57 protein-coding genes and 2 tRNA genes (2 of these 59 cut by a window edge) are annotated in these 56,954 nt (G+C 51.0%); 20 read left to right on the forward strand and 39 right to left on the reverse strand.

Annotated features, from left to right (window positions below; translation table 11 throughout):
- The 4 genes from pnuC to ACTZWV_RS12550 all read right to left on the reverse strand — a co-directional run.
- Positions 1-318, reverse strand: the 5' portion of a protein-coding gene (pnuC, locus tag ACTZWV_RS12535) for a nicotinamide riboside transporter PnuC (RefSeq protein WP_444786870.1). It extends 252 nt beyond the left edge of the window; 318 of the gene's 570 nt are visible here — the first part of the coding sequence; it begins with the start codon at positions 316-318; its stop codon lies beyond the left edge, outside the window.
- A 15-nt stretch (positions 319-333) separates the two neighbouring features.
- Positions 334-744 carry a DCC1-like thiol-disulfide oxidoreductase family protein gene (locus ACTZWV_RS12540; protein WP_444786871.1) on the reverse strand — a complete coding sequence of 137 codons (411 nt, stop codon included), beginning with the start codon at positions 742-744 and terminating at the stop codon, positions 334-336.
- Positions 745-846: 102 nt separating this feature from the next.
- Positions 847-1,299, reverse strand: a complete 453-nt coding sequence (locus ACTZWV_RS12545; RefSeq protein WP_444786872.1) for a nuclear transport factor 2 family protein — start codon at positions 1,297-1,299, stop codon at positions 847-849.
- A 98-nt stretch (positions 1,300-1,397) separates the two neighbouring features.
- Positions 1,398-2,093, reverse strand: coding sequence for an aspartate/glutamate racemase family protein (locus ACTZWV_RS12550; RefSeq protein WP_444786873.1), 696 nt, complete (start codon positions 2,091-2,093; stop codon positions 1,398-1,400).
- Between the two features lie 140 nt (positions 2,094-2,233).
- On the opposite strand from ACTZWV_RS12550, the gene ACTZWV_RS12555 reads away from it, so the two are divergent.
- From ACTZWV_RS12555 to ACTZWV_RS12565, 3 genes are all read left to right on the forward strand, one after another.
- Positions 2,234-2,881: a hypothetical protein gene (locus tag ACTZWV_RS12555; protein WP_444786874.1), complete on the forward strand. Its 648-nt coding sequence runs from the start codon at positions 2,234-2,236 to the stop codon at positions 2,879-2,881.
- A gap of 258 nt (positions 2,882-3,139) precedes the next feature.
- Positions 3,140-3,508 (forward strand): hypothetical protein, encoded by a 369-nt coding sequence (locus ACTZWV_RS12560; RefSeq protein WP_444786875.1) that lies wholly within the window; start codon positions 3,140-3,142, stop codon positions 3,506-3,508.
- Between the two features lie 54 nt (positions 3,509-3,562).
- Complete coding sequence (locus tag ACTZWV_RS12565; protein ID WP_444786876.1) at positions 3,563-3,913, forward strand: DUF2195 family protein; 351 nt, start codon at positions 3,563-3,565, stop codon at positions 3,911-3,913.
- Positions 3,914-3,934: 21 nt separating this feature from the next.
- Here the strand turns inward: ACTZWV_RS12565 and ACTZWV_RS12570 are convergent, their stop codons facing one another.
- From ACTZWV_RS12570 to ACTZWV_RS12605, 8 genes are all read right to left on the reverse strand, one after another.
- On the reverse strand, positions 3,935-4,411 hold the full coding sequence (locus ACTZWV_RS12570) for an AAC(3)-I family aminoglycoside N-acetyltransferase (RefSeq protein WP_444786877.1): 477 nt from the start codon (positions 4,409-4,411) through the stop codon (positions 3,935-3,937).
- Between the two features lie 116 nt (positions 4,412-4,527).
- Positions 4,528-5,094, reverse strand: a complete 567-nt coding sequence (locus ACTZWV_RS12575; protein ID WP_444786878.1) for a GNAT family N-acetyltransferase — start codon at positions 5,092-5,094, stop codon at positions 4,528-4,530.
- An 83-nt stretch (positions 5,095-5,177) separates the two neighbouring features.
- Positions 5,178-5,771, reverse strand: coding sequence for a class I SAM-dependent DNA methyltransferase (locus tag ACTZWV_RS12580; protein ID WP_444786879.1), 594 nt, complete (start codon positions 5,769-5,771; stop codon positions 5,178-5,180).
- Positions 5,772-5,993: 222 nt separating this feature from the next.
- The gene (locus tag ACTZWV_RS12585) at positions 5,994-6,344 is read right to left on the reverse strand and encodes a putative quinol monooxygenase (RefSeq protein ID WP_444786880.1); all 351 of its coding nucleotides are present in this window, start codon (positions 6,342-6,344) and stop codon (positions 5,994-5,996) included.
- A gap of 23 nt (positions 6,345-6,367) precedes the next feature.
- Entirely contained in the window at positions 6,368-7,858 is a 1,491-nt protein-coding gene (nhaD, locus tag ACTZWV_RS12590; protein ID WP_444786881.1) for a sodium:proton antiporter NhaD, read from the reverse strand.
- 41 nt (positions 7,859-7,899) lie between these two features.
- Positions 7,900-9,351: a sodium:proton antiporter NhaD gene (nhaD, locus tag ACTZWV_RS12595; protein ID WP_444786882.1), complete on the reverse strand. Its 1,452-nt coding sequence runs from the start codon at positions 9,349-9,351 to the stop codon at positions 7,900-7,902.
- 68 nt (positions 9,352-9,419) lie between these two features.
- A complete protein-coding gene (locus ACTZWV_RS12600; RefSeq protein ID WP_444786883.1) occupies positions 9,420-10,274 on the reverse strand; it encodes a universal stress protein in 855 nt (284 codons plus the stop codon).
- A 243-nt stretch (positions 10,275-10,517) separates the two neighbouring features.
- Complete coding sequence (locus ACTZWV_RS12605) at positions 10,518-11,000, reverse strand: zinc ribbon-containing protein (RefSeq protein ID WP_444786884.1); 483 nt, start codon at positions 10,998-11,000, stop codon at positions 10,518-10,520.
- Positions 11,001-11,133: 133 nt separating this feature from the next.
- Here ACTZWV_RS12605 and leuS point away from each other — a divergent pair, with 133 nt between their 5' ends.
- The 14 genes from leuS (at position 11,134) to ACTZWV_RS12675 (ending at position 24,295) form a co-directional block, all read left to right on the forward strand.
- On the forward strand, positions 11,134-13,722 hold the full coding sequence (leuS, locus tag ACTZWV_RS12610) for a leucine--tRNA ligase (RefSeq protein WP_444786885.1): 2,589 nt from the start codon (positions 11,134-11,136) through the stop codon (positions 13,720-13,722).
- 1 nt (position 13,723) lies between these two features.
- Positions 13,724-14,203 (forward strand): LPS-assembly lipoprotein LptE, encoded by a 480-nt coding sequence (locus ACTZWV_RS12615; protein ID WP_444786886.1) that lies wholly within the window; start codon positions 13,724-13,726, stop codon positions 14,201-14,203.
- Positions 14,204-14,211: 8 nt separating this feature from the next.
- Entirely contained in the window at positions 14,212-15,261 is a 1,050-nt protein-coding gene (gene holA, locus ACTZWV_RS12620; RefSeq protein WP_444786887.1) for a DNA polymerase III subunit delta, read from the forward strand.
- Entirely contained in the window at positions 15,254-15,889 is a 636-nt protein-coding gene (gene nadD / locus ACTZWV_RS12625) for a nicotinate-nucleotide adenylyltransferase (RefSeq protein ID WP_444786888.1), read from the forward strand. Before holA ends, nadD begins: the two co-directional genes overlap by 8 nt.
- A 62-nt stretch (positions 15,890-15,951) precedes the next feature.
- On the forward strand, positions 15,952-16,272 hold the full coding sequence (gene rsfS, locus ACTZWV_RS12630) for a ribosome silencing factor (protein ID WP_173501922.1): 321 nt from the start codon (positions 15,952-15,954) through the stop codon (positions 16,270-16,272).
- Between the two features lie 6 nt (positions 16,273-16,278).
- Positions 16,279-16,749 (forward strand): 23S rRNA (pseudouridine(1915)-N(3))-methyltransferase RlmH, encoded by a 471-nt coding sequence (rlmH, locus tag ACTZWV_RS12635; RefSeq protein ID WP_305555187.1) that lies wholly within the window; start codon positions 16,279-16,281, stop codon positions 16,747-16,749.
- A gap of 2 nt (positions 16,750-16,751) precedes the next feature.
- Positions 16,752-18,620: a penicillin-binding protein 2 gene (gene mrdA / locus ACTZWV_RS12640; RefSeq protein ID WP_444786889.1), complete on the forward strand. Its 1,869-nt coding sequence runs from the start codon at positions 16,752-16,754 to the stop codon at positions 18,618-18,620.
- Positions 18,613-19,731, forward strand: coding sequence for a rod shape-determining protein RodA (gene rodA, locus ACTZWV_RS12645; RefSeq protein ID WP_444786890.1), 1,119 nt, complete (start codon positions 18,613-18,615; stop codon positions 19,729-19,731). The genes mrdA and rodA overlap by 8 nt, the downstream gene beginning before the upstream one ends.
- On the forward strand, positions 19,728-20,528 hold the full coding sequence (locus tag ACTZWV_RS12650; RefSeq protein WP_444786891.1) for a septal ring lytic transglycosylase RlpA family protein: 801 nt from the start codon (positions 19,728-19,730) through the stop codon (positions 20,526-20,528). Before rodA ends, ACTZWV_RS12650 begins: the two co-directional genes overlap by 4 nt.
- Before the next feature lie 37 nt (positions 20,529-20,565).
- Complete coding sequence (locus ACTZWV_RS12655; RefSeq protein ID WP_444786892.1) at positions 20,566-21,729, forward strand: serine hydrolase; 1,164 nt, start codon at positions 20,566-20,568, stop codon at positions 21,727-21,729.
- Between the two features lie 112 nt (positions 21,730-21,841).
- Positions 21,842-22,123, forward strand: a complete 282-nt coding sequence (ybeD, locus tag ACTZWV_RS12660; protein WP_305555202.1) for a DUF493 family protein YbeD — start codon at positions 21,842-21,844, stop codon at positions 22,121-22,123.
- 49 nt (positions 22,124-22,172) lie between these two features.
- Entirely contained in the window at positions 22,173-22,880 is a 708-nt protein-coding gene (gene lipB, locus ACTZWV_RS12665) for a lipoyl(octanoyl) transferase LipB (RefSeq protein WP_444786893.1), read from the forward strand.
- The gene (gene lipA, locus ACTZWV_RS12670) at positions 22,873-23,838 is read left to right on the forward strand and encodes a lipoyl synthase (protein ID WP_444786894.1); all 966 of its coding nucleotides are present in this window, start codon (positions 22,873-22,875) and stop codon (positions 23,836-23,838) included. Before lipB ends, lipA begins: the two co-directional genes overlap by 8 nt.
- Before the next feature lie 97 nt (positions 23,839-23,935).
- Positions 23,936-24,295 (forward strand): PilZ domain-containing protein, encoded by a 360-nt coding sequence (locus ACTZWV_RS12675; RefSeq protein ID WP_444786895.1) that lies wholly within the window; start codon positions 23,936-23,938, stop codon positions 24,293-24,295.
- On the opposite strand, the gene ACTZWV_RS12680 is transcribed toward ACTZWV_RS12675, so the two are convergent.
- The 17 genes from ACTZWV_RS12680 to rlmE form a co-directional block, all read right to left on the reverse strand.
- Positions 24,292-25,440 carry a hypothetical protein gene (locus ACTZWV_RS12680; RefSeq protein WP_444786896.1) on the reverse strand — a complete coding sequence of 383 codons (1,149 nt, stop codon included), beginning with the start codon at positions 25,438-25,440 and terminating at the stop codon, positions 24,292-24,294. The two genes, ACTZWV_RS12675 and ACTZWV_RS12680, sit on opposite strands and share 4 nt — an antisense overlap.
- A 19-nt stretch (positions 25,441-25,459) precedes the next feature.
- Positions 25,460-26,368 carry a lipoprotein NlpI gene (gene nlpI / locus ACTZWV_RS12685; RefSeq protein ID WP_444786897.1) on the reverse strand — a complete coding sequence of 303 codons (909 nt, stop codon included), beginning with the start codon at positions 26,366-26,368 and terminating at the stop codon, positions 25,460-25,462.
- Positions 26,349-28,478: a polyribonucleotide nucleotidyltransferase gene (gene pnp / locus ACTZWV_RS12690; protein ID WP_444786898.1), complete on the reverse strand. Its 2,130-nt coding sequence runs from the start codon at positions 28,476-28,478 to the stop codon at positions 26,349-26,351. The genes nlpI and pnp overlap by 20 nt, the downstream gene beginning before the upstream one ends.
- Positions 28,479-28,658: 180 nt before the next feature.
- Positions 28,659-28,928, reverse strand: coding sequence for a 30S ribosomal protein S15 (gene rpsO / locus ACTZWV_RS12695; protein ID WP_134057319.1), 270 nt, complete (start codon positions 28,926-28,928; stop codon positions 28,659-28,661).
- A 126-nt stretch (positions 28,929-29,054) separates the two neighbouring features.
- Positions 29,055-29,981 (reverse strand): tRNA pseudouridine(55) synthase TruB, encoded by a 927-nt coding sequence (gene truB / locus ACTZWV_RS12700; RefSeq protein WP_444786899.1) that lies wholly within the window; start codon positions 29,979-29,981, stop codon positions 29,055-29,057.
- Positions 29,981-30,436, reverse strand: a complete 456-nt coding sequence (gene rbfA, locus ACTZWV_RS12705; protein WP_444786900.1) for a 30S ribosome-binding factor RbfA — start codon at positions 30,434-30,436, stop codon at positions 29,981-29,983. The genes truB and rbfA overlap by 1 nt, the downstream gene beginning before the upstream one ends.
- A gap of 72 nt (positions 30,437-30,508) precedes the next feature.
- A complete protein-coding gene (gene infB / locus ACTZWV_RS12710; RefSeq protein WP_444786901.1) occupies positions 30,509-33,193 on the reverse strand; it encodes a translation initiation factor IF-2 in 2,685 nt (894 codons plus the stop codon).
- Between the two features lie 21 nt (positions 33,194-33,214).
- Entirely contained in the window at positions 33,215-34,714 is a 1,500-nt protein-coding gene (nusA, locus tag ACTZWV_RS12715; RefSeq protein WP_444786902.1) for a transcription termination factor NusA, read from the reverse strand.
- Positions 34,715-34,743: 29 nt separating this feature from the next.
- On the reverse strand, positions 34,744-35,199 hold the full coding sequence (gene rimP, locus ACTZWV_RS12720; RefSeq protein WP_444786903.1) for a ribosome maturation factor RimP: 456 nt from the start codon (positions 35,197-35,199) through the stop codon (positions 34,744-34,746).
- A 290-nt stretch (positions 35,200-35,489) separates the two neighbouring features.
- A tRNA-Met gene (locus tag ACTZWV_RS12725) sits at positions 35,490-35,566 on the reverse strand.
- 74 nt (positions 35,567-35,640) lie between these two features.
- A tRNA-Leu gene (locus ACTZWV_RS12730) sits at positions 35,641-35,725 on the reverse strand.
- A gap of 13 nt (positions 35,726-35,738) precedes the next feature.
- The gene (gene secG, locus ACTZWV_RS12735; RefSeq protein WP_444786904.1) at positions 35,739-36,068 is read right to left on the reverse strand and encodes a preprotein translocase subunit SecG; all 330 of its coding nucleotides are present in this window, start codon (positions 36,066-36,068) and stop codon (positions 35,739-35,741) included.
- A gap of 2 nt (positions 36,069-36,070) precedes the next feature.
- A complete protein-coding gene (gene tpiA, locus ACTZWV_RS12740; protein ID WP_444786905.1) occupies positions 36,071-36,823 on the reverse strand; it encodes a triose-phosphate isomerase in 753 nt (250 codons plus the stop codon).
- Positions 36,824-36,906: 83 nt separating this feature from the next.
- The gene (gene glmM / locus ACTZWV_RS12745; protein ID WP_444786906.1) at positions 36,907-38,241 is read right to left on the reverse strand and encodes a phosphoglucosamine mutase; all 1,335 of its coding nucleotides are present in this window, start codon (positions 38,239-38,241) and stop codon (positions 36,907-36,909) included.
- A gap of 3 nt (positions 38,242-38,244) precedes the next feature.
- Positions 38,245-39,078 (reverse strand): dihydropteroate synthase, encoded by an 834-nt coding sequence (gene folP, locus ACTZWV_RS12750; protein ID WP_444786907.1) that lies wholly within the window; start codon positions 39,076-39,078, stop codon positions 38,245-38,247.
- A 96-nt stretch (positions 39,079-39,174) separates the two neighbouring features.
- Positions 39,175-41,097, reverse strand: coding sequence for an ATP-dependent zinc metalloprotease FtsH (gene ftsH, locus ACTZWV_RS12755; RefSeq protein ID WP_444786908.1), 1,923 nt, complete (start codon positions 41,095-41,097; stop codon positions 39,175-39,177).
- A gap of 58 nt (positions 41,098-41,155) precedes the next feature.
- Positions 41,156-41,785 (reverse strand): 23S rRNA (uridine(2552)-2'-O)-methyltransferase RlmE, encoded by a 630-nt coding sequence (gene rlmE / locus ACTZWV_RS12760; protein ID WP_305555263.1) that lies wholly within the window; start codon positions 41,783-41,785, stop codon positions 41,156-41,158.
- Between the two features lie 83 nt (positions 41,786-41,868).
- Here rlmE and yhbY point away from each other — a divergent pair, with 83 nt between their 5' ends.
- Entirely contained in the window at positions 41,869-42,165 is a 297-nt protein-coding gene (gene yhbY, locus ACTZWV_RS12765) for a ribosome assembly RNA-binding protein YhbY (RefSeq protein ID WP_444786909.1), read from the forward strand.
- Between the two features lie 65 nt (positions 42,166-42,230).
- Positions 42,231-43,973, forward strand: coding sequence for a DEAD/DEAH box helicase (locus tag ACTZWV_RS12770; RefSeq protein WP_444786910.1), 1,743 nt, complete (start codon positions 42,231-42,233; stop codon positions 43,971-43,973).
- Between the two features lie 79 nt (positions 43,974-44,052).
- Here the strand turns inward: ACTZWV_RS12770 and greA are convergent, their stop codons facing one another.
- From greA to ACTZWV_RS12800, 6 genes are all read right to left on the reverse strand, one after another.
- Entirely contained in the window at positions 44,053-44,529 is a 477-nt protein-coding gene (gene greA, locus ACTZWV_RS12775) for a transcription elongation factor GreA (protein WP_305555275.1), read from the reverse strand.
- Positions 44,526-47,747, reverse strand: a complete 3,222-nt coding sequence (carB, locus tag ACTZWV_RS12780; protein WP_444786911.1) for a carbamoyl-phosphate synthase large subunit — start codon at positions 47,745-47,747, stop codon at positions 44,526-44,528. The genes greA and carB overlap by 4 nt, the downstream gene beginning before the upstream one ends.
- Positions 47,748-47,777: 30 nt before the next feature.
- On the reverse strand, positions 47,778-48,908 hold the full coding sequence (gene carA, locus ACTZWV_RS12785; RefSeq protein WP_444786912.1) for a glutamine-hydrolyzing carbamoyl-phosphate synthase small subunit: 1,131 nt from the start codon (positions 48,906-48,908) through the stop codon (positions 47,778-47,780).
- A gap of 196 nt (positions 48,909-49,104) precedes the next feature.
- On the reverse strand, positions 49,105-49,914 hold the full coding sequence (gene dapB / locus ACTZWV_RS12790; RefSeq protein WP_444786913.1) for a 4-hydroxy-tetrahydrodipicolinate reductase: 810 nt from the start codon (positions 49,912-49,914) through the stop codon (positions 49,105-49,107).
- A gap of 248 nt (positions 49,915-50,162) precedes the next feature.
- Positions 50,163-51,317, reverse strand: a complete 1,155-nt coding sequence (locus tag ACTZWV_RS12795; protein ID WP_444786914.1) for an iron-containing alcohol dehydrogenase — start codon at positions 51,315-51,317, stop codon at positions 50,163-50,165.
- Between the two features lie 106 nt (positions 51,318-51,423).
- Positions 51,424-53,295, reverse strand: coding sequence for an MFS transporter (locus ACTZWV_RS12800; RefSeq protein WP_444786915.1), 1,872 nt, complete (start codon positions 53,293-53,295; stop codon positions 51,424-51,426).
- A 173-nt stretch (positions 53,296-53,468) separates the two neighbouring features.
- On the opposite strand from ACTZWV_RS12800, the gene ACTZWV_RS12805 reads away from it, so the two are divergent.
- A complete protein-coding gene (locus ACTZWV_RS12805) occupies positions 53,469-54,809 on the forward strand; it encodes a Na+/H+ antiporter NhaC family protein (protein ID WP_444786916.1) in 1,341 nt (446 codons plus the stop codon).
- Here the strand turns inward: ACTZWV_RS12805 and ACTZWV_RS12810 are convergent.
- The 4 genes in view from ACTZWV_RS12810 to ACTZWV_RS12825 are tightly spaced (at most 5 nt apart) and all read right to left on the reverse strand, a layout consistent with a single transcriptional unit that may run on beyond the window.
- Entirely contained in the window at positions 54,806-55,879 is a 1,074-nt protein-coding gene (locus ACTZWV_RS12810) for a nucleotidyltransferase domain-containing protein (protein WP_444786917.1), read from the reverse strand. The two genes, ACTZWV_RS12805 and ACTZWV_RS12810, sit on opposite strands and share 4 nt — an antisense overlap.
- Positions 55,873-56,724: an HprK-related kinase A gene (locus ACTZWV_RS12815; protein WP_444786918.1), complete on the reverse strand. Its 852-nt coding sequence runs from the start codon at positions 56,722-56,724 to the stop codon at positions 55,873-55,875. Before ACTZWV_RS12815 ends, ACTZWV_RS12810 begins: the two co-directional genes overlap by 7 nt.
- Positions 56,717-56,896, reverse strand: coding sequence for a hypothetical protein (locus ACTZWV_RS12820; RefSeq protein ID WP_444786919.1), 180 nt, complete (start codon positions 56,894-56,896; stop codon positions 56,717-56,719). The genes ACTZWV_RS12815 and ACTZWV_RS12820 overlap by 8 nt, the downstream gene beginning before the upstream one ends.
- A 5-nt stretch (positions 56,897-56,901) precedes the next feature.
- A protein-coding gene (locus tag ACTZWV_RS12825) for a hypothetical protein (protein ID WP_444786920.1) crosses the window boundary here: on the reverse strand, positions 56,902-56,954 show its 3' end. The gene runs 562 nt beyond the window's last position; only the last 53 of its 615 coding nucleotides appear in the window; the start codon falls outside the window, past its right edge — the gene reads right to left on this strand; the stop codon is at positions 56,902-56,904.

A 56,954-nucleotide genomic window follows, 5' to 3' on the forward strand; every position in this document is an offset into this window, starting at 1 on the left:
ACGGTGCAGCATAGTGCCATACAGTGCCGTCACCAGCAGCGCCAGCGCGGCGTAACCGGCCAGCCGCAGCAATGGCGTAGTGCTTACCTGCTTAATGCCGCGGGCCCTGCCCCACTGGTACCAACCAATCACGTTGGTGGCTATAAAAAACAGCATCAGCAGTACTTCGGCATACAGCTTTACCTGGTAAAACAGCAGCGAGAATAACGCACAGCCAATAATGCCCAGCCACCAGGTATGAATACTGTTACGTGCGGCTAAAAACACTGCCAGCAAATAAAAGCCGTTGGCGGCATATTCCAGATACGTCGGGTTCATACGAACTCTCTGCGGTTAAAAGCGATCATTATCGCTAACACCCAGGTTATTAATTTTGCGCTTGCGCAGTAGTTTCAGCAGCAGATTACGGCAGGCCCGCAACAGCGGGTACAGCCATTTCGCCACCCTGCGCGATTTAAACAGATGATAATTTAGCCGGTTAAACACACCGCTGCGGCTGCTAAGCAGCGACAGCATATACATAGCATCACTGCCGTAATAGCAGTTGTCGGCCATTTTCAGCACCATACCCTGATCAATATCCAGCCCCTGTGCACTAAGCTCACGCATCACATTGCTGTCTTCGCGGGCATTAATCAGCTGTAGCTCACCCACGCTTTGGCGAATACGCACCATTTGGCTATAGGCCCGGCATACCGGGCAGTCTTTATCGTAAATCAGCAGTATTGGTTGTTGCTCTGGCATCAGCTAAGCCGTATTACTATATGTATACGCCAACATAGAGTTTTTTCTTGCGCCAGACAACCACTTAAATCCGGACTAAGCTGTTATTATCCGCGCCGGGCGCTAATGGCCATAGCTAACTACTCTGACAACAGTCCAACGCTCGTCCTGTTGTTTCCAGATATGTAAAAACTTAAATACACCACAGTCGGGTTTGCCATTTTCTGTATGACAAAAGCGGTGCTGCCCGGTTTGAATAGCGCCAAAGTCTTTAACCGGATATACCTCGCTACTTTCAGGGATTAACTCGCGCTTTAAGTCTCCGGCATTGGCGAACAGCCGGTTTAAGTTAGCAATGGTTTGCTGATAATCCGCCAGCCCGCCGGTGTCGTGGTAAAACTCAACATCGGCATCGAGCATAGCCTTAGTGGTTTCAATATCGCGCTGATTAAACGCATCAAACAGCTGTTTATCCAATTGCAGAATTTCATCCTGCAGTGAGGTTTCATTGGCAAATAACGCTGCCGGGCATAGCAGTATGCCCGACAGTGACAGTGCAAATATTAGCTTTAACATAATATGACTCCCGGTTAATGTTCTGGCAGAGTGTTGCACAGCAACCCCACACCGGCCCGGGAAAAATGTAACAAAAACTAACTACCCATTGTCAGTGCTTATGTGATTAGCGCCAGCTCAACTGCAGCTTGGCCATGGATCACTGTGGTATCAAACAGCGGCACCGCAGCATCGGCTTTGCCGACCAGCAAACCAATTTCCGTGCACCCAAGAATAATGCCATCCGCCCCTTGCCAGGCAAGGCCGGCCATCATCTTGCGCACAGCCTGTTTAGATTCGGGGTTAATCACGCCCTGACACAGTTCCTGATAAATAATCTGATGCAGGCTGTCTTGCTCAGTCTCATTGGGCAACAGCACTTCTATGCCATGCTGCTCACTTAGCCGCTCGCGGTAAAACGGCTGCTGCATGGTAAATTTGGTACCCAGCAGCCCCACCCTGCGGCAGCCTGCCTGCTTTATCGCGGCGGCAGTGGCATCGGCAATATGCAACAGCGGAATAGTTACCGCAGCCTCAATACTGCCGGCTACTTTATGCATGGTATTGGTACAGAGCACAATAAAATCGGCCCCGGCCGTTTGCAGCGAACGCGCCGCCGCGGCCAGTACAGCGCCGGCAGCATCCCAGTCACCGGCCTGCTGCATGCGTTCAATGTCATAAAAATCAACGCTGTATAAAATGCATTTGGCTGAATGCAGCCCGCCCAGCTGTTGTTTTACGCCCTCGTTAAGCAGGCGATAGTAAGGAATTGTCGACTCCCAGCTCATACCGCCGATAAGGCCAATGGTTTTCATATGTACTCCAAAGCTTACAAGTAAATACTCAATCGGAACGACGCCAAATAGACCATATACTGCTGCATATTTGAAATTAACTTGTTAATTAAAAGATTCATATGGTACTTTTAGCTTCTTTTGAGTAACAAGGAATAGTTATGCAATCTTCATACGTTAATCAGCAGTATAAACAAAATCCACTTAAATTCCTGATTCAGTTGATGGATTTGGGAAGCTTCACTACAAAATTGGAAAAGCTGGATGGTGCCATGTACATACTGACGGGCATAGTTACATACAGGTGCCTGCATCATCACGAAAAACAAAAAATTAACGCAGCAGTATTGAACTTGCGAAGCTATGACGGACCGCTATTTGGCCATTTATTTGGCATTATCGGCCAGCTTAGCGCGAATCCATACTGGTATTGCTGGAGTTTGTCAGACGAAGAGCTGAGACAATTCTTCGGTGTAAATGACAAAGCAAAATCAGCATTAAGTTACATAGGTGTCGACGTTTCAGGACTTATCACTGCTTCTGGCATTGCCGGTGCACTTTTAGCTGTGTACAAGGGTGGTATTAAAGCAGGCTTGACCAATACGGCAGCGCAAGCGACCAATTACTCTTTGACAAAGGACGTAGCTACTGCAGGTAAAGCAGGAAGTAACGTTGCGAAGAGTGCTGCTATAGCGGCGGCGTGTGTTACGATATTTGCTTCCGTTTTATTGGCTATGACGTCAACGAATGCAAAAAATGCAAAACGTGAGCTTATGCTTCGCGGACTTCTGAACATGGACGAGATTTAATGTTTGGGTATTTGTTCTGGTCTGTAGCGGCGCTATTCGGCGCCGTTTGGACACTAAAACTGCTATTTTCAATACCAACAGATAGCAGGAAGCTAAAGGTTTATGTTTTTTACACTGTAATACATGCAATTTTATTGTCCGGTGCCATTGTTATGGCGTTGGGCTTATTCAACATAAACCTTAGTTGGCCCGGCAAGCTTACTATCCTGGTCGTAGTTGTATTACACAATGGCTTTACCTTGTGGCAGGTAAACCGAAATGAAAAGTAGCGTCGCACTAGTAGTTCTCCCGCTGACATTTAGTATTGCAGCGGCTGATTGGCAGGAAGCTGGCTTGCAATCCGGTGCACTTACTATGTGCGCCCAATTACCCTATGAATTTTCAGCTGAACAAAAAACAAGCTTCAGCCAATTATCCGATGCGTTGTACTTTGCCAGTGAAAAACACCCTGAGCGCAAGCAAGCATTTCTGGACGGCACAATGAGCTTTCTGTCCAGTCTTGAGCGCAGTGAAAAGGCTGTTTTCAGCGATGGTGAAAGTGCAGTAATGGCGACATTAACTGAAGAAAAGTGCCTGAGTTATGCTGCAGCTGCCGAAGTACTCTTATCATCACCAGAGCTTCAATGATCCCCCCGGCTACCGCAGAGGCTTCTCCATGATCGACACCAGCAATGGGACTATATGTTCGCTAGTAGCTTAATTGTGATGCTACTCACAGGAGCAGCCGTTGATAACTCCGCTGTCGCTATCGAAAATGGCTTGCAGCAATGTGTACAGATTAATAAGTCAGATATAGTCCAGCGCAATAATCTTACTCTGCTGGATGCCGATATTTCCGTACTGCAAGCTATAGGCTATTGTGGTTGTAAGTCAGCCGTTGCCGGTTACCATCTGTATAGCAATGAGCAGCACCTGCGCTCTGAAGCTATTACGCTAAAAAGCAGTAACACCTATTCATTTGTGCTGGCAACTGACGCCAAAGCCCTAATGCCGGAAGCACTAAAGCTACAACTTAGTTGTGGCAGTAATTAGCGTTGCTTTTCAATGGTCTTGTTATGCATTAGCACTCACATCAACGACAGGAATATCAAAGTGCAGAACATCCTCGCGCCGTCCTAGTTTTGTGTACAGCGCAATAGCAGCTTCGTCTTCAACCCCCTTATCAGCTTGCACAAAGATCACGTAAGCACCCCGTTCTTTTGCCACTTTCTTCAACTCTTCAATTAGTGCTGTCGCTATTCCTGCGCGGCGATACGACTCAGTAACCGCCAAGTCGTATATATAGATCTCGCTACGTTCTTGTTCGAACTTTCTTAACTCATAGGCAGCAAGACCACCAATCACTTTCCTATCATCCAGAGCGACGATGGCAATAAACGAATCACTTTCTAAAAGCCGCCCAAGGTAATCTGCCCGAGGTCGCTTTCCGGTATAGGTCTCCACATCGTTGAAAGCTTCGCCGAACATTGTCGACAAATCCTCCATTAACTTCAGATCACCGCAGATAAGATGACGATAGGCTAACGACATGGCTTCCCCCCTCTATTAGCATAACTCCATACGCATGCGCGTGAACCCGTGAGTGTTACACATAAGTTGTAAATCACCAGGGTCAGAGTAAAGTTAAACTCATATTTTTCAGTAATCTAATGTTGACCTATTGCAGCGAACTCAGACCGTAGCAGACCAAAACATTTAAGATCATGAAACTTGTTTTTCCAAAACCCGCATTCACGCCTGAGCCCTTCCTGTTTAAATCCAAGCTTATGCAGCAATAATTCAGAAGCATCATTACCAGGCACAGTATCGGCCTGGATCCGATGCAACTCGCCACAAGCCAACGCTCCTGAAAAACCAGCATTTACAATGGCGTGAACGGCTTCGAAGGCATAACCCTGGCGCCAAAATTCAGGCAGCAAGTCGTAACCGATAACAGCATTATGCATTTTGCTGCTCCACGAATTAAAGCCACAAGTGCCTATCAACTGGCCTGTTGTCTTCAAACGGATAGCCCATCTGATGCCCTGCTTTTCCTCGTATCGCGCTTTAAACAGGCTAATCAAATTAGTAGCCTGACGTTGTTCACAAAACGCTTCTAAGTCGTAGTACTCAACTACCGCAGGGCTGGAAAACAACGTGAATATACTTTGTTCATCATCAGGTTGCAGCTCTGTGAGCAATAGTCGCTCAGTTTCCCGTGATGGAAATATCATCGGAATTCCTTCATGAAATATAACGCCCGCAACACGGGAAAGCTTGCAGCGCAGCGGAGTTTTGATCCGTGTGATTACACTGGTTAAAGCCTGGTGGCAATTGTATAAACATGCTTTTCCGGGTATTGGTCCAGTTCAAGGTGCAAAACAGACAAACCATTGTTTATAAGTACCTGCACATTTTCATTAATGCCAATAGAGCTGTAGTAAAACGTGTCATCGTGCCACTGATCAGTGTGCTCTCCTTCAGCATTGCCAAATGTATATATCAGAATGCCACCTTCTGCTAAGAGCTGACACAGCTTTGACACGACAGGTTTTTGCATAGCCAACGGTAAGTGGAAAATGCTATCCCATGCAACAATGAGATCGAACTTCTCTTCTGTTTCCCAGCAGCAGATATCCTGATGCAAAAATTTGTGCTCCGGGTGGTTTACGCCAGCCAACCTAATCATTTCTTTTGATACATCAAGGCCTGTAACAGAGAAATCGCAGCCTTCCAATATGCGGACAAACCGACCACCAGAACCACAACCTACGTCGAGGGCTTTTCCACCGCGCCGCGCAAATTTAACCGCTCGTTGAAACTGATTTACACCATAGGCGGACTCAACATGTTGGTCATGCCACCACTGAGCAATTTTGTCGTATTTCGCCCCTGTAACAGATGGTTCCATTTGAAAGCCTTAGCACTTATCCGACGGGTCGGCCCGTACTTAAACACCGGTTAACGCGTACGTGTAAATCTAGTGTTTTCCAGAGTAATGATCATTTATAAAAAATACAAATGCTTGAGCGCTCACGTATTGGAACACAACAGCAAGTACGGATTAACCTGCCTTGTACAAAGTGCCGGGCATAAAAAAACCTGCTGACGCAGGTTTTTTCGGTTCTGTTAATTACACCAGCTTAGGTGCGTCGAAGTTGGCTGGTTCGTCGCTGTAAATGCATACGTTCCAATCTGCTGCCAGGCCGTCTTCGGCTAAGCAGTAGGTTTCAAAGAAGTGTTTTATCTCGCTGCGCTGGCAGTGCGCTTCAAAACTTGGCAAGTCGGCCCAGATTTCGTTAAAGGCAATGGGAAAGCTTTTGCCTTCAGCAAAGGGGCTGGCTATTTGCCGCGTAACAATATACTGCAGGCAGCCATCTTCGCGGTTGCTGTTTGGCTCTAAACCTTGCAGCACTTTAAACAGCTCGTCCGCTTTGCCGGGCTTGGGCAGAAACTGAGCGATACAATACACTTTTTTAGACATCATGCCTCCTTAACACCGCCGGCTTAATGCGCGGACGGGCTGCCGAAAATTTGAAACAGGTCGGCGTTTAAATATAAATGCGTTACCACGCTGGCGGCGTAACCCAGCAGGATGACCGGCGCCCATTTTAAATGGCCGGCAAAGGTGTAATAACCGCGCGCCTGGCCCATTAACGCCACCCCGGCGGCCGAGCCTATCGACAACAAGCTGCCACCGACGCCGGCGGTTAAGGTAATAAGTAACCACTGGCCGTGCGACATATCCGGCTGCATGGTTAATACCGCGAACATCACCGGAATATTGTCCACCACCGCTGACATCAGGCCTAATACTACGTTAGCAATGGTTGGATTACCGTTACCGTACAAGCTGGCAGAGAGCATTTCCAGGTAACCGATATAGCCCAGACCACCCACACACATTACCACGCCGTAGAAAAACAGTAAGGTGTCCCATTCGGCACGGGCAATACGGTTAAACACGTCAAACGGCACAATCTGGCCCAGTGCCCGCACCCGCTCTATATCGCCTTCGCGCTCGGCCATCGCGCGTTTACGCGCCAGTGAGCCTGGCAGGGTTTTACGCAGGAAAAAACCGAAAAACTGCAGCAAGCCCAGGCCGGTCATCATACCCAGTACCGGCGGTAGATCCAGCCAAGAGTGGTACAACACCGCCAGCGCTATAGTGGCCAAAAACAACGTTAAAATACGCAGCGCACCGCGCTTTAACTCAACATCTTCCTGCAAGGCTGCCGGGTAACGCCGTTCAACAAACAGGCTCATTATGATTGCCGGTACCAGATAGTTCACCACGGCCGGAATAAACAGCGTGAAAAACTCGTTAAAGGTGATAATGCCGGCCTGCCACACCATTAGCGTGGTGATGTCACCAAACGGAATAAAGGCGCCGCCGGCATTGGCGGCCACTACGATATTAACGCAGGTCAGGTTAATAAAGCGCTTATCGCCTTCGGCCACTTTCATCACCACAGCGCACATCAGCATGGCGGTAGTCATATTGTTGGCAAACGACGAGATAAAAAACGCCAGCACACCGCTGATCCAGAACAAGCTACGGTAGCTGAAGCCTTTGCGGATCATCCAGGCGCGCAATGCGTCAAACAGCCGGCGCTCTTCCAGTGCGCTGATGTACGTCATCGCAACCAGTAAAAACAGCATTAACTCGGCAAATTCAAGCAAGGTATGGCGAAACGCATCGGCAGTTACGCCGCTGATACCATCCTGCATATAACGCCAGGCAATTAACGCCCAGATAATGCCGGCCGCCACCAACACCGGCTTGGATTTACGCAGATGGATTTTTTCCTCTGCCATTACCAGCAGGTAAGCCAGGGCAAATAAGACTAAGGCACTGATGCCAATCGGAGATAAGGTAAGATTTAAACTTCCGCTGGCGGCGAACGCCGCCGGAGAAAACACTGCACACAGCAACAGGTACAGCCAGGACTGCTTCACGGTTTCACCCTCTTGTAACAGAAAAGTCGCCCGACGCATGCCGGGCGGGCAGTATAAACCAACTTAATTAGAACAATTACTCAGCTTACGCCGAAAACACTGAAACTCGCTTTATTCAGCCACAAATGCACTAAAATACTGGCGATGTAACCTAACAGAATAACCGGCATCCATTTTAAATGGCCGGCAAAGGTGTAGTAACCCCGCGCCTGGCCCATCAGTGCCACCCCGGCAGCCGAACCGATAGACAACAAACTGCCGCCGACACCGGCAGTAAGCGTAATCAGCAGCCAGTGGCCATGTGACATCTCCGGTTGCATGGTTAGTACGGCAAACATCACCGGAATATTATCGATTACCGCAGAAATAATACCCAGCGCCACGTTCGCTAAAGTGGCATCCCATTGGGTGTAGAGTACGTCAGACATCATTGCCAGATAACCCATAAAGCCCAGGCCGCCAACGCACATAACCACACCGTAGAAAAACAACAAGGTGTCCCATTCGGCACGCGACACGCGGCTGAACACATCAAAGGGCACCACCTGGCCCAATGACCGCAAGCGCTCCATATCGCCTTCACGCTCGGCCATAGCGCGTTTACGTGCCAGTGAGCCAGGTAAGGTAACCCGCAGGAAGTAACCAAAAAATTGTAAATAACCCAACCCGGTCATCATGCCCAGTACCGGCGGTAAGTGCAGTACCGTATGAAACGCTACCGCCGTGGCGATGGTTAACAAAAACAGCATTAAAATTCGCAGCGCACCGCGCTTTAACTCGATATCTTCAGCTATTGCCGCCGGCTTACGGTTTTCCACCGCCAGGCTCATCAGCGCGGCCGGTATAATATAGTTCACCAGCGAGGGCACAAACAGCACCAGAAATTCGGCAAAATTCAGCAGGCCGGCTTGCCATACCATTAGGGTGGTAATGTCACCAAAGGGGCTGAATGCGCCGCCGGCATTGGCCGCCACCACAATATTAATACAGCACAGGTTGATAAACTTTTTATCGCCCTCTGCGACTTTCATCACCACCGCGCACATTAATAAGGCGGTGGTGAGGTTGTCGGCTATCGGCGAGATAAAGAACGATAAAATGCCGGTAAGCCAAAACAACTGCCGGTAACTAAAGCCTTTACGCACCATCCAGCTGCGCAACACATCAAACACCCGACGCTCTTCCAGCGCGTTGATGTAGGTCATCGCCACCAGCAAAAACAGCATTAATTCGGCAAATTCAAGCAGCGTATGGCGAAACGCGGCTTCAGATGCCTGCGGCATACCGGCCTGCACATATTGCCAACCGATCATCGCCCAGATAATACCGGCCGCCACCAGCACCGGTTTGGATTTACGCAGATGAATTTTTTCCTCTGCCATTACCAGGGCATAGGCCAGCACAAATACCCCCAGCGCAATAAAGCCGGTTAAGCTGGCCGTTAAATCCACTGCACCCACTGCAGCATTAGCTGCCGGTGCAAATAAGCTCAGCAGCAGAGCCGGCCATAACAACATTTTTTGCTTTTGCATGATAGTAACAACACATCCTGGTTAACGTTACAGGGACAAAAAACCCGGCCAGTGGCCGGGTTTCGGGTTTATCGTAAGATCAGCAAGGAGCACCTGGCTTTGCAGATCATCGCCGTGGTAGTACTGCCGACAATAAATTGCCGGATCCGGGAGTGGCCATAAGCGCCCATCACCATCAGATCAATGACATGTTCTTGCTGGTACTGGTTTAATACCGTGTCCGGCTCACCGGCCACTATCGCTACTTTGGTATCAAAACCGGCATCGCGCAGTATTTGCGCCGCACTGTCCATTTGCGCCCGTGCCGCTTCATCTGCGTCACCGGCCATCACCAAATGCACCGGCAAACCTTTGCCCAGCGGGCTGGCCGCCAGCATTTGCAGGCCTTTTAACGCGGTAGCGCTGCCGTCATAGGCCAGCATAATCCGCTGTGGCGTTTTATAGTTCTGTTGAGTTAACAAGATGGGTTTATCTAAGCTGCGGATCACCCGTTCAACATGCAGCCCCATATGGCCGTGTGCGTCGGCGCTGCTAAAACCGCGCTTGCCCAATACCAGCAACCGCGTTTCGTCTGCCAGTTCAGTTAAGGTGTCTACCAGTTGGCCATGGCGTAAGCGCTCGTCTACGGCCTTAACGCCGGCTTGTTCAGCGCGGGCTTTTGCTGCATCTAAAATGCTGCGGCCGCGCTCCAGCGCCAGCTTGCTGTGTTTTTCGTCCAGCTCGGCCAGTTGTTGTAATAATAATTCCTGCGAGCCCAGGCCAATGCTGCCGCTTAAGTCCGGCGTGTGCGTATGCTGTGCCTTGTCCAGCACATGCAGTACCGACATAGCCACATCAAGCTTTTTCGCTGCCCAGACAGCATAGTCACATACCGCTTCGGCATATAGTGAAGCATCAATACAGGCCAGTACTTTAGTCGTCATAAGGCGTCTCTTGCTTAAACGTATTGCAGATTTACCGGCAGCAGCCGGGCTTTACTCACAGCAAACAACTGCCAGCTTAACGCTGCAACAAATAAATGCTATGCAACATTAGTGGTATAACACGCTGTCGGGGGAGGTAAAGCTGCGGCCAGGCTTAATATTTGCCGGTGCAGATGGCTGGCGAGTGTAACAAAAAAGTACACCGCTGAACAACCGGGAAACTACCGCTAACCGACAGCTGCACTACACCGGCAAACCTTCGCGAAAAAACTGTACGCCACCGCACTGACTGCAAGCCAGTAGTTCGGCGGGATGCGTATAATCAATATGTTGTAAACAATGACTGCAACGATAACGCCCCATGCCTACCACTTCGCCCTGGTAATATACGCCCTGATGTTTAAAATCCTGCGCCAACTCCTGCCACTCTAATTGGCTTTTATCGGTAATGCTGCTCAGCTCCTGCCACAATGCTTCGGGCCAGAGCGACGGTGATGTGTCGGCGTCAGCCTCGTGTTGCTGCTCCTCCTGTTCCTGCCACTGTCGTTTAAGGGTTTCAATAAACAGCTGAGTTTCATAAGCACTCAGCTCCCTGCCGGCCTTTATATAGGCTTTGAGCTGTTCAACAAACTCCACCATATTATCCAGTTGCTGCTGCTCGGTTTGCTGCAGGTTACGGCTAAATTCACTAAGCCATTGCTGATACTTCTTTACAAAATCTGTCATAGTGCCTCCGTTGCTGTAAAACCAGTATAGACAATACGCTGCTTATTGTTGTCAAAACGGCTCTGCGGTATGCTATAGCCACTTTTTTGCCGCTATGGCGGCACTCGTACTAACCCCTTTTCGGAAGACCTGAATGCAAGAACAATACAACCCGCAGCAGATTGAAACTGCGCTGCAGCAGCAATGGGAACAAACCAACGCTTTTAAAGTGACAGAAGACGCCGGCAAAGAAAAGTTTTACTGCCTGTCAATGTTCCCTTATCCCAGCGGGCGCTTGCATATGGGCCATGTGCGTAACTACACCATAGGTGATGTGGTTAGCCGCTTTCAGCGCATGCAGGGCAAAAACGTGATGCAACCCATGGGCTGGGATGCCTTCGGCTTACCGGCCGAAAATGCCGCCATTAATAATAAAACTGCGCCGGCGAAATGGACCTACGAAAACATCGATTACATGCGCAATCAGTTAAAACGGCTGGGCTTTGGCTACGACTGGAGCCGTGAAGTGGCAACCTGTAAGCCGGAATACTACAAGTGGGAACAATGGTTCTTCACCAAGCTGTACGAAAAAGGCCTGGTATACAAAAAAATGGCCACGGTAAACTGGGACCCGGTAGATCAGTGCGTACTGGCTAACGAGCAGGTTATCGACGGCCGCGGCTGGCGCTCCGGTGCTTTGGTAGAGCAGCGCGAGCTGGCGCAGTGGTTTATTAAAATTACCGCCTATGCCGAAGAGCTGCTGCAAGATTTAGATCAGTTAGACGGCTGGCCGGAACAAGTTAAAACCATGCAGAAAAACTGGATTGGCCGCTCTGAGGGCGTCGATATCCGCTTTGATATTGCTGATTCAACCGACAGTCTGAGCGTATACACTACCCGGCCTGACACTTTATACGGCGTAACCTATGTCGCCGTGGCAGCGCAGCACCCGCTGGCACAACAAGCCGCAGCCACTAACCCGGAGTTAGCGGCCTTTATTGAAGACTGCAAAGGCGGCAAAATGGCCGAGGCAGAGCTTGCCACTATGGAGAAAAAAGGCTGCGCCACCGGCATTTATGCCGTGCACCCGTTAACCGGCGCCAAAGTGCCGGTGTGGGTAGCTAACTTTGTGTTAATGGATTACGGCTCAGGCGCAGTAATGTCAGTACCGGGCCATGATCAGCGCGACTATGAATTTGCCACTAAATACAGCCTGCCGATTAAGCAGGTAGTTAAACCCGCTGATGCCGCGCAAGCCGGTGATTTAAGCCAGGCCGCCTACACTGAAAAAGGCCTGTTGGTTAACTCGGCGGAATTTGACGGTCTGGCCTTTGACCAGGCTTTCAGCGCTATTGCCGCCAAACTGGCCGGTATCGGCCGTGGCGAAGTGAAAGTAAATTACCGCCTGCGTGATTGGGGCGTATCGCGCCAACGCTATTGGGGTACGCCGATTCCGATGCTGAACCTGGCCGATGGCAGCCAGGTACCGGTACCGGAAGAGCAACTGCCGGTGCGTTTGCCGGAAGATGTGGTAATGGATGGTGTAACCTCGCCGATTAAAGCCGACCCCGAATGGGCTAAAACCACCTACAACGGCGCTGAAGCTTTTCATGAAACCGACACCTTCGACACCTTTATGGAATCGAGCTGGTACTATGCGCGTTATTGCAGCCCGGATCATGACAAAGCCATGCTGGACCCGGCCAAAGCCAATTACTGGCTGCCGGTTGATCAGTATATCGGCGGTATTGAACACGCTATTTTGCACCTGCTGTATGCCCGCTTCTTCCACAAGCTGCTGCGCGATGTTGGCCTGGTAAACAGTGATGAACCCTTTAAGCGTTTGTTATGCCAAGGCATGGTGCTGGCAGAAACTTTCTACCGTGAAACCGATAACGGCGGCAAACAATGGTTCTCACCGGCCGATGTGACCGTGGTACGGGATGAAAAAGGCCGTATTACCAGCGCGCTGTTAAACAGCGACGGCCAGCCGGTTGTGGCCTCCGGCATGAGCAAGATGTCCAAATCGAAAAATAACGGCATCGACCCGCAAAAAGTAATCGATTTGTACGGTGCCGATACGGTACGGCTGTTTATGATGTTTACTGCGCCACCGGAGCAAACGCTGGAGTGGTCAGATTCAGCGGTAGAGGGCGCGCACCGCTTTATTAAGCGTATTTATACCCTGGTCAGCGATTTTGCCGCCAGCGGTAACGTTGGCCGGTTAGATATCGCCGCACTGAATAACGAGCAAAAAACCCTGCGTCGCGAGCTGCATAAAACCATCGCCAAGGTATCCGACGATATTGGCCGGCGTTACACCTTTAACACTGCTATTGCGGCCATTATGGAGCTGAGCAATAAACTGCAAAAAGCCAGCCTGGCAACAGAGCTGGACCGTGCCGTAATGCAGGAAGCCGTGCTGGCGTTGCTGCAAATGCTGAACCCTATTACGCCGCATGTCGCGCAATACCTGTGGGCGCAGTTGGGCCAACACAGTGGCATTGAGCAAACGGCCTGGCCACAAGCTGATGCTGCTGCCATGGTAGAAGATGAAAAGCTGGTGGTAGTACAGGTAAACGGCAAGGTACGCGGCAAAGTTACCGTCGCGGCCGATGCAACTGAAGCGACGGTACTGGCGATGGCCAAAACCGATGACAACGTTAGCCGCCATTTAGACGGCGTCAGCGTACGTAAAGTGATTTACGTGCCCGGCAAACTGCTGAACCTGGTGGTGGGCTGATATGGCCCGCTTTAGCCTGGTGTTTGCCCTGCTAAGCAGCTTGCTGCTTGGCAGCTGCGGCTTTCATCTGCGCGGCGATTTGCCGCTGAGCCACTTTCCGGCCATGTATATTCAAAGCGAGCGCCACTCTGAACTGGCCGCATTGCTCAGCTCGCGCTTAGAGTACAACAAAGTTGAGCTACTCAGCAGCTACCAGCAGTCAGCGCCAATGCTGCAGCTGGTCAGCGATACGCTGGAGCGGCGCACGCTGTCGTTGTTTCCCAACGGCCAGGTCGCGGAATATGAGCTGATCTACAAAGTGCGCTATGCTCTGACCATGCCGGACGGTGAACCACAGCCGTATGAATTTGAGCTGTTCCGCGATTATCAGGACGACCCTAATCAGGCCCTGGCCAAAGCGAAAGAACTGGAGTTGATGCTGGGTGAGCTGCGCCAACAAGCCGCAAACCGTATTATGCGCCAGCTGTCGCGGCTGCACTGAGCCTGCCGATGCAAAAACTGTATGCCAACCAGCTGGAGCAACACTTAGCCGGGCCCTTGGCGCCCTGTTACCTGCTGTTTGGCGAAGAACCGCTGCAAAAACTCGAAGCCATTGATGCCATTCGCGCCGCCGCCAGGCAACAAGGCTATGCCGAGCGCATCAGTTTAACCGCCGATGCGCAGTTTGACTGGAACGAACTGAGCAACGAGCTGCAGGCGATGTCACTGTTTGCCGAGCGCCGGCTGATTGAACTGGAGCTGGCGCAGCAAAAACTGACTCCGGCCGCCGCCGAGCAACTCAAAGCCCTGCCGCAGCAGCTGCACCAGGATATTATTTTGCTGATCCACGGTGAGCGCAGCCACAGCGACGTCAGCAAGCTGGCGTGGTTTAAACAGCTGCAAAGCCAGGCAGTGCAAATTCCGGTGTATGTGTTGGACGAACGCCAGAGCCAGCAATGGCTGCGTGAGCGCGCCAAACGGTTACAACTGCAGCTGAGCAGCGATGCGCTGGCGCTGCTGCAACAACACTGCGCCGGTAATTTGCTGGCCGCACGGCAAGAGCTGGAAAAGCTGGCATTAAGCAACCTGGCCCAACCGCTGGATGCGGCTGCTTTAAGCCAGTTTCTCGCCGATCACTCCAGCTTCAGCGTGTTTCAACTGGCCGATGCCTTACTAAGCGGCCATGCCGATGAAGCGCTGCACCGCTTACAGCGCTTGTGCCAGCAAGATGTGGAACCGGTGATTATTGCCTGGCAACTGCAAAAAGAAGTGCTGCAACTGCGCCAGTTGCAACAGGCACAACAGCAACAACACAACCTGAGCGACAGCTTTAAAAGCCTCGCCATCTGGCCCAAACGCCAGGCGCTGTATCAAACGGCACTCAAACGCTTATCGCTGAGCTGGCTGGATTATCTGCTGCAGGAGCTGGCGGCCTTTGACCGGCTGTACAAAAGCGGCCGGCTGAACAACAGCGACGTAGCACTGGCGCATTTAGTAACCTTATTTATCAAGCCGGTACCCAAGGCCTATTCGTTGCAGCAACAGGCGCTGTATGACTAAGCACATCGGCATTTTTGGCGGCACCTTTAACCCGGTACATAACGGCCATATTGCCAGCGCCCGCTTTGTGCAGCAGCACTGCGCGCTGGACGAAGTACGGCTGATGCCGTGCCAACTGCCACCGCACCGCGCTACGCCGGGCGTAAGCGGTGAGCAACGTGCCGCTATGGTGCAGTTGGCAATAGCGGCCTACCCGCAACTTAAGTTGGAACGGCTGGAGCTGGATAAAACCGGGCCGTCCTATACTGTCGACAGCCTGCGCTTACTGCGCGAGCGTGAACCGCACAGCCGCCTGTACTTTATTATCGGCATGGACTCTTTATGCTATTTTTGCAGTTGGAAAGACTGGCAAAGCATCTTGCAATACGCCCACCTGCTGGTATGCCAGCGCCCTGGCTACAGTGCAGAGCAAGGCGATGCTCCGGCCTTACTGCAACACTATGGCGCCGCCAATTTGGCCGCCTTGCAGCAGGTTAACTGCGGGCGTATTCTGCTGCTAAACAACCCGGTGATTAATTTAAGTGCCAGCGGCATAAGGCAGCAGCTGCAACAGGGCCTGGCTTGTAGCGACACTTTAGATCCGGCAGTATTGAACTATATTCAAAGCCAACAACTCTATCAGGCGTGAGTGCTATCACCGCGCGCAAACTATGCTAAAATGCCGCTTTTTTCAAGCGCAGAGGAATCAGGGTGCAAACAACCGAGCTGGTAAGTTTTATTCAGGACAAAATTGACGACATGAAAGGCCGCGATATCGTGACCTTAGACGTGCGTGGTAAATCCAGTGTCACTGAATTTATGATAGTGTGCTCAGGCACCTCTAACCGCCACACCAAATCTATTGCCGACTATGTTGCGGCCGAAGCGAAAAAAGCCGGCATTAGCGCACTGGGCATTGAAGGCCAGGCGTCGGGCGAGTGGGTATTGCTGGATTTAGACGACGTTGTCGTGCATGTGATGCTCGAAGACAGCCGTAATTTTTATCAGTTGGAAAAACTCTGGAGCGCTTAATACAGTATGAAGTTAATACTGATTGCTGTGGGCAGTAAAATGCCCGGCTGGGTACAAAGCGGTTATGACGAATATGCGCGGCGCTTTCCGCGTGATTTAGCGCTGGAGCTGATTGAGATCCCGGCCGGTAAACGTGGCAAAAATGCCGATATCAAACGCATTTTAGAGCAGGAAGGCGAAAAAATGCTGGCTGCTGTGCCACGTGGCAGCAAAATTGTTACCCTGGAAGTCACCGGCGACAACTGGAGCAGCCCGGCTCTGGCCGGTAAACTGACCGACTGGCAACGCGACGGCCGCGATGTGTGTTTGTTGGTCGGCGGCCCGGAAGGTTTAGCCCCGGCTTGTATTGCCGCCAGCGAGGCAAAGTGGTCGTTGTCGGCGCTTACCCTGCCGCACCCGTTAGTACGGGTGGTGCTAGCCGAAAGCCTGTACCGCGCCTGGAGTATCTGTACTAATCATCCGTACCATCGCGAGTAAAGATGTTAAGAAGACGCGTCGCCATACAGGATTTCGCCGCTGAAGCCAGGCTGTTTAACAGCCGGGCCATCGTCGCCATGCTGTTTGTCGTAGTTATGTTCTGCGTTATAGTGTTTAACCAATATCAGTTGCAGGTAGTGTTGCATCAGGACTACCAAACCCGCTCTGAAGGCAACCGCATCAAAGTCGTACCGCTGGCCCCGAATCGTGGCCTGATTTTCGATCGTAGCGGCATTTTACTGGCCGAAAACCGTCCGGTGTTTTCGCTGGAGCTGGTACCGGAGCAAATCGGCGATATGACAGCCACCCTGGCCGCTTTGGCAGAGCTGATTGAACTTAGCCCCGAGCAGCAAGATGCCTTCCTGAAGCAAGTTAAAGCGCAGCGCCGTTTTAACAGCATAGCGTTAAAAGAGCAGCTAAATGATACTGAGGTAGCAGTACTGGCCGTTAACCAACACCGTTTTCCCGGTGTAACGGTAGAAGCGCGGTTAAGCCGGCACTACCCGTTTGGTGATTTATTTACCCATGCGATTGGCTATATCGGCAAAATTAATACCCGTGAACTGCAACAATTGGAAGCCGATGGTGAGGCTGCCAACTACGCCGCCAGCCGTGATATCGGCAAAATAGGCCTCGAGCGTTATTATCAACGTGAACTGCACGGCACCATGGGTTACCAGGAAGTTGAAGTAAACAACCGTGGCCGCTTAATCCGCGTGCTGCGTTCGGTGCCCGCCGTATCGGGCCGCAATATTCATTTAGGCCTGGATGTTGGCCTGCAACTGACCGCGCAGCAAATACTGCAGCAACAGCGCGGTGCTATAGTGGCGATAGACCCGCGCGACGGCGCTGTATTGGCGTTTTACAGCAACCCTGGCTACGACCCTAACCTGTTTGTGCATGGCATCAGCTCTGCCAACTATAACGAATTACTCAACTCGCGCGACCGCCCGCTGATCAACCGCGTTACCCAAGGCACTTATCCACCGGCCTCCACTATCAAGCCGCATTTAGCCTTGCTGGGTTTGGAAACCAATACCATTACCCCCGCCACCAAAATATGGGACCCGGGCTATTTTATGCTGCCCAACAGCGATCACCGCTTTCGCGACCACCTGCGCTGGGGCCATGGCTGGGTAGACGTATATCAAGCTGTGATGAAAAGCTGTGATACGTTTTTTTACGAGATGGGCGTTAAGCTGGGTATTGATCGCATTTCCGATTACATGAGCAAAATGGGCTTTGGCGAGAAGACCGGCATTGATATCCTGGAAGAAAGCAGTGGCATTATGCCGTCACGTGGCTGGAAACGTGCCCGGCACAACCAACCCTGGTACCCCGGCGATACGGTACCGCTTAGTATCGGCCAAAGCTACTGGACCACAACCCCGCTGCAACTGACTGTTGCCACCGCACTGCTGCTGAATAAAGGTTTGTTGCCGACACCACACCTGGTAACGGCCTATAGCGACGACAGTGGCACAGTGGCAATTGAGCCGGTACTAACCCGTACCATCGATATGGTAGATGAACGCAACTGGGATGTAGTGATGGATACCATGCACCGCACGGTACGTGACCTGGGCGGCACTGCACATCGCGCCTTTATCGGCACCGATTATCAGGCCGGCGGTAAAACCGGCACCGCTCAGTTGGCGGCTATCGCTCAGGACGCAAAGTACGATGCTGAAGCCATTGACGAGCGACTGCGCGATAATGCCATGTATATTGGCTATGCCCCTTATGACAAGCCCGGCATTGTGATCACTATCGCCCTGGAAAATGCCGGTGGCGGTGGTGCTAACGCCGCCCCCATGGCGCGGCAAATACTGGATTACTATTTTGCTGCCGGAGTAAACCGTGATGAATGACCAGTTTACCGGTAATGCCCGCCACAGCCGGCTGGCGATGTTTCATATCGACACACCGTTGCTGCTGGGGTTGCTGGCCCTGATCGGCTTTGGCCTGATGGTACTGTACAGTGCCTCCGGGCAAAATATTGCTATGATGAAAGGCCAGTTAGTGCGCCTCGGGGTTGCCCTGGCAGTGATGGTTATTTTTGCCCAGATTAAACCGCAAACCCTGAAGCGCTGGTCGCTGCCGTTGTTTATTGCCGGCCTGGGTCTGTTGGTGGCAGTGCTGATGGTGGGCCATGTCGGTAAAGGTGCCCAACGCTGGCTGGACTTAGGCTTTATGAAATTTCAGCCGTCGGAAATTATGAAACTGGCGGTGCCGATGACGGTAGCCTGGTTTATTGCTTCACACAGTTTACCGCCGAGGTTATGGCATTTAATGGTCGGATTTTTAATGTGTGCTATTCCTACTGTGCTGATTTCACAACAACCGGACCTGGGGACCTCTATCTTAATTGCCACTGCCGGGGTATTTGTGTTGTTTTTATCCGGCATGAGCTGGCGTCTTATTGCCTTTGTTGCCGCACTGATCTCTGCCTTTTTGCCGGTGCTGTGGCTGTTTTTAATGCGCGACTATCAACGCCAGCGCGTACTGACCTTTTTAAACCCTGAGAGCGATCCGCTGGGCTCCGGCTATCATATTATCCAATCTAAAATTGCTATCGGCTCCGGTGGTGTAGAAGGTAAAGGCTATTTGCACGGTACCCAGTCACAACTGGAGTTTCTGCCCGAGCGCCATACCGACTTTATCTTTGCCGTGCTGAGCGAAGAGCTGGGCATGATGGGGGTAATGCTGCTGTTAGGGTTATATTTATTTATTATCAGCCGCTGTCTGCTAATCGCCAGCCGCGCTCAGGACAATTACGGCAAGCTGGTTGCCGGCAGCTTTACGCTAACCTTCTTTGTCTATGTATTTGTTAATATCGGCATGGTGTCGGGCTTGTTGCCGGTGGTAGGTGTGCCTTTACCACTGATCAGTTTTGGCGGCACCTCTATGGTGACATTAATGGCGGCCTTTGGCGTCATTATGTCGGTGGGTACTCATAAACGGATGTTGGCGGCACCATGATCAAACAGCTTGTTTTGCTTATCACCACAATAATACTGGCCACAGCTTGCAGCAGCCGGCCCGGGGAAAGTGTCCCCAATGCCGGCCGTTACAACCAGGCTAAAGACAGTATTCCGCAGCGCCTGCCAACCCTGTTGGAAATGACAGACCCGGTACCCCAGGCGGAACCGTTAAGCCGTGGCGGTAACAAACCCTACAGCTTATTTGGTGCCAACTACACCCCACTGGTGCAGGTTACCGAGCATCGTGAAGCCGGCATCGCATCGTGGTATGGCAATAAATTCCATGGCCATCTGACGTCTAACGGGGAAACTTACAATATGTTTGCCATGACAGCGGCGCATAAAACCCTGCCACTGCCGTCTTATGTTAAAGTAACCAATCTGGACAACAACAAAACCGCCATAGTACGGGTAAATGATCGCGGTCCGTTTCACCGCGACCGTATTATTGATTTGTCCTATTCAGCTGCCAGCAAGCTGGGCATGTTGCAGCAGGGTACAGCCAGAGTTCAGCTGGAGTTGCTACAATCGCCGGCGATGTGGGCGCAAACCGGCACAGCAGAGCAGTGTTTTATCCAGGTGCTGGCCAGTTCAGACAGTAACCGGTTAAATCAGTTACAGCAGCAGATTTTGCAGCCGCAAGCCCTGCCCAGCGAAATCAAACCCGGTAGCGGAATTTTTCGCTTGTTGGTCGGTCCTACTGCAAGTAAACAACAAGCGCAGCAATGGTTGCAGCAGTTAAAAGCCGGAGCATTTCCGGATGCATATTTCTTTGATAGCCGTCAGTGCAGCTGACACCTAATTAAACATAACGATTAAAAGAACAGGTCTCATGAATAGTTATTGTCATATTTTCGCCGTCGCCGCCGTATCCATTGCCAGTGCCGGGCTCAGCTTATCTGCTGTAGCCCAAAGCGTGGTGCCGCAAGCCCCGGAAGTCGCCGCTAAAGGCCATATTCTTATCGACTTTGATACCGGTAAGGTATTGGCAGAAAACAATGCCGATATGTCATTGGCACCGGCCAGTTTAACCAAGATGATGACCAGCTATGTGATTGGCACTGAACTGAAAAGCGGCAATATTACCAACGAAGATATGGTAACCATCAGTGAAAAAGCCTGGGCGAGAAACTTCCCTGGCTCATCGTTAATGTTTATTGAAGTCGGCACCAAGGTGTCGGTGGCAGACTTAAACAAAGGCATTATTATTCAGTCCGGTAACGATGCCTGCGTTGCCATGGCCGAACATATTGCCGGCAGCGAAAGCGCCTTTGTTGATTTAATGAATGCTCATGCTCAGCGTTTGGGTATGACCAGCAGCCGTTTTGGTAACAGCCACGGCCTGCCCAGTGCAGAAAACTACTCCACACCACGCGATATGGCCATCCTGGCCGCTGCGTTAATTCGCGATGTACCGGAAGAGTATGCGCTGTACGCCGAAAAAGAATTCACTTACAACAATATCAAGCAATACAACCGTAACTCACTGTTGTGGGACCGCAGCCTGGAAGTAGACGGTATAAAAACCGGCCATACCGAAGAAGCCGGCTTTAGCCTGATCACCTCTGCCACCCGCGATGGTATGCGACTGGTCTCAGTGGTTATGGGCACCAATAGTGAACGCGCCCGCCAGACTGAAAACAAAAAGCTGCTAACCTATGGCTTTCGCTTCTTTGAAACCTTTACACCCTACCAGGCCGGCGATAAATTTGCCGAGCAACGTATTTGGCAAGGTGACAAAGAGAATATCCAGCTGGGTATTTTGCAATCGGTGCAGGTAACGATTCCGCGCGGTCAACGTAAAGACTTACAAGCCGACTTCACCTTGGATCAGCAGCTGTTAGCCCCCATATCCAAAGGCCAGCAGGTTGGCAGCATTTACCTGAAACTAAACGGTGAAGATATTGCGACTTATCCGCTGGTAGCGTTGGAAGACGTGGCCGAAGGCGGTTTCTTCAGCCGGATGATAGATTACATTAAAATGCAGTTTAATTAATCAGCACAGCCGTTAGCTTTAGCTTACTAAGTCCCGGCATTGGCCGGGACTTTTTGTTACAATTAAGCCAATTTAGCAAAGCAACAGCTCACAGTGTGATAGCGAGACAAAGATGGCACATGAAGTAAAGAACACCAAGTTCGATGAATATCTGGAATTTCCCTGCCAGTTCAGCTTTAAAGTGCTGGGCTTGGCTGACGACGCCCTGGTCGATCAGGTGATGAACGTGGTACGCCTTCATACTGAAGCCGGCGACTACAGCCCGGCGGTAAAACCAAGCAGCAAAGGTAATTACCATTCGGTGTCGGTCAGCGTTACCGTTACCAGCAAGCAGCATATTGAGCTGCTGTACACCGAGCTTGGCAAAATTGAGCTGGTACGTTACGTACTCTGAGGTAGTACCACCAGCTTAGCCATTCGTATTCAGTGTATAAGGCGGTATAATGCACAGCGTTTCAGACCAGGGTAGCCAACAAGCGCCGGCCACAGCAGTCCTTAGCCGGCATTTGCTGATAAGAGAGCTGGGCACGCAGGATTACACCGCTGTGTGGCATGCCATGCAGCAGTTTACCGACCAGCGCGATGCTAACACGCCGGATCAACTCTGGTTGCTGGAGCACCCGCCGGTATTTACTCAGGGCCAGGCCGGCAAAGAAGAGCACCTGTTGTTGCCGGGTGATATTCCGGTGGTAAAAGTAGACCGCGGCGGCCAGGTGACCTACCATGGCCCGGGCCAGCTGATGGTGTATGTGCTGCTGGATCTAAAGCGGCGTAATCTGGGCGTGCGTCAACTGGTGACACTGCTGGAGCAGGTATTAATTCAGCTACTGACGCCCTACGGCATTAACGCCTACGCCAAAGCGGATGCGCCGGGCGTCTATGTGGATGAGGGCAAAATTGCCTCTTTGGGGCTGCGGGTACGCAAAGGCTGCTCCTTCCATGGCCTGGCACTGAATGTCGATATGGACTTAAGCCCGTTTTCACGCATTAACCCCTGTGGTTATGCCGGTATGCAAATGCTCCAATGTAAAGATTTAGGCGGCCCGCAAACCATTGCCGAGGCCAAACAACGAATAGTGCAGTGTTTTTCGCAGCAACTGAATGTAGCAACACTGCAGCACACTACAGGGTTAGATTGGCAAAATGACTAAAACTGCACGTATGGAACCGGGCGTTAAACTGCGCGACGCTGATAAAATGGCCTTGATCCCGATTAAGGTGCTGCCCACTGAACGTGATGAAATGCTGCGTAAGCCCGAATGGCTGAAGATAAAACTGCCGAAAAGCTCAGAGCGTATCGATCAGATCAAAGGTGCCCTGCGCAAGCACGGCCTGCACTCGGTATGCGAAGAAGCCGCTTGCCCTAACCTGACTGAATGTTTTAACCACGGCACCGCCACCTTTATGATTCTGGGCGCCATTTGTACCAGGCGCTGCCCGTTTTGTGACGTTGCCCACGGCCGGCCGTTGCCACCAAGTGCCGAAGAGCCGGAAAAACTGGCGCTGACGATCCGCGATATGAAGTTAAAGTACGTGGTGATCACCTCAGTTGATCGCGATGACTTACGCGACGGTGGCGCGCAGCATTTCGCCGACTGTATCCGCGAAATTCGCCAGCATAACCCAAGCATAAAAATTGAAGTACTGGTGCCGGACTTCCGTGGTCGCATGGATACCGCGCTGGATATTTTAACCCAGACACCACCGGACGTGTTTAACCACAACCTGGAAACGGCGCCAAGGCTGTACAAGCTGGCGCGGCCGGGTGCCGACTATAAGTGGTCGCTGCAGTTGTTACAACGCTACAAAGCCGCGCACCCGGAAGTGGCTACTAAGTCCGGCTTAATGGTTGGCTTGGGTGAAACCACTGAAGAGCTTATCGAGGTATTAAAAGATTTGCGCGCGCATGACGTGGATATGCTGACCGTAGGCCAGTACCTGCAGCCGAGTAAGCACCACTTGCCGGTAAAACGCTATATGCCACCGGCCGAGTTTGACGAGATTAAACGCATTGCCTACGAGCTGGGCTTTAAACACGTCGCCAGCGGCCCGTTTGTGCGCTCCAGCTACCACGCCGACCGCCAGGCTGCAGGCGAAGATATCAGCTAACACGAGATGCTGCGCCGGAATTACACCGGCGCAGTATAAGCGTGCTTTTCTTTCAGCGGAAAACCGCTATGCTTCATACAGTAACGCGGGGGAAGCGATGGAACACAGACGATTTAGCAGGGTGATCTTTAAAGGTAAGGCACATATTGATATTGGTGGCCACAGCTGCCAGACAGAAGTGCTGGATTTATCTTTAAAAGGCGCATTGATCCGCAAACCGGACAATTGGCCGCGCAGTTTGCCAAAACAGATGTTATTGCGAATTCAGTTAAACGATTTTCCGCTTGAGCTGGAAATGCAGGTCAGCGTAGCGCATATCTCAGACAAAGTAGTGGGCCTGCACTGTGAACGTATTGATATCGAAAGCGTATCGCACCTGCGCCGTTTGTTAGAACTTAACCTGGGCGATGCTGATGTGCTGGGCCGCGAGCTGGCCGAGCTAAGCGACAGCGACTAACCTTTGCTGCCGGCCAGCGCTTGTTGCGCATCGGCATAACCCCACTCTGATGCCTTCTGCATAAAATGCTGCCACTGTGGCCAGTTTTGCTGTTGCCTGGCTAAATAAGCAAAATAATACTGTACCGGCATCAGCTGCTGTGGCTGTGCCAGAATACGCTGTGCCAGCTGAAAATACAGCTCTGGCAGCGCCAGCTCGTACGAGCGCATCAGGTTGTTTTGTGCAATGACACGGTATGCCGGCTGTTGCAGCGCGGCGCAGGTAGCCACCGGCGTAAGGCTGATATCCCGCGCCTGCAGTTGCCAGTGCGCCAGATAAGCGCGACTGTCGGCAGTTAACAACAGATTAGGGTAATGTTTTCCCGGCTGACACACGTGCGCCGCCGTCTCAGCAGATAGCTGATATTCATCAATAAAACCGAGAACATGCATAAATTCATGCCGCAGCAGTGCCAGGCCGGCGTTATCCGGCAGTTGTAAAATACCGTTGTTATAACTGGCTTTACCCCGCCCGGCTATAACCACTAACTGGCTGAAATCGCCGTCGCTCACCTCATCTGCTAACACCTGATAACGACACTGCACCAGGCTGTTGCCGTGCTCAGAGCACGCCAGCTCAGTGCTGTTCACCGTACGCAGAGGTAAAAAGCATACCGGCAGTTGCGACAACTGTTTATCAGCCTGCCATTGCTGCAACAGCTGCTGCCAGGTATCAAGCCCCGCTTGTTGGCTGGCCACAGGTTGCAAGGTTAAACGACAGCCTTGTGGCTGCTCAAAGCCCGCCACAGTAGCCGTGCTGCCCTGCCACAGGCCCAGCTCTGCCCGTATGCCGGCCGTGAGTGCGGCGGCTGTCAGCGCACCGCTGTCGAGCTGCTGCTGCAACCACTGTGCGGTAGCCAGCCTGCCCTGCAACCGCTGCTGCAATTGCAATGCATGTTGCAGCGCCGCAGCATCGCCGAGCCATGCCGCCTGACGTAACCAGCGCAGTGCTGCATCATGCTCTTCAGCGGCAAGGCGCTGAGCAGCCAAACGCACAGCCGCCGCCGGCCGGGTTTGTGCTTGTTGCATTAATTCGCTTTGTTCAGGTTGTTTCTGGCAGGCAGTCAGTAATATAAAAGCAAAAAAGCCGGTTAACCGGCTTTTCATAACTGTGCTGCGAACTGCGTTAAGGCTCATCGTAGGCATCAATTTGCAGTACTTCACCGCGTAAGCGCGCCATTTCTAACCGCGCGTAACGATGTTCAACAAACTCATACACATTGGTAGCCAGCACTTGCTTATAGTAGCTCAGTGCCTGTTCCGGTTGTTGCCGGCTTTCATGCCATTTCGCCAGGTAGAAATACACTTCACATAAGCGCTCGGCTAACAGCTGCGGGCCGGATAAATCATTCAACACCGAATCCAGCAAAGCTTGCTCACTGATTTCACCCAGTAAAAACCGCACTATATTGCCAGACCACTCGGCCTTGTCCAATATCAGCGCATGTTGCGCCAGTTGCTGCTGTGCTTGCTCTGCAGACAGCTCACTTTGCGCCAGATACAACCAGATCACCCGGTAAGCATCGGTTGGTTTTAACGCCAGAAAGCGTTCAAAATCTACCACGGCCAATTCTGTTTTACCGGCATAATACAGCGCTATACCACGGTTTAAATAGGCAAACTCGTGTTCAGGCGCTAATTCCAGGACGGAGTCAAAGGCTTCATAGGCTTGATCAAAATCGCCGCTAACCGTATGGTGAATACCGACAAAATTGTAGGCATCCGCCATGTCCGGCTTTAACCGCAACGCTCTTAAAAAGTCCAGCCGCGCCAAAGAGCGCAAGCCAACACTGTCATACATTACGCCGCGATCGTAAAACAGCTGAGCAGATTGCTCTTCTGATAACTCGGCGCGATGCAGTATTTCACTTAATCTGGCTATTGCCAGTTCAGTGCGGTAAGACACCGCCAGCGGCTCCGGAATAAGCCAGCCGGCAGTAGACGCAGGCTGTGAAGCACAGCCTGCGGTTAACGCTGCCAGTAGCGCCAAAGGCGCTATCCGGCACAACAGCCTATCAGGCATTTTCTTCAGCATTGGCAGACTCAGTAGCAGGTTTAGCGTTGGCTTCCTTGATACTTAAACGCACGCGGCCCTGCTTGTCAACTTCCAGTACCTTGACCGATACTTTCTGACCTAAGGTCAGGTGCTCAGATACGTTATTCACGCGCTCATCAGAGATTTGTGAAATGTGTACCAGACCATCTTTACCAGGCAGCACGTTAACAAAGGCACCGAAGTCGACAATACGCACGACTTCGCCTGCATAAATGGCACCCACTTCAATCTCAGCCGTGATGGCGTTGATCTTGTCGATAGCGATTTGTGCGGCTTTGGCGGTAGTAGCGGCAATTTTAATGCTGCCGTCATCTTCCAACTCGATAGTAGTACCGGATTCTTCAGTGATTTGACGAATTACAGCACCACCTTTACCGATAACCTCACGGATTTTTTCCGGGTTAATCTTCATGGTGTAAATACGCGGTGCGTACTCAGACATTTCTTCGCGGTGACCGCTGATCGCCTGGTCCATTACGTTCAGAATGTGCAAACGGGCGGCTTTAGCTTGCTTCAGCGCAATTTGCATAATTTCTTTGGTAATACCGTCGATTTTGATGTCCATTTGCAGTGCGGTAATACCGTCGGTAGTACCGGCCACTTTAAAGTCCATATCGCCTAAGTGATCTTCATCACCTAAGATATCAGACAATACAACAAAGTCGTCGCCTTCTTTTACCAGGCCCATAGCAATACCGGCCACAGAGGCTTTAATAGGTACGCCGGCGTCCATCAGAGCTAAAGAAGAACCACATACTGATGCCATAGAGCTTGAACCGTTAGATTCAGTGATTTCTGACACTATACGTACTGTGTACGGGAAGTCATTGAAATCAGGCATTACCGCTAATACACCACGCTTAGCTAAACGGCCGTGGCCGATTTCGCGACGCTTAGGTGAACCCACCATGCCGGTTTCACCCACACAGTACGGCGGGAAGTTGTAGTGCAGCATAAAGGTGTCAGTTTTAGCACTTAACAAATCGTCGATGTTTTGTGCATCACGCGCCGTACCTAAAGTGGCTGTTACCAGCGCCTGAGTTTCACCGCGGGTAAACAGCGCTGAACCGTGGGTACGTGGCAACACGCCGGTCATAACGCTTAAACCACGGATCATTTCCGGGTCACGGCCGTCAATACGCGGCTCGCCTTTAGTGATACGGCCACGAACGACTTTAGATTCCAGCTCGTGGAAAATCTCGCCCACTTCGTTTTTGTTCAGCTCTTCGCCTTCGGCCAGCTCAGCAGTCAGTTTTTCTACTAACGCCGCTTTAATCTCGCCGATGCGCTCATAGCGCTTGGCTTTTTCAGTGATCTGATAAGCTTCGCCCAGTTGCGCACGCGCCAAGCTGTCAATTTTTTCAATTAACGGCTGGTTCTTAGCAGGTGCCTGCCAGTTCCACTTTGGCTTAGCGCCTTCAGCAGCAAATTCGTTGATGGCATTAATAGCGGTTTGCATTTGCTCATGGCCATACATTACCGCACCCAGCATTACGTCTTCAGACAAAATACCGGCTTCAGATTCAACCATTAATACCGCACCGGCGGTACCGGCTACCACTAAATCCAGCTTAGAGCTTTTCAGCTCGTCTTCTGACGGGTTCAGTACGTACTGGTTATTGATATAACCCACGCGGGCGGCACCAATAGGGCCGGCAAACGGGATACCGGATAATGCCAGCGCAGCAGAAGTACCGATTAACGCCACGATATCCGGCTGAATTTCCGGCTGTACTGATACCACAGTGGCAATAACCTGTACTTCATTGTTGAAGCCTTCAGGGAACAACGGGCGAATTGGCCGGTCGATTAAACGTGAAGTTAAGGTTTCACCTTCTGACGGGCGACCTTCGCGCTTAAAGAAACCGCCCGGGATCCGGCCGGCAGCGTACATTTTCTCTTGATAATTTACCGTTAACGGGAAGAAATCCTGGCCTGGTTTAGCTTCTTTCTTGCCCACTACCGTTACTAAAACTGATGTATCACCCAGGCTGGCCAGCACTGCGGCATCTGCCTGACGGGCGATAACGCCGGTTTCTAAGGTAAAAGTATGTTGGCCGAACGGGAATGATTTTACGATGGGAGTCACGTGTTTGTTTCCTTTACTTTATCGCCTGATTGCGATGTCATTTTTGTCGTTTAATTCTTGCGTAGTATACTCTGTAACCAAAGCACAAAGATAGTTCAGTCAATGGTAAACTTTAGTGAAAAATAGTCTGTCAGCTAAATTAAAAAAAGGGGCTAAAAGCCCCTTTTTTACTCAAACCGATTAACGGCGTAAGCCTAAACGCTCAATCAGTGTAGCGTAACGGCTCTGGTCTTTACCTTTTAAGTAATCCAGCAACTTACGACGTTGGCTAACCATGCGCAGCAGACCACGACGTGAGTGGAAGTCATGCTTATGCTGGGCGAAGTGGCCCTGCAGGTGGTTAATAGAAGCAGTTAACAGAGCTACCTGAACTTCCGGTGAGCCTGTGTCGCCTTGCTTAACAGCGAAGTCAGCAACGATTTTTGCTTTATCAGCAGCGCTTAAAGACATATTTAACTCCAAATGTGAGTGAACTAAGTAAGGGAATCGCCGATCACTCATCCAGCAGACCCCAAAAAATCCGCCGTATAATAGCATTTTACTGCTTTTTTACAAGGCGTTTCTGCTACACCGCCCTTAGGCTAAGGCGGCAGTATTTAATAAGCGCCGTGAACTCAACACACCTTGTTCAACCTGGCCAACACCAAAGAAGTTATCGTCCGGACCATGCAGTTTTATTGCGGCAATATCTGCCACCGCCACCTGGCAACTCTGGCCATGTTGCAAGCGGTGTTGCTCTTGCTCTGTCAGGAGCAGTTTAGCCATATTAACAATACCGGCGTCCAGCGGTAACAGCAGAGTATCCATGGCAGAGAAATTTTTGCTTTGATGGCACAGCTCTGCCAAGGCATCGAGTTGAACCGGGGTAATCATCTGCTCCGCATGAAACGGGCCCACTTGGGTGCGGTGCAAGGCACCAACATGAGCGCCGCAACCAAGCGCTTCGCCCAGATCATCAATCAGGGTGCGAATATAGGTACCTTTAGAGCAGTGCACAATAAAATCTGCTGTGCTGCCGCTGAATTTCAACAGCTCAAAGCGAAAAATACTGATCGGTCTGGCTTCACGCGGTACGGTAATACCCTGGCGGGCATAACGATATAACGGCTGACCTTGGTACTTCAGCGCCGAAAACATCGTAGGCACCTGCAAAATATCACCGCGAAACGCCGTTAAAGCCTGTTCCAGATCCGCCTGACTGAATTGCACCGGTTTTTCGCTGATGACTTCGCCTTCAACATCGCTGGTGCTGGTACGAACACCAAAGTTAGCCGTGACCAGATAGGTTTTATCGGTATCAAGCAAAAACTGGCTGAACTTGGTGGCTTCGCCAAAACAGATTGGCAGCAAACCGGATGCCATAGGATCTAAGGCGCCGGTGTGGCCGGCTTTTTGCGCCTGAAACAGCCAGCGCACGCGCTGTAAAATACCGTTGCTGCTCACTTCCAGCGGTTTATCTAATAACAAAATGCCGTTAACGGCACGGGCATTTTTCCGCGCCATTAGTTTGCCGGCTCGTCGCTGTCGTTCGCGTCACTATCCGGCGTATCGTCGGCTGGAACATCATCCAGTGCCTGACCCGACTGCAGCCGGCGACGGTCATCTTCAGCCCGTGCGGTGCTGACTAAAGTAGCCATACGGATCCCTTCGTTTAATGACTCGTCAAAGGCAAAGCGGATATGCGGCACTATACGCGCCTGTATACGCTTGCCAATTAAACTGCGGACAAAGCCGGAAGCATCGTTAAGGATCTTAAGGTTATCTTCAACCTTATCATCGGCCAGGCCTAAAAAGGTGACGAACACCTTGGCGTGCGACAGATCGCGCGATACTTCCACATCCGACACCGTGATCATACTGTGCAGACGCGGATCTTTAATTTCGCGTTGCAGGATCACCGCCATTTCTTTTTTCATTTGCTGCGACAGTCTGTCGACGCGCGAGAATTCTTTACTCATAACCATTCTTTCCATTGTCTGCAGCAGACAAAACAGGGGCCCAAGGCCCCTGTTTTATTGTTGCGTTGCCTGTTACAGGGTGCGTTCAACCTGTATCACTTCGAACACTTCGATCTGATCGCCTTCGCGCACATCGTTGTAGTTCTTCACGCCAATACCACACTCGAAACCGTTACGTACTTCACTGACGTCATCTTTAAAGCGACGCAGCGATTCCAGCTCGCCTTCGAAGATCACCACGTTATCACGCAGTACACGGATAGGGGCATTACGCTTGATCACGCCTTCGGTTACCATACAGCCGGCGACTGCGCCGAACTTAGGTGAACGGAACACGTCACGTACCTGCGCCAGACCGATGATCTGCTGTTTAAACTCAGGCGCTAACATACCGGTCATTGCCGCGCGCACTTCGTCTAACAGCTCATAAATAATGCCGTAGTAACGTAAGTCGAGGCCTTCGTCTTCTACCAGTTTACGCGCCGTGCCATCAGCCCGTACGTTAAAACCGATAACAATTGCCGATGAAGCTGCTGCCAGGGTAACGTCGGTTTCGGTAATACCACCTACGCCGCTGCCAACAATCTTCACTTTTACTTCGTCGGTTGACAGTTTCATCAGTGACTCAGTAATGGCTTCAACCGAACCTTGTACGTCAGCTTTCAGTACGATGTTCAGCTCAGACACATCGCCTTCAGTCATGTTGGCAAACATATTTTCCAACTTAGACTTCTGCTGACGCGCCAGTTTCACATCGCGGAATTTACCCTGACGGTAAAGTGCCACTTCACGTGCTTTACGCTCGTCTTTTACTACGGTTACTTCGTCACCGGCTTGTGGTACACCGGATAAACCTAAGATCTCTACCGGAATAGACGGGCCGGCAGTTTTAATCTCTTTACCGTTCTCATCGCGCATCGCACGAACACGGCCATATTCAAAACCACACAGCACGATTTCACCTTGCTGTAAGGTACCTTCCTGGATCAGGATCGACGCTACCGGACCACGGCCTTTATCCAGCCGTGATTCAATCACCACACCACGGGCTAAACCTTGTTTAACGGCTTTTAATTCCAGCAGTTCAGATTGGTTCAGAATGGCTTCAAGTAAGTCATCAATACCCATGCCTGATTTTGCTGACACCGGTACAAACTGAACATCACCGCCCCATTCTTCTGAGATAACATCGTACTGTGACAGTTCGTTACGTACGCGCTCAGGATCGGCTTCCGGTTTGTCCATCTTGTTCACTGCCACCACGATTGGCACACCGGCCGCTTTCGCGTGCTGGATAGCTTCTTTGGTTTGCGGCATCACGCCATCATCAGCCGCTACCACCAGGATAACGATATCTGTCGCCTTGGCACCGCGGGCACGCATAGAGGTAAAGGCAGCGTGACCTGGTGTATCAAGGAAGGTCACCATACCGCGGTCAGTATCAACGTGGTAGGCACCAATATGCTGGGTTATACCACCGGCTTCACCGGCTGCTACCTTGGCTTTACGGATATAATCCAGTAAAGAGGTTTTACCATGGTCAACGTGGCCCATTACCGTAACAACCGGCGCGCGAGGCTCCAGTTCACCTTCACCCTGACGGTCAGACATTACGGCTTCTTCCAGCTCGTTTTCTTTGGTCAGAGTAAACTTGTGACCCATTTCTTCACAGACAATGGCCGCAGTTTCCTGATCAATCACCTGGTTAATGGTCGCCATAGCGCCCATTTTCATCATGATCTTAATTACTTCGGACGCTTTAACCGCCATCTTGGCGGCTAATTCAGCCACAGTGATGGTTTCGCCGATTTTCACTTCACGTTCAACCGGTTGCGCAGGTTTATTAAAACCGTGCTGCATGCTGGTTGGCGTTTTCTTTTTCTTCACATGACGGTTAGCACGGTTAAAGGCTTCTTTGTCATTGGCATCGTCTTTCTTTTTGCCTTTAACGACAGGGGCTTTTTTACCGGTACCGCGACGGCCGGCGCGCTCTTCTTTAGCGTCCACTTCGTCTTCGGCCTGCTTGGCAAATTCATTGCTGGTCAGGTGGTAATCGTCGGTATCAGCAGGCTTGGCTTTCTCTTCCTGTGCCCAGCGCTCGCCGTTTTCTTCGGCCAGTTTACGCGCCGCTTCTGCCTGTTTGGCCGCTTCTTCTTCCAGCTTACGCAGTGCTTCAGCTTCTTGTTGCTGACGAATACGATCCGCTTCTTTGCGTGCTTCTTCTTTCGCCGCACGACGCGCCGCTTCTTCCGGATCGTCTTTTAACAGCTGAGCTTGCTTAGCTTCTTCACGGCGACGGGCTTCAGCAGCTTTACGTTCGGTTTCTTCCTTCGCTTTAGCCGCAGCAATTTCTTTGGCTTTGCGATCGGCTTCAGCACGGGCATGCTCAGCTTCGGCATTGGCTTTTTCTTCTGCCAACCGGGCTTCTTCCTGCGCCTTCAGTGTTGCTTCGTCCAGCACCGGCTTTTTCACGTACGTTTTTTGTTTACGTACTTCAACCTGAATTTCGCGGTTACGACCTGCACCACCAGCTACGCTGAGGGTGGTTTTTTCTTTGCGTTTTAATGTTAAACGCGCAGGTTCTGCCGACTTACCACCATGCTGAGCACTTAAATGTTCCAGCAGGGATTTTTTCTCATCTTCACTGACCATCTGTCCGGCGACTTTACTGATACCGGCATCAGCGAATTGCTGCACTAACCGCTCAACAGTAGTACCGACATCACTGGCTAGCTTTTCTATAGTGACTTCTGCCATTTGTGTTGTTACCTCCGTTGACTACTTATTTTCTTCGCTAAACCAAACGATGTTACGGGCTGCCATAATCATGTCGGCGGCTTGTTGTTCCGACATAGTGGCTATTTCCAGTAAATCATCGACACCCAGCTCTGCCAGGTCGTCTAACGTTGTTACCCCTTTACTGGCCAGAACATAGGCCGTGTGGGTATCTAATTCTTTCAGCGCTAACAGCGCTTCACTTGGTTGTGCATCTTCCAGTGACTCTTCACTGGCCAACGCACGGGTGGTTAATACTGCTTTGGCACGGCCGCGCAGCTCTTCCACTGTCGCTTCGTCCAGACCATCGATGCTTAACAGCTCGCTGATTGGTACATAAGCAATTTCTTCCAGCGTGGAGAAACCTTCATCTACCAGTACATCGGCAAAGTCTTCGTCAATTTCCAACGCATCAACAAACACCTGACGTACCTTAGCGGTTTCTTCCTGGTGTTTTTGTTTCATCGCAGAAACTGACATTACATTCAGCTCCCAACCGGTAAGCTGACTGGCTAAACGCACGTTTTGACCGTTACGGCCAATCGCCATCGCCAGGTTGGCATCTTCTACCGCGATATCCATTGAGTGGGCGTCTTCATCAACAATGATCGAGGCCACTTCAGCCGGTGCCATAGCGTTGATAACAAACTGCGCGTCGTTATCGTCATACAACACTATATCTACCCGCTCGCCGGCCAATTCGTTCGATACGGCCTGCACACGTGAACCACGCATACCGACGCAAGCGCCTACCGGGTCGATACGACGGTCATTACTTTTAACGGCGATTTTGGCGCGGGCACCAGGGTCACGGGCAGCACCACGCAGTTCGATCATCTCTTCACCGATTTCCGGCACTTCAATGCGGAACAATTCCAGCAGCATTTCCGGCCGTGAACGGCTTAAAAACAGCTGAGCACCGCGCGCTTCCGGCTTTACTTCAAACAGTAAAGCACGCAGGCGATCGCCCGGGCGGTAGGTTTCGCGCGGTAACATTTCATCGCGGCCTAACATGGCTTCAGCATTATTACCCAAATCAATAATGATGCTGTCGCGGTTAACTTTTTTCACCACGCCGGTGACTAACTCACCCACCTGGTCTATATAAGCTTCCACTACCTGTGAACGCTCGGCTTCACGTACCTTTTGTACGATAACCTGCTTCGCCATCTGGGTAGTGATACGGTCGAACTCGATAGAGTCAATTTGCTCTTCGTAGTAGTCGCCAATCTGCACTGACGGGTCGTCATATTGTGCAGCAGACAAGGTCATTTCGCGGTACGGATGCTCTTGCACCTGATCGTCCGGAATAACCTGCCAGCGGCGGAACGTTTCATAAGACCCGGTTTTGCGGTCAATGTTGACACGAACTTCGATATCGCCTTCGTTTTTCTTTTTGGTGGCTGCTGCCAACGCAAATTCCAATGCCTGGAAGATCTTCTCCCGCGGCACAGATTTCTCATTTGAAACTGCATCAACAACCAGTAATATTTCTTTTGCCATTGTGTGTTGCCTCGCTTTGCCCCGATACCTTAGAACACCGGTACCACGTTTGCTTTATCTACGTTATCCATCAGCAAACGATAGGGTTTGCCATCTACTTCCACTATCAACATATCGTCTTCAATAGCTGTTAGTACGCCTTTAAACTTACGCCGGCCATCCTGTGGAATAGCCAGTTTTACTTCAATTTTCTGCCCGACTACGGCAGCAAAATGCTCTGCCGTAAACAGTGGCCGATCCAAGCCCGGTGACGATACCTCTAACAGGTATTCATTGGTGATAGGATCTTCCACATCTAAAATCGCACTGACTTCGCGGCTTACCAGTGCGCAGTTATCCACGTTTACGCCATCAGCGTGATCAATATACAAGCGTAATGTTGAATGACGACCAGCCTGCACCAGCTCTAAGCCTAACAATTCAAAGCCGGCAGCTTCGACAGTAGGCAGCAATAGCTCTGTCAGTTTCTGTTCTTGCTTGTTCAACGCGACCTCCGGAAAAGCTGCTTTCGCCTGTTACCTTAGCGGTAATATTGGCAACAACAGCAAATAAAAAAAGGGCTGCTTAGCCCAATACTGCTTAAAACTGAGTCTGCAGATACGAAAACGCCCCGAACTAGCGGGGCGAATGGGCATCCAATCAACTAACATATCGCCAATGTTAATTGAAATTCTAATCACTTCGTAAGAAGCTGGCTGCGGGAGCCCCAAGATTTAAGAGCTAACCGACAACCTTCAGTACTAAAACATAACTAAACTATTTTGTACTGCAAAGTTGGTTGCGGGAGCCGGATTTGAACCGACGACCTTCGGGTTATGAGCCCGACGAGCTACCAGGCTGCTCCATCCCGCGTCCGTAATTGGCGCTTATTATATAGCGCTGACTGGTTTATCGCAAGCATTGCCTGAGCAAACTATTGATATATTTGGTGCCGAGAGCGGGACTTGAACCCGCACGTCCGAAGACACTACCCCCTCAAGATAGCGTGTCTACCAATTTCACCACCTCGGCTGAATTAAGCGGATCAGTTACCTACAGGGATATCGCTGGCGTCGTCTTTTTTCTGCTCAACCTGTTCAGTAACCGGTACTGACAAGTCCTGCCATTCGTCAACCTGTTTGCTCTGGCCGGCACTGTAATTACCCAGCACTATACTCAGAACAAAAAAGATGGTTGCCAAAATGGTGGTAGTTTTGGTGAGGAAATTACCGGTACCGGACGAACCGAACACCGTAGCAGAAGCGCCTGCACCAAAGGCAGCGCCCATGTCTGCGCCTTTACCGTGCTGAATTAATACCAGACCGATTAAAGCCAGGGCAACTAATAAATAAAACACTATCAAAATTTCGTACATGCTTATTCCTTTGCACCTTTTGTAACTGCAAGGCAAATTTGCGCAAATTCTGCTGGTTTCAGGCTTGCGCCTCCTACCAGAGCACCGTCTATGTCGGCTTGCTGAAATAATGCAGCACAATTGTCTGCATTAACACTGCCGCCATACAATAATTTCACCGTTTCTGCTGCCTGCGCATCGTATTGTGCCAAATGTTGCCTGATAAAAGCATGAGTAGCTTGTGCCTGTTGCGGCGTAGCGGACTCACCTGTACCTATGGCCCAAATTGGCTCGTATGCAATCACTGATTTCAGCAGTAATTCGGGCTGCGAAGCATACACCGCATCAAGTTGCTGCGCAATAACCTGCTGTGTTTTTTCTTGCCGCCGTTGCTGTAATGACTCGCCAACACAAAGAATGGGGGTTAAGCCTGCTGTAACGGCCTGTGCCAGTTTAGCGGCAACCAATTCATCACTTTCAAAATTCAGCGTGCGTCGCTCAGAATGGCCGACAATTACATAGCTGGCGCCGGCTTGCAGCAGCAGCTCTGCGCTGATTTCGCCGGTATAGGCGCCACTGCTTTCATGGCTTAGTGTCTGGCCGCCCAGAGCAAAACCGCTTTGACTGCTAAAACGTGGTAACAGCGTTGCCGGTGGACAAACTACCACCCCGACTTTATCCAGCGGCAATCCGGCCAATGTTGCCGTCATCTGTTCTGCCAGCGCTACTGAACCGTTCATTTTCCAGTTCGCGGCAATCAAGGGTGTGCGTTGCATGATGCTGTATTCCCGTTATTTAACGGGCGCGATGGTAACTAACCGCGCCCGCGTAAACAAGCATTATTGGCGCCTTTGGACAATCAACTGGCGATTTTTACCGCAGCAGCAATCTGTTCAGCAAAATTGCGCACCTGAGCTGCATCCTCACCTTCTACCATCACGCGGATCAACGGCTCAGTGCCGCTTTTACGGATCAATACCCTGCCTGAGGTGTTTAATTTGGCTTCAACATCCGCAATCACTTGTTTCACATGCTGCTTCTCCAGCGGTGCCGTGCCTTTTTCAAATTTCACATTCACCAGCACCTGCGGCAGTTTATGCATACCACGGCTAAACTCCGCCAAGCTCATCTTCGCTTCTATCATTGCATTGAGCACCTGCAACGAGGCAATGATGCCATCACCGGTACAGGTATGGTCTAAATTCAGTACATGACCGGAATTCTCGCCGCCGATGCGCCAGTTCTTCTCACGCAGCAACTCCATTACATAGCGATCGCCCACCGCGCTGCGGGCAAACGGAATATCCAGCTCTTTCAGTGCCAGCTCCAGCCCCAGGTTACTCATCAGGGTGCCGACTACGCCGCCTTGCAACTTATTCTGTTCTTTGGCGGCGCGGGCAATAATATAGACAATTTCATCGCCGTCTATTACACGGCCACTGTGGTCGACCATCATAACGCGGTCACCATCGCCGTCATAAGCAATGCCTAGATCGGCTTTCTTCTCAACCACCGTTTTTTGCAGCAACTCAGTATGAGTAGCGCCGCAGTGGTCGTTAATATTAAAGCCATCAGGGGTAGCGCCGATGACCGTAACCGCAGCGCCTAACTCTTTAAATACCGCCGGTGCAATATGGTAGGTGGCGCCGTGGGCGCAATCTATCACTATATTTAATCCATTGAGCGATAAATGATTGGGCAAATGGCTTTTACAGAATTCGATATAACGGCCGGCGGCATCATCAATGCGGGTGGCTTTGCCCAGCTTTTCAGACGGCTGACATACCATAGGTTGTTCCAACTCGTACTCAATTGCCAGTTCTACTTCATCCGGCAACTTGGTGCCGTCAGCGGAGAAAAACTTAATGCCGTTGTCATAATAAGGGTTGTGCGAAGCGCTAATCACAATACCGGCTTCGGCACGGAAGGTTCGTGTCAGATAGGCTACAGCCGGTGTCGGCATAGGGCCAAGTAAACGCACGTCGATACCGGCGGCAATTAAGCCCGCTTCCAAAGCCGTTTCTAATAAGTAACCGGATATACGCGTATCTTTACCAATTAATACTTTGCGGGTGCCGCGCTGTGACAGCACGCGACCAGCTGCCCAACCTAATTTCATCGCAAATTCAGGCGTGATCGGGAAATCACCTACTTTGCCGCGTATACCATCGGTACCAAAATACTTTCTGCTCATCCTTTATGCTCCATACTGCATTGCGGTCACAACCCTGACCGCCTGCACGGTTTCTTTGACATCGTGCACCCGTATAATGTGTGCACCTTTAATTGCTGCAATAGTAGCGCAGGCCACGCTGGCTGCCAAACGCTCGTTAACCGGAATAGCCAATAACTGACCAAGCATCGATTTACGCGACATACCGGCCAATAGCGGATAACCGCTGTCGGCGAACTGTTGCAGTTGTTGTAGTAATACATAGTTATGCGTCAGGCTTTTACCAAAACCAAAACCCGGGTCCAGAATAAGCTGCTGCTTACTGATGCCGGCCTGCTCACATAGTTGCGCCCGCTCAAGCAGAAATTGCTTAACTTCTGCTACCACATCCTGATATTGCGGCGCCTGCTGCATACTGCGCGGTGCGCCTTGCATATGCATCAAACACACCGGCACCTGCGCTGCAACAGCGGCCTCTAAGGCACCGGGTTCGAGCAATGCGCGCACGTCATTAATAATATCGGCACCGGCCTGAACCGCGGCTGACATCACTACCGCCTTACTGGTATCGATGGAGATGGCGCAATCAAAGCGTTGCCGTATTGCCGCTATTACCGGCACTACCCGCTCCAGCTCGTCCTGCGCAGACACATCTGCTGCGCCAGGCCGCGTTGACTCACCGCCAATATCAAGAATGGCCGCACCGTCAGCCAACATTTGCTCAGCCTGGCGCAACGCTGCATCATAACGGTTATAGCGGCCGCCATCGGAGAACGAGTCCGGCGTCACATTTAAAATACCCATCACCAGCGGACGGCTGAGATCCAAACTGCGCTGACGGGGCAAAGCTAATTGCATATAAACTCCTGAACGGCGGGGCTGCTACTAAAAATAAGCCCCGGTAAAACCGGGGCTTAGATTCACGAACAACTGTTAACTAACAACCAGTTGCGTTTAGTGCAGATTACCTTCTGAAGGCTTGCCATCTGCCACTGCGTCATCTTCTTTGCCGGCTTTGGCATCCGGTTTGTCGTCTGAGCCCGGCTTATCGCGCGGTTCCCAGTTTTCCGGCTGCCGCACTTCACGCCGTGCCATTAAATCATCAATCTGTTTCGCGTCTATGGTTTCATACTTCATTAACGCATCTTTCATGGCATGCAGTATGTCCATGTTCTCTTCAATCAGCTTTTTCGCTCTGTCGTAGTTGCGGTCAATAAACTGGCGAATTTCTGCATCAATGGCTTTCACCGTATCTTCCGACATATGCTTGTTTTTGCTGACAGAACGGCCCAGGAACACTTCACCTTCTTCATCAGCGTACAGCAACGGGCCTAACTTTTCCGAAAAGCCCCACTGCGTGACCATTTTACGCGCCAGGTCTGTAGCCCGTTCAATATCGTTCGACGCACCGGTAGTCACATATTCAAAACCGTAAATCACTTCCTCAGCAATACGGCCACCGAACAACGAACTGATCATGCTCTCTAACAGGCGTTTGCTGTGCGATACACGGTCACGTTCCGGTAAGTACATAGTGACACCCAAAGCACGGCCACGCGGAATAATACTGACTTTATACACCGGGTCATGATCAGGCACCAAGCGGCCAACAATGGCATGGCCGGCTTCGTGGTAGGCTGTCATTTCTTTTTCTTTTTCTGTCATCACCATAGAGCGGCGTTCTGCGCCCATCATGATTTTGTCTTTGGCTTTTTCAAACTCGTCCATCGACACCACGCGGCGATTACCACGCGCAGCAAACAGTGCAGCTTCATTCACCAGGTTGGCTAAGTCAGCACCAGAAAAGCCCGGCGTACCGCGTGCAATAACTGACGGCTCTACACCTTCAGCCAGTGGCACTTTACGCATATGCACTTTTAAGATTTGCTCGCGGCCTTTTACATCCGGCAAGCCAACTACAACCTGACGGTCAAACCGGCCCGGACGCAATAATGCCGGGTCCAGTACGTCAGGACGGTTAGTTGCTGCGATAACAATGATACCCTCGTTACCGTCAAAGCCGTCCATCTCCACCAGCATCTGGTTTAAGGTTTGCTCACGCTCATCATGGCCACCGCCTAAACCGGCACCACGCTGCCGGCCTACTGCATCTATCTCATCGATAAAGATAATACAGGGCGCGGCTTTCTTCGCTTGTTCAAACATGTCGCGCACACGGGACGCACCCACACCAACAAACATTTCGACGAAGTCTGAACCGGAAATAGTAAAGAACGGCACCTTGGCTTCACCGGCAATCGCTTTGGCTAACAGTGTTTTACCGGTGCCTGGCGGGCCAACCATTAAAATACCGGTCGGAATTTTGCCGCCCAATTTTTGGAAGCGTGAAGGGTCGCGCAAATAATCTACCAGCTCTGACACTTCTTCTTTGGCCTCATCACAACCGGCAACATCTGCGAAGGTAGTTTTGATTTGGTCTTCACCCATTAAGCGCGCTTTGCTCTTGCCAAACGACATGGCACCTTTGCCACCGCCGCCCTGCATCTGGCGCATAAAGAAGATCCACACGCCGATTAATAACAGCATCGGGAACCAGGAGATAAAAATCGTCGTCAGCCAGCTGCTTTCCTCAGGCTTGCTGCCCAAAGTTTTAACGTCGTTTTTAATCAGGTCATCCAGCAGCTTTTCATCATAGCCACCCGGCACTACGGTTTCAAACCGTTCACCGCTGCGCTTGACGCCGGTAATAACCCCGGTACGTTCCACTTTAACTTCGCGGATCTGGCCCTGATTTACCTCTTTGATAAACTGAGTGTAGCTGGTTAGCTGGTCCGCTGTGTTACCCGGGCCAAAGCTATTGAACACCGACATTAATACGACGGCGATCACTAACCAGACAATCAAATTCTTTGCCATGTCACTCAAGGTTATAACCTCTTCTTACCGATAAATAGATAATTACCCAGCTACTTTACTAGACTTTGAAGCCGGTAGCCACGATATATGTCTCCCGTGAACGCGCACGGGATGAATCAGGCTTGCGAATTTTCACTGTGGTAAAGGCTGCACGCACATCTTTTAAAAACTGTTCGAAGCCATCACCCTGAAATACTTTGACCACAAAACTACCATTTTGCTTCAACACTTTGCCACACATATCCAACGCCAGCTCAACCAAATACACTGAACGTGCCTGGTCGGTAGTATCATTGCCGCTCATATTAGGCGCCATATCTGACAACACTACATCTACGTTCTTACCATTAATCCGGCTCAGTAAAGCGTCTAACACTGCTTCTTCACGAAAGTCACCCTGCAAAAAGCTGACACCGTTTATCGGGTCCATAGGCAGAATATCACAGGCGATTACCGTACCTTTATCGCCTACCAGACCAACAGAAAATTGCGACCAACTGCCGGGTGCTGAACCTAAGTCCACCACTGTCATACCCGGCTTAATCAGTTTGTCCTGCTGGTTTATCTCTTCCAGTTTAAACGCTGCACGTGAACGCAGGCCTAATTTTTGTGCCTTTTGCACAAATTGATCATCGAAATGCTCTTTCAACCAGCGGGTTGAACTGGCAGAGCGCTTTTTCTTGGTCATGCTTTCACTCTTGATTAGTGTTATGCGTTAGATGGCGCTACAATAACGCAAATTCAAGCGTTACCTGCGGAAATAGTCATTTTATGAGTTTAACCAACAAACAGAAACAATTTTTAAAGGCCAAAGCCCACGAGCTTAAGCCGGTGATCCTGCTCGGCGGCAACGGCCTGACCGAAGGTGTCGTAGCCGAAATCGAAGTGGCACTGAACTTTCACGAGTTGATTAAAGTAAAAGTACCCACTGAAGATCGCGAACAAAAAGTATTGATCATGGATGCCATTATCCGTGAAACCAAAGCCGAAAAAGTCCAGGTAATTGGTAAAACCCTGGTGTTATTCCGCCAAAGCGAAGCGAAAAAGATTATTTTACCGCGCGGTTGATACCCTTCCCGAAAAACCGGCTGCCAGCATAAGCTGCAAGGCAGCCACTACCATGCAAAACTGCCGTGCAATTAAGAGATTATCAACAGCAAGCCGTTGACGCTGCCATTGCGCATTTTAAACAAAGCAGCCAATCGGCGGTGATAGTACTGCCTACCGGCGCGGGTAAAAGCCTGGTATTAGCTGAGCTGGCGCGGCTTGCCAAAGGCCGGGTACTGATTCTGACTCATGTTAAAGAGTTGGTCGCACAAAATGCTGAAAAGGTCAGTTTATTAGATCAGCCCGGCAGCATTTTTGCCGCCGGTCTTAAGCAAAAAGACAGTTCCGCTAAAACGGTTATCGCCAGTGTGCAGTCTGCTGCACGTAACCTGCAGCAATTTGACCAGCCTTTTTCATTAGTAATTATCGATGAATGCCACCGGGTTAGCCTAAGCCCCGGCAGCCAGTATCAGTTATTATTCGACCAGCTGCGCCGGCACAACCCGGCAGTTAAAATCCTTGGCCTGACTGCGACTCCCTATAGACTAGGTACCGGCTGGATTTACCAAAGCCATTATCATGGCCGGGTAGGTTCTGTTGAGCATGCCAGCTTTGCGCGTTGTATCTTCGAGCTGCCATTGCGGCCCCTTGTTAATAAAGGTTACTTAGCCAAGCCGCTCTTGCTGGATGGCTTGGCGGCCCAGTATGACTTTAGCACGCTGCAACCGGCCAACGGCCTTGACTACAACGAGCAACAGGTAGATTCCATTCTTAACAAAATGGGCCGTGCCACCAAACTGATTGTCGGCCAGCTGTGTCAGTTAGTGGTCAATAAACAAGGTGTGCTTATTTTTGCCGCAACGGTACGCCATGCCAAAGAGGTACTTAGCTTGCTTGAGGCGCACGGCCAATCCGCCGCGCTCCTCACCGCCACGACCAGCAATACCGCGCGCGACCAACTGATTACTGCATTTAAAGCACGGCAGCTGAAGTTTTTGGTGAATGTTTCGGTACTGACTACCGGCTTCGATGCGCCGCATGTCGACTTGATCGCTATCTTGCGACCCACTGCCTCGGTAAGTTTATTTCAGCAAATGGTTGGCCGCGGCCTGCGTAGTAGCCCGGGTAAAAGCCACTGCCTGATCATTGACTACGCCGCCAACGGTTACGATTTGTTCTATCCGGAAGTAGGCAGCCCGCGCCCCGCCAGCAAAGCGGTACCGGTGCAGGTTCCTTGCCCACAGTGTCAGTTTGCCAATATATTCTGGGGGTTAGTCGATAATGACGGGGATATTATTGAACACTATGGCCGGCGCTGTCAGGGCGTAGCAGCACACCACGCTGCTGCAGCGCCCACACAATGCAGTTACCGGTTCAGAGCCAGAATTTGCCCTGACTGTGGCGGTGAAAATGACATTGCTGCCAGAGCATGCCAGCAATGCCAGTCGCCGTTAGTCGACCCGGATAAACGTTTAAAAGCAGTACTAAGCCAGAAACATCACCATTTATTCCGCTGCCAGCAGATGATACTCAGTGAGCTGCAAGGTAACTTGCAGGTTCAGTATCTGGATATAGACGGCAACCCGTTTTACCGTCATTTTAAACTGGACACAGCAGCACAGCGCCGCGCGCTGTACGCACTGTTTATTTTACCGCACAGCCGCACCCCCGGATGCAAACCGAAAAACTACCACAGCGCCGGCGAACTGGTAGCCGATCAGAATAAATTCCGCATGCCGCAGCTACTGCTGCTGAAAAAAACCAGCAAAGGCTGGCAACTGCTGGATAGCATTTTTGACTATAGCGGCCGCTACGCTTCCACTTATTGAGTAAACCCGGCATACAAGCCACAAATAAAAAACGCCGGGCTTTGTCCCGGCGTTTTTAGTTTAGTTTGCACAAGCGTTGTCAGATGTATTTGACGTCGGTAATTTCAAACTCAACCACCCCTTTGGGAGTAGTTATATTAGCCACATCATCTGCCACTTTACCGATTAAACCGCGCGCTATCGGCGAATTTACCGAGATCAGGTTGTTCTTAATATCGGCTTCATCGTCACCAACAATGCGATACGTCACTTCTTCTTCTGTATCCAGGTTCAGAATAGTCACAGTACTACCAAAAATAACCTTGCCGGTATTGGGTAGCTTGCTGATATCAATGATCTGCGCATTAGACAGCTTGGCTTCAATATCCTGAATGCGGCCTTCACAAAAGCCCTGTTGCTCACGGGCTGCGTGGTACTCGGCGTTTTCTTTTAAATCGCCGTGCTCACGCGCGGTAGCAATAGCCTGAATAATTGCCGGCCGTTTCACTGATTTCAGTTCATGCAGTTCAGTGCGCAAACGTTCTGCGCCCTGTACTGTCATCGGGATTGCACTCATCCGTTTACTCTCTTATGTAGTTCCTGCACCGATGCTACGCTGTCAAAGGCACTGGCGGCATTTGATTTAACGGTAGCAAAGGCAGCATTTAACGTCGTAGTGTAGTTGGCTTTGTACTGCAAAGCACCACGGCGTATTACTTTAGAATCTTCAATTGCCTGACGGCCGTCGGTGGTATTAACAATGTAACTGTATTCACCGTTCTTAATGCGGTCCAGAATATGCGGCCGACCTTCAGACACCTTATTTACGGTACGGCAAACCACACCGGCAGCTTCTAATGCCTTAGCGGTACCGCCGGTAGCGTCCAACTCAAAGCCTTTGACTACCATTAGTTTTGCCAGTTCAACTACGCGCACTTTATCGCTGTCACGCACGGAAAGCAAGGCACGGCCGCCGGTTGGAATTAAGGTACTGGCGCCAAGCTGGCCTTTAGCAAAGGCTTGCTCGAAGGTATCACCCACGCCCATGACTTCACCGGTAGAACGCATCTCAGGGCCTAAAATAGGATCTACACCCGGGAATTTGTTAAACGGGATAACCACTTCTTTTACCGAAAAAAACGGCGGAATAATTTCTTTGGTTACGCCCTGCTCAGCCAGTGATTTACCGGCCATACAGCGGGCTCCCACTTTGGCAACCGCCACACCGGTGGCCTTGGAGACAAAGGGCACGGTACGGGCGGCACGCGGGTTAACTTCAATTAAGTAGACTTCGTTATCTTTTACCGCAAACTGGGTGTTCATCAGACCGATCACGCCCAGTTCCATCGCCAGCTTACGCACCTGCTCACGCATTACGTCCTGGATTTCTTTGCTCAGGCTGTGCGGTGGCAGTGAACAGGCCGAGTCACCGGAGTGCACACCGGCTTGTTCGATGTGTTCCATGATGCCGCCAATCACCACCTCTTTGCCATCACAGATGGCATCGATGTCTACTTCAATCGCATCATCAAGGAAGTTATCCAGCAGTACCGGTGAGTCATTCGATACGCTAACGGCATCGGTCATATAACGACGCAGGTCCTGCTCGTCATAGACGATTTCCATCGCGCGGCCACCCAATACATAAGATGGGCGTACTACCATCGGGAAACCAATTTCCGGCGCCTTGGCTATCGCTTCTTCCATGCTGGTGACGGTGGCGTTTTTCGGCTGCTTTAAGCCTAAACGCTCTACCGCTTGCTGGAAGCGCTCACGGTCTTCAGCGCGGTCAATGGCGTCCGGCGAGGTACCAATAATTGGCACGCCGTTGGCTTCCAGTGCACGGGCTAATTTCAGTGGCGTCTGACCACCGTACTGCACGATCACGCCTTTAGGCTGCTCTTTACGCACAATTTCCAGTACGTCTTCCAGCGTGATGGGTTCGAAGTATAACCGGTCTGACGTGTCGTAATCGGTAGACACGGTTTCCGGGTTACAGTTAACCATGATGGTTTCAAAGCCGTCTTCGCGCAGCGCCAGTGACGCATGCACACAGCAATAGTCAAATTCGATACCCTGACCGATACGGTTCGGCCCGCCGCCGATAATCATAATTTTATCGCGGTTGGTCGGCGCCGCTTCACACTCTTCATCGTAAGTGCTGTACATGTAAGCGGTGTTGGAGGCAAATTCTGCCGCACAGGTATCTACCCGCTTATACACCGGGTGCAACTTGTAACCGTAACGCTTTTTGCGAACTTCGTTTTCGCTGACCCCTAACACATCGGCAATACGCTTATCGGCAAAGCCTTTGCGTTTTAAACGTTTTAACCGCGCTTCGTCCAGCGCGGCAAAGCCGTCTTTGCTCAGCAGCTGTTCTTCTTTTACCAAATCTTCAATTTGCACCAGGAACCAGCTGTCGATATTGGTTAGCGTGAAAATCTCATCCATGCTCATGCCAAAGCGGAACGCATCAGCGATATACCAAATGCGGTGTGAGCCCGGCTCTTTTAATTCACGGATAATTTTATCTTTGGCTTCCGGCAAGGTGATATCGATAATAGGATCTAAACCGCAAACACCAATTTCAAGGCTGCGCAGTGCTTTTTGCAGCGACTCCTGCTGGTTGCGGCCGATTGACATCACCTCACCAACTGACTTCATCTGAGTGGTTAAACGATCGTTGGCGCCGGCAAATTTTTCAAAGTTAAAACGCGGCACCTTAGTAACCACGTAGTCGATGCTCGGCTCAAACGAGGCCGGGGTTTTACCACCGGTAATGTCGTTGGCCAGCTCGTCCAGCGTATAACCAATGGCCAGCTTGGCGGCCACTTTGGCAATCGGGAAGCCGGTTGCTTTTGAGGCCAGCGCAGATGAGCGCGACACGCGCGGGTTCATCTCAATGATCACCATGCGGCCATCAACCGGGTTAATACCAAACTGTACGTTTGAACCACCGGTTTCAACACCGATTTCACGCAGTACCGCCAACGAGGCATTACGCATGATCTGGTATTCTTTGTCGGTCAGCGTTTGCGCCGGAGCTACAGTGATAGAGTCACCGGTGTGTACGCCCATAGGGTCGAAGTTTTCAATGGCACAAACGATAATGCAGTTATCGTTTTTATCGCGCACCACTTCCATTTCGTACTCTTTCCAGCCGATTAACGACTCGTCAATCAACAGCTCTTTGGTAGGCGATAAATCCAGGCCGCGGGTACATATTTCTTCAAACTCTTCCCGGTTATAAGCAATACCACCACCGGAGCCACCCATAGTGAACGACGGCCGGATAATGCACGGGAAACCAATGTCTTCCAGTACCTGGTAAGCTTCATCCATAGAGTGGGCTAAGCCGGCACGTGGGCAGGCCAAGCCGATAGAGCGCATGGCTTTATCAAAGCGGCTTCTGTCTTCGGCTTTGTCGATAGCATCGGCAGTAGCGCCAATCATCTCGACATTGTATTTTGCCAGTACGCCATGGCGTTCTAAGTCCAGCGCACAGTTCAGTGCAGTCTGGCCGCCCATAGTAGGCAACACGGCACAGGGCCGCTCTTTTTCAATAATTTTTTCCACTACCTGCCAGTGAATCGGCTCAATGTAGGTGGCATCGGCCATTTCCGGGTCGGTCATAATGGTGGCCGGGTTCGAGTTCACCAGAATAACGCGGTAGCCTTCTTCTTTTAAAGCTTTACAGGCCTGAGCGCCTGAATAGTCAAATTCACAGGCCTGGCCAATCACGATCGGGCCGGCGCCTAAAATCAGAATGCTGTTTAAATCTGTACGTTTTGGCATTGCTGCTATATCTCCGTAATTCGTGTCTGCCTAGGCGTTATGCTGTTGCATCAGCGCAATAAAATGGTCGAACAGCTCAGAGGCTTCGTGCGGACCCGGGCTGGCTTCCGGGTGGCCCTGGAAGCTGAACGCCGGTTTGTCGGTACGGTGAATACCCTGTAAGGTGCCGTCAAACAACGATTTATGGGTGGCGCGTAAATTAGCCGGTAAACTGGCTTCATCGACAGCAAAACCATGGTTTTGCGCCGTAATCAGCACCCGTTTGGTATCCAGATTTTGCACCGGATGGTTACCACCATGGTGGCCAACCGTCATTTTCACCGTTTGCGCGCCACTGGCCAGTGCCAGCAACTGATGGCCTAAGCAGATACCAAACACCGGAATGTCGGTCTCAAGGAAGGTTTTAATCGCCTCGATGGCATAGGTACAAGGTGCCGGGTCGCCCGGGCCGTTGGATAAAAAGATGCCGTCCGGCTGCATAGCCAGCACTTCACTGGCCGGCGTTTGTGCCGGTACTACCGTCAGCTTACAGCCTCGGTCTGCCAGCATGCGCAGAATATTGCGCTTTACGCCAAAGTCATAGGCTACCACATGAAACTGTTTTGGCGCGGCTGCACGATGGCCTTCGCCTAACTGCCAACTGCCTTCAGTCCACTGATAGGCTTTTTTTACCGTCACTTCTTTAGCTAAATCCATGCCCGATAAACCCGGGAAACCTTTTGCCAGCGCCAACGCTTGAGCTTCATCCGGGTTATCACCGGCGATCAGGCAGCCATTTTGCGCGCCTTTCTCGCGTAAAATACGGGTTAACTTGCGGGTATCAATATCGGCAATGCCGAGAATATTGTGTTGTGTTAAATACTGACTAAGAGAGAGTTGGTTACGGAAATTACTGGCAAGAAGCGGAAGGTCACGGATTATCAGGCCTCTGGCCCAAATTTGTCCGGATTCTTCATCCTCAAGGTTAGTACCGGTATTGCCAATGTGTGGATAAGTGAGAGTAACGATTTGTTCTGCGTATGAGGGATCAGTTAATATTTCCTGATACCCGGTCATGGAAGTGTTAAACACCACTTCACCTACAGAAACTCCTTCAGCGCCAATGGCTGTACCGCGAAATACGGTGCCGTCTTCCAGTACGAGCAGGGCGGACTTAGTCAAGATAACCTCCAAACAGCAAAAAACGGGTGAAAACTGACACTGTTTTACAACCCGTTTTGACCCAAAATGTGATACCCGATTTGCCTTAGGCAAACCTGACTATTTTAGGCGATCAGCGCTGGATAAGCTATGCTTTTTTTGATTTTTATTACAAATGACAACTTTAGCCGGTTTTCAAGCTTAATAGCGCAAAAAGCTAGCTTAAATCAGCTAAACCTAACACTTGTTGCATAGAATAAAGTCCGCTCTGTTTATTTTGCAACCACAGAGCAGCGCGCAGTGCGCCTTGGGCAAAGGTGTTACGGCTGGAAGCTTTGTGGCTGATTTCCAGCCTTTCGCCTAAATCAGCAAATAAGGCGGTATGGTCGCCAATAATGTCTCCACCACGCACGGTAGCAAAGCCGATAGTTTGCTGCTCGCGCTCACCGGTGATACCTTCGCGGCCATACACCGCAACCTTAGCTAAATCGCGGTCCAGCGCTTTGGCGATGCTGGCACCGATAGCCATAGCCGTGCCGGACGGCGCATCTTTTTTAAAGCGGTGATGCGCTTCAATAATTTCAATATCCGCCGTTTGTCCCATCACTTTGGCGGCGGTTTGCACCAGATGCAGCAACAGGTTTACGCCTACGCTCATATTTGGTGCCCAAACAATTGGAATCTGCTGACTGGCTTGCTGCACCTGCTGGTATTGCGCATCGGTTAAACCGGTAACACCTATTACCATGGCTTTTTTGGCCGCTACCGCCAGTTGCAGATGCGCCAGCATGGCCTCGGGCATGGTAAAGTCGACCCAGATATCAGCGTTATTGATACTGCCGGTGCCGGTTGCACTAAGGGGTAAACCCAGCTTACCCACACCGGCTAACTCGCCGGCATCGACGCCGATAAGATCTGAGCCGGCACGCACTGTGGCGGCTGTCAGGTGTAGTTGTTGCTCTTTAGCAACAGTAATTAACGCCCGGCCCATACGGCCGTTAGCACCAAAGATCCCGATCGCAGACATAATCTGACTCTGTATAAAAGTAATAATGCCGGCTATTAGAGCAAAAGCCGCCTGCAGGGGGAAGTAAAACAGCCATCTTTATAGCTAAAATTCAGGTTTTCTTATCATCATTGCAACAGTCCGGGTTGTAACGCCTGCCGGGCTCGCCACAGCAACTCATCTTTACTGCGTAAAGACTCAGACACTCTGTGTCGCCCCATCAGGGATACAACCCTCCCTAAGTAAAGCAAAAGCAGCACAGCAAAAGCTTACACAGCGCGCTGCAAAATCTGCCGTGAAACCTCAGGTGTAATATCACCGTGCTCACCTAACTTCAGCATACCGTTAGCTTGCAGCGCAGCTACCAGTTTATCGACTGCATCGGCTTTAATGCCGTAATCGGCTAACCGGGTGGGCACGCCCATTTGCTCGAAAAAGGCACGGGTGTGATTAATTGCATCATCAATTAAGCGCTCTTCATCCTGATGCTGTAATTGCCAGACCCGGCGGCCATATTGCAGTAGCTTGTCGCGCTTTTGTGCGCGTTGTTGCTGCAACAGTGACGGCAACACTATCGCTAATGTCTGGGCGTGATCGAGGCCATACAGCGCGGTGATCTCGTGGCCAATCATATGGGTGGCCCAGTCCTGCGGTACGCCCTGGCCAATCAGGCCGTTTAGTGCCATGGTTGCCGCCCACATTACGTTGGCGCGCACGTCGTAGTTATCCGGCTGGCTCAGCGCTTTGGGGCCTTCTTCTATCAGGGTTTGCAGTAAGCCTTCAGCAAAACGGTCCTGTACCGGCGCATTGACCGGGTAAGTCATATACTGTTCCATCACATGCACGAAGGCATCCACCACGCCATTGGCGATTTGTTTTGGCGGCAGGCTAAAGGTGACGGTAGGGTCTAAAATGGCAAACTGTGGGTACACCAAGCCGCTGGAGAACGACAGTTTCTGCCGGGTTTCATAACGGGTGACAACTGAGTTGCCATTACTTTCAGTGCCGGTAGCCGGTAAGGTAAGCACGCAGCCCAGTGGTATAGCAGCGGTTACTTTGGCGCCTTTAGCCAGAATATCCCAGGCATCACCATCAAATACTGCTGCAGCGGCAATAAACTTGGTACCGTCAATAACACTGCCACCACCAACCGGCAACAGAAAATCAATTTTCTCACGACGCACCAAATCTGCAGCCCGCATTAAAGTCTCAAAGCCGGGGTTTGGCTCTATGCCACTGAATTCCTGCCAGTCAAAACCGTCTAATGCCTTCACTACCTGGTCATAAACACCGTTGCGCTTAATAGAACCACCGCCATAGGTCAGCAGTACTTTGCTGCCCGAAGGAATAAGTTTGGCTAACTGCGCTAATTGACCGTTACCAAATACGATACGGGTAGGGTTTTGAAATGAGAAATTGAACATCTTGCCTCCGAAACTGTGGCCTGAGCCAACATTAGACAAGTGTTATGCGGCCAACCTGATACAGGTTCAAGGCTGGCCGCCATTATTGCGTTAAATCGCACAGCGCTTAAGCCAGATCGCCACGCAGCAGACGCACCCTCTGCTCCAACTCAGCCGCACCGGCTTGTTCCGCAGGCAAGGGCGCACTGGCAATCAACTTTACTTTTGACCAAAAGCGACCTTTAAACTTAAAGGCACCACTGCCATGGTGACTGAAAAACGAGCCCCACAGGCCCTGCAGCGCCATCGGCACTACCGGTACCGGCGTCTCCGCCAAAATACGTTCTATACCGGGGCGGAAGCTGTCGATATCCCCACTTTTGGTTAGGCGGCCTTCAGGGAAAATACACACCAGATTGCCCTGCTCCAGCTCACGCTTAATGGCAGCAAAAGCGGCTTCGTAAACCTGCTCGCTCTTCTGCTTTGAGCAAATAGGAATAGTACGGGCGGCTTTAAACAGCCAATTGGCTACCGGCAAGTCATAGATGGCTTTTTCCATCACAAAACGTACCGGCCGGCGTACCGCGCCGGCAATCAGCATGGCATCAACATAGCTGACATGGTTGGCTACCAGCACAGCGGCACCTTCTGCCGGAATATTGTCCAGGCCACGACTGTTAACACGGTACATGGTATGGCTAAGCAGATAAATAACAAAGCGCAGAGCAAACTCCGGTACCTGGCTGTAAACATATAACGCGACTACCGCGTTCATAATAGCCAGTACCAGAAAATACTGCGGAATAGCTAAATCCAGCACGGTTAAAAATACGATGCCGGCAATAGCGCTGACCACCATAAACAGTGCATTAAAGATATTATTGGCGGCAATCACCCGCGCCCGTTGTTGCGGTTCGGCGCGCTGCTGCAATAAGGCGTACAGTGGCACAATAAACACACCGCCAAAAATACCAATCAAGGTCAGGTCAAGTAACACCCACCAGCCAAAAGCGCTGGCCAGAAACTGCGGCAGGTTCAGCAGTTCTGCCGGTAACTCTGCCGGGCTGCTGAAAAACAAACTGATACCAAATACAGTTAAACCAACAGAACCAATCGGCACTATGCCAAGCTCTACCCTGTCACCGGATAAACGTTCGCACAGCATAGAACCAATACCCACACCAACTGAAAATGCGACCAGCAGCGCCGTTACCACAGTGTTGTCGCCGCCGAGCACCGTCTTGGCAAAATTGGGGAACTGAGTTAAATAGCTGGCACCTAAAAACCAAAACCAACTAATCGCCATAATGGACAAGTACAAGGTACGGTTGGCATAACTGATGCTGATAGTAGTTTTAGTTTGTTGCCAGGGGGCAAAACGAAATTTCCCGGAGTTTTGCACCTGCCCCACCGCCGGGATCTGCCGGCTAACCAGATAACCAAGCACAGAAAACACCACTACCACCATTGCCACCCACAGCGGCGCATCGGCAAAGCCCACCAGCAAACCACCGGTAATGGTGCCCAGCAAAATAGCAACAAAGGTGCCCATTTCTACCCAGGCATTACCGGCTAACAGCTCTTTGTCGGTTAGCAGCTGCGGCAAAATAGCGTACTTTACCGGGCCAAAAAATGCCGACTGGCTACCCATTAAAAACAGCAACCCCAGTAGCATTAAATACTGCTGAAAATAAAACGCTATCGCGGCCAGCAGCATCAGACCTATTTCCAGCAACTTTAACGCGCGGATCAGTTTAGTTTTGCACACGGCATCAGCCAAAGTACCGGCGGTGGCAGAAAACAGCAGGAACGGCAGAATAAATAACCCGGCAGCCAGGTTCATGGTTAAATCGGTATCCCATGGCAACGCATTAGCTGCAGTAAAAGCCAGCATTAACATCAAGGCATTTTTAAACACGTTGTCATTAAAAGCACCGCTGGCCTGGGTGAGAAAAAATGGCAAAAAACGTTTGCTACTGATTAAGCGATTTTGCGACATATCCACTCCATCGGAAAAAGAGATAGTAATAAATAAGTTGCCAGCATAATCAACTCAGGTAGCTTATACCAGTAGATAAAAATGCCTGCCAAAATTGACAGGACGTCTAGCCATCTATATATTGCGCAACCATTAAGGCGATTACACCGCCTGCGTATTTATAAGGTAAACCTATGAACGATACTACGCTGTCGGCCGCGGGGGCCAAGCGCTCGCTGCTGCCGTTACTGTTTTTTGTTGCGCTGTTTCTCGGTACCGGCTTGTACCTGCAAAGCCAGGATGTAGCCTATGCGTTTTATCAATTACCCGGCCATGTCGCTATTATTCCGGCGCTGATGCTGGCGATATGGCTGCATAAAGCACCGTTGCAGCAATCAATCGATGTAATGATCAAAGGCGCCGGCAACAGCAATATTATTACCATGTGTATTATCTATTTGCTGGCCGGTGCCTTTGCCAGCGTGGCTACAGCCACCGGTGGTGTCGATGCTGCCGTTAACGCTGGCCTCAGTTTAGTAGCGGCGCCCTGGCTACTGCCGGGTTTGTTTGTTATAGCTGCCCTGGTGTCCACCGCTATGGGCACCTCTATGGGCACCATAGGCGCGCTGGCTCCTATCGCTGCAGGGCTGGCCAATCAGGCCGGGCTGGATCAGGCATTAGTGGCAGGTGTATTGCTTAGCGGCGCCATGTTTGGTGACAACCTGTCGATTATTTCCGACACCACCATTGCCTCTACCCGCACTCAGGGTGCACAAATGGCCGACAAATTTCGCGAAAATATTAAAATTGCTCTGCCGGCAGCTACAATCACGCTGCTGTTATATATCGTACTGGCTACAGACGGAGCGCCAGTACAGATTAACGCTGTAAACTGGAGTGGTGTAGCACCTTATGCAGCAATACTGGTGCTGGCCGTAATGGGATTGAATGTATTTGTCGTGCTGCTGCTGGGCATAGTGCTGGCGGCGCTGCAAGGCACCTTTTTTGCCGATTACGCTATGGCTAACCTCGGTAAAGATATCGCCAGCGGCTTTGCCAATGTGCAGGAAATTTTTCTGCTGGCTATGCTGGTCAGTGCCCTCAGTGAATTTATAAAACAACAAGGTGGCTTGCAGTGGATTGCCGGTAAAATTCAGCAAACGGCCAACCGGCTGAAACTGGCCGGCAATAAAGCGCAGCAACTGGCGATAGCCGCATTAGCCTTTAGCAGTAACCTGTGTATTGCCAATAATACGGTAGCAATAGTGCTAACCGGTGAGGTAAGCAAAACCCTGGCACAACAACATCATATTACGCCCAAACGCAGCGCCAGCTTGCTGGACATTTTTGCCTGTATCAGCCAGGGGTTAGTGCCCTATGGCGCTCAGGCGCTGCTGCTGGGAGCCAGTTTCGGTATTTCGCCGTGGCAGGTGGTAAGCCAAAGCTATTATTGCCTGATTTTGTTGGTAGTGGCGCTAACAATTATTTTGCTGCGACCTGCATCGACAACGCAAACTGAGCTTAGCACAGACTAAGAGCCGGAATTCAGCCGCCAACGGCTAAACCAGCGCCGCATTGCTGCCGCTGGTTTAGCGACAGTGTGATATAGCAGAATATGCCAACGCATCTTCAAACTATGGCCACGCACAAACCAGGCCTGGCGTGCCAGCCAGGCCTTTACACCGGCATCTGGTAACATCCACAGCACCAGACGGCATGCCAGCGGTTGTGCGGCATTAGCCGGTAAAGCGCTTGTTATCTCCTCTGCTGCCGTATTAGCAAACAGTGTACGCAACAGATAACAGGCATTTACCACTGCAGGTTCAACCTGCATCACCGCCGCTTGCTGTAACATAAAGCTAAGTTGATCCTGGTGCTGCACTTCCAGCAGTAAGTCATTTAAATCAATAATATCTTTGACCAGCTTGTGGGTTTCTTCCTGATAAAACAGATGCACGGCGGCATGAATAAACAGATGCGCTATAGTCGGCACCTTAAACACCGAGCCGGAAATGTTGCTTGCATACTCAAACAGCGGCGCGATATTAATTTGCTTAGCTGAGGCGGTTGGGAAAATATGGTGGTGTAAGTCAATTACCGAGCCACGCTGATAATGCTGTAACGGCGGATTCTGATGCGACCATTGCAAATAAAAATGCCGGTCGTAGTCGGACAGCTCCCCTTCACGAAAGCCGTAAAAAAACAGTTTGTCACGTACCGCTTTTAACTGTTGCCGCGGCACCAATAAATCAATATCGGAAAACAAGCGGCCATGGCTTACCGGCAAGGCCAGTGCCCGGTATGCCGCCCCTTTGAGTAACAGACAAGGAAATTCTGCCCCGGCAAATAACGCCTCCAGCTGCTTAAGTTCAAAGAACAGTGAATGGTGCTGCTTTTCTGCATAGCGTGCAGCGGACAAACCATGCAAGCGTACCTTTTTTGGCACCTCGTCCAGCAACTGACGTTGCTGCAGCAAATAGTAAAACCGCGCCGTAAGCCCCTGCTCTCTAGCTTGTTGCAAAAATATCGTCCAGTCCTCTGCCGTAGCCTGTAACACAAACTGTTCCGGCGCGCGAAAAAACGTTAATAACGGCAGATTCAGCATAAGCGGCCCAGCTCCGCCAGCGCCTGGTTAATATCTGCGTACTCCAGCCGGTAAGCAGTAACTTGCCTGGTTAGCGCAGCAAGGCAGCTAAAGCCCTGCTCTGCCAACACGGCGTAGTTAAACGAATTGTTCGCCAGGTGCATAAAGGCATCGGCCTGAGTAACCTGGCTTAACAGCAGTTCTGTCTGTGCGGCATTGTATTGCGGAAAGATCACCCAGGCAGCAGTTGCTACCTGGCGATAGCCTTGCCAACTGATTTCTGACGGCAGCAAATAGCCGACAGTACCTTTGGTAGTACCGGCAGTGATTTGCCGCACTTGCGCTGCCGGATACCAGCTTTGTATCAGCTGCAACGATTGGTTTTTTAAACTAACCGGCCGGACAAAGGGCACTATAGCGCCATTTTCCAGATTGACCAGGCACATCTCGTCCGACAATAAACGCCAACCTTGCAGCATCAACGCGGCACATAGGGTGCTTTTACCGGCACCGGGAGGGGCCGGCATAATCAAAGCTTTGCCACCCCGCTCTAACACCGCGGCATGGATTGCCAGATACTGATGTTGATAGGACGCTATGCACCAGTTCAGCCCCCACTCAAATACCGGCAGCAATTGCGCCGGGTCTGTCATACGAAAATGCTGCTGTCCGGCAGATACATGAAACGGCCGCCAACAACCAGACCATTTACGCTGCACGGTTAAGCTAAAGTCGTACAGCTGTTGCTTATCTGGTGTTGCTAACAAAGCCGGCGGGTATAACTCAGCAAGGGCGGCATGCAGTTTGCGGCATCGGGTCTGAACACTGACAGAAAAAGGCGCCGTATGCAGAACAAGATCAGCCAAGGGTGCGCTCGTTTTTATCGGGGACAGTGGTTACTGCAGTAATATCCTGGCGGGTTTCGTGTGTCAGGCGGTCAAACAACACCGCACTGCCGTCAGCAAACGCCAGTTTGCGCTGACTATCATCAACTGCCAACTGAGATAACCACTCAGCATAGCTAAGATTAACGTCCATAACGACTAACTCAAATCGCCGTCGATATAATATTCCAGTAAAGCAGACAGTTGCTTTT

Origin of the sequence: Rheinheimera sp. NSM (genome assembly GCF_052380015.1) — a bacterium.
Classification (GTDB): Bacteria; Pseudomonadota; Gammaproteobacteria; order Enterobacterales; family Alteromonadaceae; genus Alishewanella.

What these genes read in the sequence shown, in the direction of transcription:
- ACTZWV_RS12540 (WP_444786871.1), bottom strand. Translation starts at nt 744, where the DNA reads ATGCCAGAGCAACAACCAATACTGCTGATTTACGATAAAGACTGCCCG.
- ACTZWV_RS12545 (WP_444786872.1), bottom strand. Translation starts at nt 1,299, where the DNA reads ATGTTAAAGCTAATATTTGCACTGTCACTGTCGGGCATACTGCTATGC.
- ACTZWV_RS12550 (WP_444786873.1), bottom strand. Translation starts at nt 2,093, where the DNA reads ATGAAAACCATTGGCCTTATCGGCGGTATGAGCTGGGAGTCGACAATT.
- ACTZWV_RS12555 (WP_444786874.1), top strand. Translation starts at nt 2,234, where the DNA reads ATGCAATCTTCATACGTTAATCAGCAGTATAAACAAAATCCACTTAAA.
- ACTZWV_RS12560 (WP_444786875.1), top strand. Translation starts at nt 3,140, where the DNA reads ATGAAAAGTAGCGTCGCACTAGTAGTTCTCCCGCTGACATTTAGTATT.
- ACTZWV_RS12565 (WP_444786876.1), top strand. Translation starts at nt 3,563, where the DNA reads ATGTTCGCTAGTAGCTTAATTGTGATGCTACTCACAGGAGCAGCCGTT.
- ACTZWV_RS12570 (WP_444786877.1), bottom strand. Translation starts at nt 4,411, where the DNA reads ATGTCGTTAGCCTATCGTCATCTTATCTGCGGTGATCTGAAGTTAATG.
- ACTZWV_RS12575 (WP_444786878.1), bottom strand. Translation starts at nt 5,094, where the DNA reads ATGATATTTCCATCACGGGAAACTGAGCGACTATTGCTCACAGAGCTG.
- ACTZWV_RS12580 (WP_444786879.1), bottom strand. Translation starts at nt 5,771, where the DNA reads ATGGAACCATCTGTTACAGGGGCGAAATACGACAAAATTGCTCAGTGG.
- ACTZWV_RS12585 (WP_444786880.1), bottom strand. Translation starts at nt 6,344, where the DNA reads ATGTCTAAAAAAGTGTATTGTATCGCTCAGTTTCTGCCCAAGCCCGGC.
- nhaD (WP_444786881.1), bottom strand. Translation starts at nt 7,858, where the DNA reads ATGCGTCGGGCGACTTTTCTGTTACAAGAGGGTGAAACCGTGAAGCAG.
- nhaD (WP_444786882.1), bottom strand. Translation starts at nt 9,351, where the DNA reads ATGCAAAAGCAAAAAATGTTGTTATGGCCGGCTCTGCTGCTGAGCTTA.
- ACTZWV_RS12600 (WP_444786883.1), bottom strand. Translation starts at nt 10,274, where the DNA reads ATGACGACTAAAGTACTGGCCTGTATTGATGCTTCACTATATGCCGAA.
- ACTZWV_RS12605 (WP_444786884.1), bottom strand. Translation starts at nt 11,000, where the DNA reads ATGACAGATTTTGTAAAGAAGTATCAGCAATGGCTTAGTGAATTTAGC.
- leuS (WP_444786885.1), top strand. Translation starts at nt 11,134, where the DNA reads ATGCAAGAACAATACAACCCGCAGCAGATTGAAACTGCGCTGCAGCAG.
- ACTZWV_RS12615 (WP_444786886.1), top strand. Translation starts at nt 13,724, where the DNA reads ATGGCCCGCTTTAGCCTGGTGTTTGCCCTGCTAAGCAGCTTGCTGCTT.
- holA (WP_444786887.1), top strand. Translation starts at nt 14,212, where the DNA reads ATGCAAAAACTGTATGCCAACCAGCTGGAGCAACACTTAGCCGGGCCC.
- nadD (WP_444786888.1), top strand. Translation starts at nt 15,254, where the DNA reads ATGACTAAGCACATCGGCATTTTTGGCGGCACCTTTAACCCGGTACAT.
- rlmH (WP_305555187.1), top strand. Translation starts at nt 16,279, where the DNA reads ATGAAGTTAATACTGATTGCTGTGGGCAGTAAAATGCCCGGCTGGGTA.
- mrdA (WP_444786889.1), top strand. Translation starts at nt 16,752, where the DNA reads ATGTTAAGAAGACGCGTCGCCATACAGGATTTCGCCGCTGAAGCCAGG.
- rodA (WP_444786890.1), top strand. Translation starts at nt 18,613, where the DNA reads ATGAATGACCAGTTTACCGGTAATGCCCGCCACAGCCGGCTGGCGATG.
- ACTZWV_RS12650 (WP_444786891.1), top strand. Translation starts at nt 19,728, where the DNA reads ATGATCAAACAGCTTGTTTTGCTTATCACCACAATAATACTGGCCACA.
- ACTZWV_RS12655 (WP_444786892.1), top strand. Translation starts at nt 20,566, where the DNA reads ATGAATAGTTATTGTCATATTTTCGCCGTCGCCGCCGTATCCATTGCC.
- ybeD (WP_305555202.1), top strand. Translation starts at nt 21,842, where the DNA reads ATGGCACATGAAGTAAAGAACACCAAGTTCGATGAATATCTGGAATTT.
- lipB (WP_444786893.1), top strand. Translation starts at nt 22,173, where the DNA reads ATGCACAGCGTTTCAGACCAGGGTAGCCAACAAGCGCCGGCCACAGCA.
- lipA (WP_444786894.1), top strand. Translation starts at nt 22,873, where the DNA reads ATGACTAAAACTGCACGTATGGAACCGGGCGTTAAACTGCGCGACGCT.
- ACTZWV_RS12675 (WP_444786895.1), top strand. Translation starts at nt 23,936, where the DNA reads ATGGAACACAGACGATTTAGCAGGGTGATCTTTAAAGGTAAGGCACAT.
- ACTZWV_RS12680 (WP_444786896.1), bottom strand. Translation starts at nt 25,440, where the DNA reads ATGAAAAGCCGGTTAACCGGCTTTTTTGCTTTTATATTACTGACTGCC.
- nlpI (WP_444786897.1), bottom strand. Translation starts at nt 26,368, where the DNA reads ATGCTGAAGAAAATGCCTGATAGGCTGTTGTGCCGGATAGCGCCTTTG.
- rpsO (WP_134057319.1), bottom strand. Translation starts at nt 28,928, where the DNA reads ATGTCTTTAAGCGCTGCTGATAAAGCAAAAATCGTTGCTGACTTCGCT.
- truB (WP_444786899.1), bottom strand. Translation starts at nt 29,981, where the DNA reads ATGGCGCGGAAAAATGCCCGTGCCGTTAACGGCATTTTGTTATTAGAT.
- rbfA (WP_444786900.1), bottom strand. Translation starts at nt 30,436, where the DNA reads ATGAGTAAAGAATTCTCGCGCGTCGACAGACTGTCGCAGCAAATGAAA.
- infB (WP_444786901.1), bottom strand. Translation starts at nt 33,193, where the DNA reads ATGGCAGAAGTCACTATAGAAAAGCTAGCCAGTGATGTCGGTACTACT.
- nusA (WP_444786902.1), bottom strand. Translation starts at nt 34,714, where the DNA reads ATGGCAAAAGAAATATTACTGGTTGTTGATGCAGTTTCAAATGAGAAA.
- secG (WP_444786904.1), bottom strand. Translation starts at nt 36,068, where the DNA reads ATGTACGAAATTTTGATAGTGTTTTATTTATTAGTTGCCCTGGCTTTA.
- tpiA (WP_444786905.1), bottom strand. Translation starts at nt 36,823, where the DNA reads ATGCAACGCACACCCTTGATTGCCGCGAACTGGAAAATGAACGGTTCA.
- glmM (WP_444786906.1), bottom strand. Translation starts at nt 38,241, where the DNA reads ATGAGCAGAAAGTATTTTGGTACCGATGGTATACGCGGCAAAGTAGGT.
- folP (WP_444786907.1), bottom strand. Translation starts at nt 39,078, where the DNA reads ATGCAATTAGCTTTGCCCCGTCAGCGCAGTTTGGATCTCAGCCGTCCG.
- ftsH (WP_444786908.1), bottom strand. Translation starts at nt 41,097, where the DNA reads ATGGCAAAGAATTTGATTGTCTGGTTAGTGATCGCCGTCGTATTAATG.
- rlmE (WP_305555263.1), bottom strand. Translation starts at nt 41,785, where the DNA reads ATGACCAAGAAAAAGCGCTCTGCCAGTTCAACCCGCTGGTTGAAAGAG.
- yhbY (WP_444786909.1), top strand. Translation starts at nt 41,869, where the DNA reads ATGAGTTTAACCAACAAACAGAAACAATTTTTAAAGGCCAAAGCCCAC.
- greA (WP_305555275.1), bottom strand. Translation starts at nt 44,529, where the DNA reads ATGAGTGCAATCCCGATGACAGTACAGGGCGCAGAACGTTTGCGCACT.
- carB (WP_444786911.1), bottom strand. Translation starts at nt 47,747, where the DNA reads ATGCCAAAACGTACAGATTTAAACAGCATTCTGATTTTAGGCGCCGGC.
- dapB (WP_444786913.1), bottom strand. Translation starts at nt 49,914, where the DNA reads ATGTCTGCGATCGGGATCTTTGGTGCTAACGGCCGTATGGGCCGGGCG.
- ACTZWV_RS12795 (WP_444786914.1), bottom strand. Translation starts at nt 51,317, where the DNA reads ATGTTCAATTTCTCATTTCAAAACCCTACCCGTATCGTATTTGGTAAC.
- ACTZWV_RS12800 (WP_444786915.1), bottom strand. Translation starts at nt 53,295, where the DNA reads ATGTCGCAAAATCGCTTAATCAGTAGCAAACGTTTTTTGCCATTTTTT.
- ACTZWV_RS12805 (WP_444786916.1), top strand. Translation starts at nt 53,469, where the DNA reads ATGAACGATACTACGCTGTCGGCCGCGGGGGCCAAGCGCTCGCTGCTG.
- ACTZWV_RS12810 (WP_444786917.1), bottom strand. Translation starts at nt 55,879, where the DNA reads ATGCTGAATCTGCCGTTATTAACGTTTTTTCGCGCGCCGGAACAGTTT.
- ACTZWV_RS12820 (WP_444786919.1), bottom strand. Translation starts at nt 56,896, where the DNA reads ATGGACGTTAATCTTAGCTATGCTGAGTGGTTATCTCAGTTGGCAGTT.